This window comes from uncultured Marinobacter sp., from assembly GCF_913055835.1.
In the GTDB taxonomy this organism is placed as follows: Bacteria; Pseudomonadota; Gammaproteobacteria; order Pseudomonadales; family Oleiphilaceae; genus Marinobacter.
This window is the reverse complement of the sequence record NZ_CAJXKQ010000007.1, coordinates 1-56,909: the sequence shown is the minus strand read 5'-3', so window position 1 is coordinate 56,909 and position 56,909 is coordinate 1. Positions and strand designations below refer to the sequence as shown.

Sequence of the window (56,909 nt, the reverse complement as noted above, 5' to 3'; positions counted from 1 at the left end):
AAGCCGCTGTATGCCGGTATTGGTCTGCTGGTTCTGGCGGCAGTGCTTCTCGGTGTCTTTTTCCTGACCGCCGCACCCGAGCCAACCTCTGACGAACTGCCCGTCGCCGCGCCCAATGCCGATGATTTTCCTGCACAGCTGGACCAGTACGGCATTTCTGTCGGTCCTGAAGATGCCCCCGTGGTGGTGCGTGAATTTGCCGATTACCAGTGCCCCGCCTGCGGCAACTTTTCCTCTGCCAGCAAGCAGCTGAAAGAGGAATACGTGGATGCTGGCAAGGTTCGGTTTGTCTACTTTGATCTCCCATTGCAGCAGCACCAGAATGCTATGCCGGCCGCCCAGGCCGCCCGTTGCGCCGGCGACCAGGACGCCTACTGGTCCATGCACGATCGCCTGTACGATTCCCAGACCGAGTGGAGCGGCTCGAACGATCCGGTTGCCACCTTCACCCGGTACGCGGGCGACCTGGGCCTGGAAGAGCGGCGCTTCCGCCGGTGCATGACTACAGAATTGCACCGCGAAGCTGTTGAGCAGAGCCGCCAGGTCGCTATGCAGCTAAGAGTCACCAGTACGCCCACGGTTCTGGTCGACAACATCCGCCTGACACGTCCTGGCTGGGGCCAACTTTCCGCCGTCGTTGAGCGCGAACTGGCCAATGAGGCGGACTGACGCTTTGAGCCCCGGGTAACCCCGCACTTGATCGTGAGCCTGAGTTGGTTAAAATTTGCGCCCTCTCAGGCTCAGGCCTTTGATACTTTCAACCAGTTCCAAAACCATGCTCCGGATTTACGATCCGGCCCGCAGGAGAAAATGATGAGCAACAACGTTGTTGTCTGCGCACTGTACAAGTTCGCAGTGCTGAATGATTACAAATCCCTCCGTCAGCCGCTGCTGGACCTGATGCTTGAGAAAGACGTGCACGGCACTTTGCTGCTGGCGCGCGAAGGCATTAACGGCACCATTGCCGGCAGCCGTGAAGGCATTGATGCCGTGAAAGCCTGGATTGCCAGCGACGAGCGGTTCGACGGCATTGATTACAAAGAGTCCTTTGTGGACATCCAGCCATTCAAGCGCACCAAAGTGAAGCTGAAGAAAGAAATCGTCACCATGGGTGTGGACGGTATCGATCCGAAGCGTATTGTCGGCACGTATGTGGAACCAAAGGCCTGGAACGATCTGATTTCCGATCCGGAGGTGGTGCTGGTGGATACCCGCAACCAGTACGAAGTGGAGATTGGCACCTTCAAGAATGCCGTCAATCCGGCCACCGACACTTTCCGGGAGTTTCCGGAATACGTGAAGCAGAACCTGGATCCTTCCAAGCACAAGAAGGTGGCCATGTTCTGTACCGGCGGTATCCGTTGCGAGAAATCTACTGCGTATCTGAAAGAGCAGGGTTTCGAGGAGGTCTATCACCTCAAGGGCGGCATCCTGAAATACCTGGAAGAGGTGCCGGAAGAGCAGAGCCTGTGGCACGGAGAGTGCTTTGTGTTTGATGACAGGGTAACGGTCAACCACCGGCTGGAGCGCGGCGATTATGACCAGTGCCATGCCTGCCGCAGGCCGATCACCGAGGAAGACAAGCAGCGCCCCGAGTACGAGCAGGGTGTGAGTTGCCACCAGTGCATCGATTCGCTGACCGAAGAGCAGAAAGCCCGGTTTGCCGAGCGTGAACGCCAGATGCGCCTGGCGGAGGAGCGGGGCGAGGCCCACGTGGGCGGAGAAGCTGCGCGCATCATTGCCGAGCGCAAGGCCCGGAAAAAGGCTGAAAGAGAACGTCAGGCCCGGAAAAGCCTCGAGGGCGAAAGGGCGAGCAGCACCGAGAGGGCCTGACCAACCCGGAAAGGAGACTTCATGGATTTACGACAGGCTGTAGCCATTACCGCAGTTGTTATCGCGCCCTTTGCCAGTGCGCAGGAGGCAGACAACTGGAAGGGTGAAACCGAGCTGGGTGTGTTGATCACCTCGGGCAATACCGAAGAGACCAACATCAAGGGTCGCCTGGGGCTGGTCCATGAAGTCGAAACCTGGCGCAACACTGGTGATTTCCGGACCAACTATTCCGAGACCGACGACCAGACCACCGCCGAAAAATACCAGGCAGCCCTGGAAACAGACTACAAGTTCGCCGAAAACCAGTACTGGTTTCTCCGGGGCTCTTATGAGGACGATCGCTTCTCCGGCTATGATTTCGAATCCACCGTAACTACGGGTTACGGTCATCGTGTCTGGAGCTCGGGTGATCGCTCGTTTCTCGATCTCTCCGTTGGTGGCGGTTACCGCTACAACAAGCTGGAAATGGTGAATGCCGAGGGTGAGGATACCGAGGAAGAGGCCATTGCCCGCCTGGCCGGCCAGTTCGATTACGCCCTGTCGGAAAACTCCCTGTTCCGTCAGAAGCTGAGCACGGAAATTGGCCTGGATGAAAACAACACCGTAACCGAATCGGAAACATCACTGCAGGCAAATGTGGTGGGCAATCTCTCCATGAAGGCCGCGTTCCGAGTCAAACATGTGTCTGATGCTCCGGCCGGCTCAGAAAACACCGATACCGAAACCTCCCTCTCGCTTCTATACGGCTTTTAACGGCGTGAATTCGGGGTCAGATGAAATGTTCATCTGACCCCGACTTTAGCTTCAAACGTTGTTCCGCAGCCCCAGTTCATCGGGATAGGGCGTCAGATACTGCTGGGCGTGCAGGTAATCCACCGGCTCCCTGCGCTGGGCCATGCGCAGCAAGGTCATCGGCACCACAAGCGGCACCTCACCCCGACGATACGCCTCCATCTGCTCCATCAGCACCTTGCGGTCTTCCTCGCCCATGGAATCCCGCAGGTAACCCATCAGGTGCTGCATGGCATTCATGTGTGAGCCTCGGCTCACCTTCTTGCTCATGGCGTCCATGAACAGGTGGATGTAGCGCTCTGCAATGTCTTCCAGTGGTTCGGATTTCAGGTCCCCCAGCATCGGGCCGAGCTGGCGGTAAATCCGTTCGGAGTGGGCCAGAAGCTGGAACTTGTGGCGGGTGTGAAATTCAATGAGTGCCCTGGCGGAGAGCTGGTCGCCGGCGACGTTCTGCATCCAGTCGTCGTAGGCAAACACCCGCTCAATGAAGTTCTCCCGGATCATGTCGTCGTTGAGGCGACCTTCCTCCTCCACCGGCATCAGCGGGTAGGCCTTCAGGAGCGCCTCGGCAAACATGCCCCGGCCATCGCGGCGGGTCACGTTGCCTTCCTCGTTATGGATCTTGATCCGCTCCATGCCACAGCTGGGTGACTTCGCCATCAGGATGTAACCGCGCAGGTCGGCCAGGGTGGGCATGATCTGGTCGATAAAGCCCTGCATGGCGTCGGTATGATCCGCTGCGCCTTTGGTTTCAATCAGTCGCAGGCCATCACTGTACTCGCGCAGGTGAATGGCGGGGCGGGGCACGCCCAGGCCGGCTTCCAGTTCCGGGCAGATGGAACGGAAATCAAAATGCTTCGAGAGCACCCGGGTGCAGTAGCGGGAATGCTTGTGACCGCCATCATGGCGAACTTCCTTTCCCAGCAGGCAGGTGCTGATTCCGACAAGGATACCGCTCACGTTATTCTCCGATCAAAAGGTCAGTCCGATTATCAACTCGGTCCGATGATGAAAACTGTCTTTGCAATACGTGAATTGAGTCTAGCCCGATCAGGTTCGCCGGGGAAACCGTAACCCTACCTATTCGGCTTGATGCCCCGCTCCTTTCCGTTTCTTGGCAAACATGGCCAGGGTAGTGGCGTAAATGGTGCGAACGTCACTGGCGAACTGCTCCACAGAGTAGTCCCCGGCGAACTCCAGGGCCTGGGCGGAAAGCTTGTCGCGCAGTTCATCGTCTTCCAGCAGTTTTTTAACCTGCGCCCGCCACTGGTCCTGTTTCTCCGGCGTCTTGAAGCCATTGAATCCGTGGCGAACCACATCCTCGATACCACTGGAGCGAACAGCAACCACCGGCAATCCGGCTGCCATGGCCTCTAGGACTACCATGCCCTGGGTTTCAGATATCGAGGCAAACAGGAAGGCATCACCAAGCCGGTACCACGTGGCCATTTCGTCCGGCGGAACGGCGCCGACCAGGGTGAAGTGTTGTTGAAGTCCCAGATCGTCGATTTTCTTCTGCAAGCGGTCCTTCTGGTGGCCATCACCAATCATCAGGAACCGGAAGGGCACGTCGGTTTCCCGCCTGAGGGCATCGACCGCCTCAATCATGAAGTCGATGTTCTTCTCGTTCGACAGCCGGGAAACGCTGACAAACACTTTCTCGTTACTGAGCTGCAGCTTCTCCCGCAGAACCTCAACATCCGCCTCCTGAACCTCCTGGAATTTGTGGTATTCGATGCCTGTCGGCTGCACGAATGTCGGTGTTTTCACCCCGATCATGCGCAGGTATTCCTCGGTGGAGTAGGTGGGAACGATCACCCCTTCGCACTTGTTGGCAAAGCGCTTGATCAGGGCGTGGGAGATCAGGTTCCGGAACAGCATGCCTGGCAGAGGCACAAAGTGGGCATAATGCTCCAGCCGGGTATGGTAGGTATAGATAGCCGGTATCCTGAGGGTACGCGCCACGAACAGGCCGAGTGATCCCAGCCAGAACGGATGATGCAGGTGGATAATATCCGGTTTGAACGCCCGGACCCGCTTGCGGATCCGGCCCAGGAAGATGTTGGCCAGCCGGAATTCGCGCTTTTCTCCCATGGCCAGTAGTGAGGGCACCCGCAGCACGTGGGGTTCGGCCTCGGGCTGGCCCTTGTAACGGGGCGCCACCACAAGAAGTTTGTCGCCAAGCGCTTCCAGACCGCGGCGCAGGCGCTCAATGGAAATCGGCACGCCGCCGATGAAGGGCAGGTAGTTGTTGGTGAACATCGCCACCCGCATCGGCTTTTCGAGCCAGGGGGCCGGGTCCAGATCGTAATCCGGGTAATAATCCTTGCCGATGAAAATGGCGCCGTACAGCTTGATGGCAATGGCCGCAAACACCGCGACGATCAGAATAAAGTTCAGATACCCAGTGTAGAACAACGAGTAGATAAAGAACCACAGGCTTTCCAGCCGCTTCAGGATCGGGTGCTGGCCCACTTCCAGGCGTTGGAGACTGTGGCTTACCTCGCCATTGGCGTCCACATTCACCCGCACATAGTGATAGAAACTGGTGTCATTGTTCATCACCAGTCCACCCGCGCCGCCGGTGGTCACGAAGGTGGTATCTCCTACCTGCTCCTCTGCATAGAGCGAGAGATTGGCGGAAAAGACCCGGTCAACGTCGTGCTCTTCGATGGCCTGTAGCAGTGCGTCCCGGAATTCGGGTGGCGCCAGGTAATCGTCTTTCTGATCAAAGGGCGCATTTTCGTCCGGGTGCAGTGGAGGATGGCCAACAAAGAGAATCCGGGCCCGGGAGCTGTCCTGGGCCAGCAGATCTTTCAGCCAGCGGATCTGCCATCGCCATGGCGTTTTGCCGGTGCTGTCCAGGAAGATAAGCCGGCTGTTGCCCGCCTCGATGCTGAAGAAGTGCGGGCCGAAATGGTCGTAGAACCGGAAGCTGCCAAAATCCTCATACTCATGGGCGCCGAAGGTCAGCAGGTAGGGTATCTCCAGATGGCTCAGGGTCCCGTAGAGGGCCCGGTATTTGTCCTCGCCGCCGCCACTGACCGCATTACCCGCCGAGACCAGAAAGTCGAGCCCCGAGCGATTCAGTTCCGGAATGATGCGGTCTTCGAAAATCCCTACCGAGTTGTTGATGTTGCCTACCACCGCAAAGCTGAACGGCTGGCCGGGTTCAAGCTGACGATAAATCTGCTCCACCTGCTCGGTATGAACCCCTTCGAAATCCTCCGTGAAGAGATTCAGATAGGTTTTGTAGCCAACCAGCAGAACCACCACCAGCAGGCAGAGGTAAAACAGCAGCTTTAGGGGATTGCGGAAAATCATCCTGCTCTCCTGCGATTGGCAACGAGTTCCCTCTGCAGCACCACCAGACCGATGATCATGCCCAGGTAGATGGTCAACAGGCGCCAGCCGACGATCACCAGAATCAGATGGTTTCCGGAGAGGATATCCCGGAAGAAACTCCCGAAAACACCCTCCGAGATACCGGACGCACCGGGTGTGGGTGAGAAATACATAACGAAGGTCGTTACGACCAGAAGACCGACCGACAGTACATAGTCAACACTGTAGTCCAGGCTGTGCATCAAAAGCGCCGGGAAACTGAACAGACTCAGTAGAAAAATGGCGGTGAACAGGACGGACAACCAGACGAACACCGGCGCGCCCCGCAGATAATCGCCAAAACTGCGCGACAGCCGAAGCATCTCCCGGCGCGCCTTGAACTGCCAACGCTGGTGGCGACGTTCACTGATCAGGTGAAACCGGCGCGCTGCTCTCAACAAACGGGTCAATGGGCCGATCAGCCAACGGGTCCGGAACAGCAGCACCAGGAAAAAGCCCAGGTACAGCACAATCAGAACGGCCAGCGCAGTGCCGATATCGCCGGTAATAGAATTGCCGTCCAGGGGCCTGAGTGTGAGCAGGAACACCGGCGTCAGCGAGAAAATAAACAGTACCGCCAGGATCGTCCGGATGGTGGTCGCGGCCGTTGCCCGCCCCACTGGCACACCATGGTGGCTCAGAAACCAGATCTGGGCGAAACCGCCCCCGGTAGCCATGGGCGTGATGTTGGAGAAGAACAGATTGATAAACACGAGACGGACCATAGCCGGCAGGGGAAGCCGGTGTCCCAAGGCTCTCAGGGTGAAATATAGCCGAAGGCCATCCGAAGTAAAATAAACCAGCAACAGGCCCGCCACCGATAAAAGCGTGCCCGGCGCGATCAGCCTGGTATCGAAGGTAATAGTGCGTTCGGCAAACAGATCGTAAACGGCATACAGCCCGGCAGCAGTGAGCGCCAGAAACAGCAGACTGAACATTGCCAGCCTTTTTCCCGAGGCGCGCTTCGAATAGTGGATGTCCGTGGAGTCAGTCATGGGCTGCCCGTCAGAGTGAGACGGGCAGTTTACAGGGTAGGGTGTGGTCGGTGTCCAGTGTCCGGCTAGTGGCCATACACCATCATGGTGGTGTTAGTGATGGCAAAGTCCGTGAACTGAACGCTGCCAATGCTGGTGCCGCCAACCTTGAAGACCGGCATATCAATATCCGCCCGGAACTCAACATCATGCACCGAAAGCCCTTCGTTGCCTGAGGCGGCACTCGTGCCCCGGGACAGTTTTGCGGTGGCACTTGCCATACCGAAATGCCCCAGCGTGTCATCGCCCCGCCGGTTATGAATCTGCAAGCCCTCAATACCAACCGCGGCAAAGTTGAACAGCAGAATCACATCCGCCGCATCCCAGTTCAGGCTACCGTTGGTAATCTCGAAATGGGTATCCAGTTGCAGTTCAGAGCCGGACACCTCGTTGCCGTTGGCCAGTGTGCGAGTAGCGGTTCCTTCGTTGGTAATCACAAGATCTGTGGGCCCGATATGCCCCTGCAGCAGGATATCTGAGAACAGCGTGGCCGAGCCCTCGCTACCTGAGGTGGTCACACTGTCCACCGCCAGCTCAAAATCCACTGCCTGCAGATAATCATCCAGGCTGCTCGGATCACCATAATCCGTCGCACCCAGGTGCATCACCAGATCGCCACTCTCGAACTGCTTGCCAAAAGAGCCCGCGACGGAATACTTCGCCTGAGCATCGGCCACATCCGGATCATTCAGGTCCAACAAATCCGCATCGGCTCGCCGGGCAATCTCCGAAAATCCGTGCTCCAGCACCTCCCCATCGCCGGCAATATCAATGGTCAGTTTCATGTTATCCAGTACCGTATCGTCCTTCCCGGATAACCTCAGCCCGTTCACATTCAACGAACCCTCATCAATCCAGCTGAACCGATCAATGCTGAGCTTGGTCTCCAGCTCAATCGTCACACCCGCCTGACCGGTTACACCAGACAGCGCTCCATCATCCAGCGGCCGGAACTCCGCCATAGCTGGCAATGGAAGGGAGAGCGCAAGCACCCACAGCGAGAGAGCGGAAGACGTGGTGTTTCGACGACAGGCTAGTGACTGAGTCATGGTGGCCCCAAAAGTCTGGTTTATTGTTTTTAGCGGGGAGCGTTAAGCACTACCCGGGCCGCAGGGGGACAGCACAACCTATGCAGCAAAAACTTTGGTTTGTTACAGACTGTTACGATAAGCGGGAGAGGGAGAAAGATCTGTGAGCCCTGTCACAGGGAGGTCACTGGAGAGGATGGAGCAAAGCGGGCGGGAGGTCCTCCCAAAACTGTGCGGAGCCAGGGATGGCGGAGCCAAGCGTACATGGACGTATTCACAGCGTGTTTTGGGAGGACCTCCCGACCGATTTGCATGCACCAAAAGTTGAAGGGCGATACTTGGACTACGAAGCCAAAGCCTGCTGAATGAGAGACTTCTGGTGCTCCGCAAAGTCCCGAATCAACGCCTGCGCCTTATCAGAATCCCGTGCCAGCACCGCCTGCGGCAGATTGGCAAAAAACTCACTGGTCTGCGCCAGATCCCGCCGATACCGATCCGCGCTCAGATAATAGGCCCGACTGACCGCCGGCTTGAAATTCGACAAAGCCTCCGTGAGATAAGGATTCCCCACCACCTCACAACAGGCATCCATCACATCAAAACTCGCCTCAACCACACCGGCTATGTCGGCAGAGCCATCGTTGGTCTTTTCAACAGCCTTGCTCACCGCCCCAAGCAACAGCGGCTTATCACCCTCCTGCCAGCGCTCGCACAAGCGCACCGCCATCATCATCAACAAGTGCATATACACATCGTAAAGCTCGGATGCGTGGGCCGCGTCCAGCCGGGTTGCCGAAGCCCCCTTGCGCGGCGTGATCTCCACCAGATGCCAGCGCTCCAGGGTGTACAGGGCTTCCTTCACCGACGCACGACTGACCTTCAATTCACCGGCCAGTGTAGCTTCCTGAATCCGCTCACCGGGTCGAATCTGCCCGGTCATGATCCGCTCGGCCAGGTAGTTGGCAATCTGCTCGGCCAGAGTGTTGGGCACCTGAAAATCCATAAAGGCTCTCTGAACAGGTCGTAAAAACCGGCCGGCTGCTGCGGTGATCCGTCCGGGGTGGGAAAGTGTGCGCATGAGTTTATCACAGCCTCTGAGTCTGGCAGCCACAACGCCTTGATCCGCCGGGGGTTCCTGACAATTGTCAAAAAAACTCCTCTCGATTCATTGACGACTGATGTATTGTAGGACAATAATGCAAAAAAACAACAGATGATCAGAGTTTCACCAAAACGCATTCGATGGAGAGAGCCCAATGAGCACAACCCAGTTATCGGTCGATCGCGAGGCTACACGCCGGCGAATATTGCTAACCCTGAAGAAGTACAGCTACCTGATAGCCATGGTCCCCCTGGCACTGCCGCCTCTGCTACTGGCCGCCGGCCACGCAACCGACCTGGTAAACCTGTTCTCCTGGGGTGTGCCCGTCGTTGTCTTCGGGATCATTCCGGTCCTGGACATGCTCCTGGGCAAGGATTCCCTGAACCCGGACGAAGAAACCGACGTGCCACGAATGGTCGGCGAACGGTTCTATAAAGCGATAACGCTAGGCTGGGTTGCCGGCTTCGCGGCCTTGCTGGTCTGGAGCATGCTGGAACTGGCTTCCGGCACCTTCAGCCTGGTAGGGAGTATTGGCTGGATCGTCTCCATTGGCATCGTCGGCGGCCTCGGCATCAACGTCGCCCACGAACTCATCCACAAAGACGACAAACTCGAAACCCGGGCCGGCGGCTTCCTGCTGTCACTGGTCTGCTACGCCGGCTTCAAAGTCGAACACCTCCGTGGCCACCACGTACACGTCTCCACCCCCGAAGACGCCTCCTCATCCCGTTACAACCAGTCTCTCTACAACTTCCTGCCCCAGGCCTACGTACGCAACTTCCTCAACGCCTGGAAACTGGAAGCCGAGCGCCTGCAACGCAAAGGCCACAAGGTTGTTAGCCGGCACAACGAACTGATCTGGTGGTACAGCATCAGCGCTCTCGTACTTGCAGGATTTACACTCGCCTTCGGCTGGCTCGGCGCCGTCTTCTTCCTGGGCCAGAGCTTCATCGCCTTCACCCTGCTGGAAATCGTCAACTACCTCGAACACTACGGCCTGCACAGGAGAAAACTCGAAAACGGCCGCTACGAACGCACCGGCCCTGAACACAGCTGGAACAGCAACTACTTCCTAACCAACGTCTTCCTGTTCCACCTACAACGCCACAGCGACCACCACGCCTGGGCAAAACGCCGCTACCAGATCCTCCGCCACCACGACGTAGCCCCCCAACTCCCGGCCGGCTACTCCGCAATGATCGTCCTGGCAATGTTCCCCCCACTCTGGCGGCGAGTAATGAACCCAAGAGTAGAGGCCTATTACAAAGGAGAAGAACACCAACTTGCATAGAGTCGGCGGGCAAAACTCTCAAGCGGCCCAAACGGGATGCCGGCAACAAAGTCGAATCGGCGGGGGTGTGAGGGTGCTATTTCTGCAGGGAAACGACTGTCTGAGCAAAGCGAGTTTGGCTTCCCGAAAGAAATAGCACCCTCATGGCACCGCCAGTCCCCTAAGTTCAGATCGGCCTAATTCCACAGGCCCCCAGTCTTCAGAGCGTCTCTGAAGAAACGCCGGCGTAAAAAACCGGCCCTCAAGACCCCGCAGGTTAGTCTCTGGCCCCGGGGTCTTTTTTCGCGCCCTTGAAATCCCCCTGAAACGCACACAGGTATATGGTTTGAACTCCACGGAAAAAAGGGAAAACCAAAATGCCCAAGCATTTCGAAAAGGCCCCCGGCCTACACGAAGAACCCGTTCCCGAAACCGAAGGTTACGTCTTCAATCAGACCATGATGCGCATCAAGGAACCCGAGCGCTCCATGGACTTCTACACCCGAGTGATGGGCATGCGCCTGGTTCGCAAACTGGACTTCCCGGAAATGAAGTTCACCCTGTATTTCCTGGGTTATCTGGATGATCGCCAGGCCGGCCTGGTGCCGCAGGATGACGCCCACCGCACCACCTACACCTTCGGCCGCGAAGCCATGCTTGAGCTGACCCACAACTGGGGTACCGAAGACGACAACGACTTTGGTTACCACAACGGTAACGACGAGCCCCAGGGCTTTGGCCACATTGGCGTAGCGGTACCAGATGTGTACGCCGCCTGCGACCGCCTGGAAAAGCTGGGTGTGGAATTCGTCAAGAAGCCGGACGACGGCAAGATGAAAGGCCTGGCTTTTATTAAGGACCCCGACGGTTACTGGATTGAAATCCTGCAGCCAGACATGCTCGAGAAGCAACGCAAGGAGGCTTGATCCTTCTTACTCCGCACCGGCCTCCTGGCCGGCGGCGGGTTTGCGGCCGTAGCGGGAGGCCACCACCACCGCTGCGGTCAGAATCAGCGCCCCAGCAATTCCGATCGGCCCCAGAATCTCCTCCAGGAACACCCAGGCCAGCAGCGCTACAAACAGCGGTTCCAGAGTCACGATAATGCTCGAAAGCGTGGCCGGTGTTGTTTTCATGCCCGTGAAGAAACACACGTAGCCAATGCAGGTTGGCACCACCCCCACATAGACCACCATCAGCCAGTGCCCGAAGTTGAGGGTTTCCAGCCCCTCGAATCCGCCAGACAGGGCTACCACCGGAAACAGAATCAGCGCCGCCGTAAAGAAGCAGATAAATGCCGTAGTGAACACCGGCGTGCCGGCGGAGCTGTAGCGGCTGGTGAGCGTGAAGCCGGTGTACACGCAGGCGGCCAGTAGCGCTACCAGAATGCCGGCGAGCCGAAGGGTGCCTGTGGTGTCCATATCGCTGAGCACCAGCATGGCGGTGCCGGCAATGGCGGCAAACAAAGAGAGAACGGTCAACAGACCGGGTTTCTCTCCCAACAGGGGCGCCGCCAGAATGGCCACCAGTACCGGTGGCAGGCAGAGCGCAATGAGAGTGGCAATGCCGGCGCCGGTGAGGTCCACGGCGAGAAGGTAGCTGCCCTGGTAAAACGCCTGGAACAGGCCAAGCGCCGCCAGCGGAACCAGGGTCTTGCGGGTGAGGCTCCTTAGCGAACTGCCGGGCACTTTGGCGCCTGGGCTGGCGCGCTCAAGGCGAACCTGCTCCCGCCGCATCAGCAGCCAGAAAAACGGCAACGCCACCGCCAGCCTCAAAAAGCCCAGGGTAATGGCCTGAAGCCCGGTACCGGTAAACAGAAATTTCGCAACAATGCCCGTGGTCGCCCATAGCAGGGCAGCCAGGGCGATCAACAGGGCGCCTTGGATCATTCAATAATCAACACAATCAGCTCTTTGGGACCGTGAACACCGTAAGCCAGAGTTTGCTCGATGTCGGCGGTTTTGGAAGGGCCAGAGATTAGCAGGGCATTGGTCGGCATGCCAGCGGCCCAGTTCTGGGCCTTCATGGCTTCGTGGAAGGTGGTATAGAGCTCCGAGGCCTTGAGGATGGCAATGTGCACTGGTGGCACCAGGCTCATAAGTCTTGGCTCATCATTGTTTGGCCACAGGATCAGAGATCCGGTTTCGGCAATACCACCGCGGGTAGACGTAATGCTGGCATCCACTTCGTTGAACAGGTGGGCCTGCCAGCTCTCGATGGGCTCGTCGTAGATCAGCAGCTCCGGCAGATCGTCCCGGCCGGCGCCGCGCAGGGCCTGGCCGATCTCGTGCTGCTTTGGTACCAGCAGGTTTCGCGCACCGCGGGTATTCAGCACCTCAGCGAGGCGGTCCATCCAGCTCTCCTCGCTAACGTGATGCACCTCGCCGTGTACGGACTCGATCATCTTCTCGAATCGCTCAATGCGCTCATTGGTGGGCCAGTCCGGCCGTGCAAGCACCGAAAAATCACACTCGGGTACCGTCAGTTCGCCCCCCGTGCGGTTGCGCAAACGCTGAAGAATCGTTTCCCGGGAACTCATTGGCCACGCTCCTTCATCCGCTGGTGCAGGGTTTTGGCCGCCAGCTTCGGGGCCGTGCGGTAATCGGTCCAGGCGCCGGCTTTCGAGGGTTGTAATGCCCTGAATTTGCTGGCGACACCGGTGCCGAAACGGTAGATGCCAGGGCTGGCGTGCATCCAGGCCCAACCCTTCCAGATCATCGCTTCCATGGAGCTGCGTTTGGCACCATGACCACGCACCTTGGCGGGGTGCAGTTTGTCACCATCCACCGATTCCTGGCGCAGCCGCACTAACAGATCCGGAATCGGAATCTTCACCGGGCAGACCTCGCCGCAGGCGCCACACAGGCTGGAGGCGCTGGGCAGATGCCGGCCCTCGTCCAGGCCAATCAGGTGCGGCATCAGGATCTTGCCGATGGGGCCCGGATAGGTGGTGCCGTAGGCATGGCCGCCCACCCGTGTGTATACCGGGCAGTGGTTCATGCAGGCGCCGCAGCGGATGCAGCGCAGGGTGTCCAGCAGCTCGTCGTCCTGGTAGATGGACGAGCGGCCGTTATCCACCAGCACCAGATGAACTTCCTCCGGCCCGTCCAGCTCTTCGGCCTTGCGCGGGCCGGAAATCATATTGAAGTAAGTGGTGATGTGCTGGCCGGTGGCAGAGCGGGTCAGCAGGGCAAGCAGGGCAGAGACGTCCTCCATGCTCGGCACCACCTTCTCGATGCCGGTTACGGCGATGTGGCACTTTGGCACCGTCGTGGTCATCCGGCCGTTACCCTCGTTTTCCACCAGACACAGCGTGCCGGTCTCCGCCACCGCAAAGTTGACGCCGGAAACGCCGACATCCGCGTTCATGAACTTTTCGCGCAGCTGCTGGCGGGCGCTGGCGGTGAGGTATTCAACATCGTTGGAGAGATCCGTGCCGGTTTTCTCATGCATCAGCTCGGAGATCTCACCGGTGTTTTTGTGAATGGCCGGCATGATGATGTGCGAGGGCGTCTCATCGGCCAATTGCACAATGTACTCGCCCAGGTCCGATTCTAGGGCCTCAATGCCTTCGCCCTCGAGGTAATGGTTGAGCTCCATTTCCTCGGAGACCATGGACTTGCCCTTGATTACCGTCTTTGCATTCCGGGCCTTGCAGATATCCCGCACGATCCGGCAGGCCTCGTCGCCGTCCACCGCCCAGTGCACCTTGACGCCGTTTTCCGTGAGCTTCTGCTCAAGCTGTTCGAGTAAGTCGGGCAGGTTGGCCAGGGCCTTCAGACGGATGTTGGCGCCCAGATCCCGCAGGGTCTCCAGATCCCAGCCCTCAAAGGCATTCCTGCGCTTGGACATCAGCCCGTCCATGGCACTGCGGAAGTTCTTGCGGATCTTGGGATTGTGGATGGCCGCGTGAACGCGAGGATGAAATTCCTTCACGTCGATGTGGTGGTCGGTACGCTCGGCAGTCTCGGTCATGACTCTTGCCCTCCCTTTTTCCCGTCACCCCGGTTTCCTTCGCCCCGGGTCCGCGCCCAGAGGAAACTGAGAATGTGCTCACCCCGAACCGGCTTCTGGTTCTTCTCGGCGTAGCCGTCGATGTTCATAAGGCAGCCGCAATCGGTGGTCACAAAGTGCTTTGCGCCCGCGTCCACCAGGGTGTCCACCTTCTCGCTCACCATAGCCCCGGAAATCTCCGGGTGACGCACGGCGAAGGTACCGCCAAAGCCGCAGCATTCCTCCGGCCGGGCCTGTTCCACCAGGTTCACGTTCTTCAACTGGCCCAGCAGCTTCGGGCCCACTTCGGCCACGCCCATTTCCCGGCGAGCCGAACAGGAGGTGTGCATGGCCACCGTGGTAGGCTCGCCCAGGTCCTCCAGCTTTACGTGGCAGACGTTCAGCAGAAAATCCGTCAGCTCCCAGACCCGGCCGGCAATCTCGGCGGCTTTCACTTCTTCTGTGGTGTCCTTGAACAGGTCCGGATAGTGCTTGCGCATCATGCCGCCGCAGGAACCGGAAGGCACCACAATGGGCCAGTCTTCCGGGAACAGATCCAGCTGTGCGCGGGCCACCGACCGGGCCTCGTCGTGGTAGCCCGAGGTGTAGGCGGGCTGGCCGCAACAGGTCTGGTTGTGCGGGAACAGCACTTCTATGCCTTCGCGCTCCAGCAGCTCAACACCGGCAATGCCCGCATCCGGGTAGAACATGTCCACCAGGCAGGTGCCGTAGAAATAGACTTTTGAAGGTTTGGATGGATAAACCTTGATGGGATCAACCATGGGCCGACGCTCGTCATTTTGAATTGTTATCCAGCAATAATAGGGTGGCGAGCGCGGTGTTGCCAGACGACTTTATGGGCAGCCGGAAACAGAAAGGAGAGCAATGCGGAAAGAGAAGAAGGGCAGCGGCAGCGTGCCACTGCCCGGGGTATTACTTTACGGTCAGGCGCGCGGCGTTCTTCTCGATGGTACGCTCGCCAATGCCTTTTACATTCGCCAGGTCTGCGGTAACCGCAAACGGACCATTGGCCTCGCGATAGGCAACGATGGCTTCAGCTTTGCTCTGGCCAATGCCGTTCAGGCTGGCGAGGGTGGCTACATCGGCGGTGTTGATATTGATGGCAGCTTCCTGGGCGTAAGCAAAACCGGTAACCAGGCTGAACAGCAGAATGAGAGTTGCGAAAAGCGGTGTGCGCTTCATGGGTGTAAGCTCCTGAGGCTAATTTGCGTTTTTGGTTGTATGCCAGGGCGAAAAGCAGAAGAAGCGAAATGTAAGAAGAGAGCAGAAATGTCTGAGAGGGGTGGGGAGTGCACGGACGGGACCACATTCCTTGTGATCCCCGATTCCGTGGCTGACCCCTGCCTGTTCCTTCAGGCGTGCGACTCATCCTGAGCGCGTCTTCCCTGTGGTCATCCCTGTAAGCCCCGATCCTTTGGGCAACTCCATATCCATGGAGTTTTCATCCTTGCGGCTTCGATCCTTGAAGCTCTCGTCCTTGGGCCAACATTCCGTGCTGGCTTGTCATCCCTGACACTGACCATTCTACTGTGGTTAGAATTCCTACCTATCGGAGAATTGCTCCGGGGGTTGTGCGATATGTCTTACAGCTTTGTAAGCATTTCGGCGGCAGTCAAAATGAACCGGAGTTCAGTATTTACGGGGCCTGCGAGGCAATTTCTTGCCCGGTGAGTTAGCGTTGAGTCAGATGAGATTTTCATCTGACTCCACTTTCAACGGGCTTCTGTCGATGCGCTGCGGCAGCCTCCCGAATTCGCTCCATGGTAATTTCCCGAACCGCTTTCTGGCTGGCCCGGATATGGTGGGTCAACCGATCCGCCGCTTCACTGGCCATGCCATTTCGAAGCGCTTCCAGAATAGCGGCATGCTCCACATAGGTGGCATCTACCCGGTCATCGCGCGTGAAGTCCAGGCGCCGGATAATCCGGAGCCGGTCGGTTATCTCCCGATGAATCCTCGTCATCTCCCGGTTGCCGGCCGCAGCCACCAGGTCGCAATGAAAACTCTCATCCAGCGCCCGAACGGTGCTGCCCACCGCGCGCTCAGAGGGGTGATCCGGATTCCAGATGGCGGTCAGCATGCGGATTGCCGAAGGTTCCTCATCCAGCCCACAAATCTTGTGCATGGCTGCCCGTTCCAGGGTAATCCGCAGGTCGTACAGCTCCTCCACCTGACGGAAATCAAACGGCTTAACCTGCCAGCCACTGCGGAACAACACCTCCACGTAGCCTTCCCGCTGCAATCGGTACAGGGCCTCGCGGACCGGCGTGCGGCTGGCATTCAGGCGAGTGCCCACATCGCCCTCGCTGAACTTGTCACCAGGGATCAGGCGGAACTCAAAGATGTCGTCCTTCAGGGCCTCGTAAACCCTGTCTGCCATCGACTCTTTTCTTTTGGTGTTTGTTGCCATTCTTCTGTTCGCCCTCTTTTCGGGTCGCTTTTTAAATGGAGTATGGCCGCTGGGCCGGCTGGTGGGGTGCGGGTTTCAAAAGACGCCGTGAACCCATCCCTGGGGGCTTGATCGCAGCATCCATGCTGCTCACACTTTTGAAACCCGCACCCCACCATCCGACCCAACTCCCTTTGCTTGCCAAAAAATAAAGCCGGCTATTCGATGAGCTCCCCTTAAACATGGGGTCAACTTTGACGCATGGGCAAGCAAATCACCTTTCTTTCATCCAAACCGCAAACTCCGAGTTACATGCGCCGGTGGGGGTAGGCCTGTCACAGACTGTGAGCAGCAAGGATGCTGCGATCAAGCCCCCAGGGATGGGTTTACGGCGTGTCTGTGACAGGCCTACCCCCATCGGCGCCCCCACCGAAGCCAGCGGCCAGAGGCGGCCAGCGCCAAAGCCAGACCAAACCTCAAACTTTGATGCTCAACAAAGGCTCCCCAGGAGTAACGGCCTTACCAGGCTCCACGTGCATGGCACTAATCTCCCCGGCCTGTGTGGCGTTTATCTCGAACTCCATCTTCATAGCCTCCACGATCACCAACGGATCACCCTCGGCCACGGTATCGCCGGGCTTCACCAGACACTTCCAGATGTTGCCGGCAATCTCGGCGCTCACCAGTTCGCCGAACTTCGCCAGATCGGATGCGTCTGCTTTCGGCGGGGCCTTGGCCAGTTTGTCCAGCTCCTCGGCTTCGCTGTCTTTCCACAGGGCCACCTCTTTAGCATAGGCCGCCTGCTGCAGTTCGCGGAATTCGGCGATGGAGTCGGCGTTGGCGTCCAGGAAGGCCTGGTGGGATCTGAGGTCGAAGGTTTCTTCCTCGATTTTTACGGTCAGTTGGCCAGCGCGGAACTGGTCGCGCATTTCGTCCAGTTCGGCTTCGGTCACCGGGTAGTAGCACACCTGGTCGAAGAACCGGAGTAGCCAGGGGGCGCCTCCGGCGAACTGGGGGTTCTTCAGGTACTTGTTCCAGATCGGCAGGGTGCGGCCGACGAGCTGGTAACCGCCAGGGGAGTCCATGCCGTAGATGCACATGTACACGCCGCCGATGCCCACGGTGCCTTCAGCTGTATAGGTACGGGCCGGGTTGTATTTGGAGGTGAGCATCCGGTGCCGTGGGTCCAGGGGCACGGCGCAGGGAGCGCCCAGGTAGACGTCGCCCAGGCCGAGCACCAGGTATCTTGCCGAGAACAGGATGTCGCGGACGGCTTCGCGGCTGGGCAGGCCGTTGATGCGTTGCATGAAGTCGACGTTGTTGGGGAGCCAGGGGGCCGTGTCGCGCACGGACTGGCGGTATTTATCCACCGCTTCGAGAGTCGCGCTGTCTTCGAAGGCCATGGGCAGGTGGATGACCCGGCTGCGCACTTTCAGTTCGTCGGTGGGCGGCAGGGTGGCTTCCAGGTCCAGCAGGTAGGTCATTAGCGCTTCCTGGGTGAGGATACGCGCGTCATACCGCAGCTGCAGCGAACGCACGCCCGGCGACAGTTCCAGCAGGCCGTTGGGCTGTACATCGGCGATGGCTTCCATCAGGGCGTGGATGCGCAGGCGGAAGCCCAGGTCCATTACGTTGGGGCCGTATTCCAGAAGGATGTACTGGTCGCCGGCCTGGCGGTAGGTGACTTCCGGGCGGCCGTCGGTTTCTTCCAGATGCGCCAGGATGGTGGCGGAGAGGTCGTTCACCGGCGCAAGATCCGGCGCTACCAGGTCTACCATCGGCGGTGCCATCAGGCTCTTGATGGCTAGCTCCTGGCGCTCGGAGAGCTTCACCGCGGTGTCGTTATCAATGGCCACGAATCGGATGGTGTCGCCGGGTTTCACCTGGCCGACTTTCCAGAGCTCCGCCTTGGCGATGGTCACCGGGCACACAAAGCCGCCCAGGCTGGGGCCGTCCTTGGTAAGGATGACCGGCATGTCGCCGGTGAAGTTGATGGAGCCGATGGCGTATTCGCAGTCGTGGATGTTCGAGGGGTGCAGGCCCGCCTCGCCGCCGTCGGCCCGGGTGAACTCCGGTTTGGGGCCGTTCAGGCGGATGCCCAGGCGGTTGGAGTTGTAGTGCACTTCCCAGTCCTGCTCGAAGAACTTCTCGATGGATTTCTCGGTGAAGAAATCCGGTGCGCCGTGGGGGCCATAGAGCACTCCGATTTCCCAGTGGTCCGGATAGTCCGGGATCAGATCCGGGTCCGCCGGGGCAGGATCGTGTGTCGGTGCCGTGGTGGTGCAGGCCGGCAGGTCGATCTGGCTGATTCCCAGCATGTCGCCGGGGCGCAGGGGCCGGCCGCCGTGGCCGCCGAACTGGCCGAGGGCGAAGGTGGAGCGGCTGCCCAGATAGACCGGCACATCAAAGCCACCGCGCACGGCCAGGTAGGTGCGACAACCCTTGATGGCCTTGCCCACCGCCAGAACCTGGCCGGCTTTCACGGTAATGGGTTTCCAGAACTCCACCGGCTTGTCGTCAAGGGTGGCATCGGTAAGTGCGCCAGTGAGTGCGACCACCGATTCCTTGTGGAACTTCAGGCTGGGACCAATCAGGGTGGCTTCCAGCCCCGCCGCTTCGGTGTGGTTGCCCACGATGCGGTTGGCAATGCGGAAGGCATAATCATCCATGGGACCACTGGGCGGCACGCCGATGTTCCAGTAGCCCACTCGGCCGGGATAATCCTGCACCGTGGTGTAGGTGCCGGGTTTGACCACTTCCGCTACTGAGGGTTTGAACTCGAAGCTCTCCAGGGCTCGGGTGGAGACAATGCCATCGGCAAAGCTCTGCTGGGCCACCACCTGGCGCAGGTAATCCAGGTTGGTGGCAATGCCCATCAGCCGGGTTTCCGCCAGGGCGGCTTTCAGTTTTTCCAGGGCGTCGTTCCGGTCTTTGCCGTGCACAATCAGCTTGGCAATCATCGGGTCGTAGTGGGCGGACACTTCGCTGCCGTTTTCCACCCAGGTATCCACCCGCACATCCTCTTCCGGCCAGTGCACGTCGGTCAGTTCTCCGGGGGAGGGCTGGAAGTCCTTCAGCGGGTCTTCGGCGTAGATCCGCACTTCCATGGAGGCGCCGTTCAGCTCCGGCTCGAAGTTCGCCAGGTCCGGGCTTTCGCCGGCGGCGATCTTCAGCATCCACTCGATCAGGTCCAGACCGGTGACCGACTCAGTCACCGGGTGCTCTACCTGTAAGCGGGTATTTACTTCCAGGAAGTAGAATTCGTCGCGGTCGGCGTCGTAGATGTATTCCACAGTGCCGGCAGAGCGGTAGTTCACCGACTGCCCGAGGGAGACGGCGGCATCCAGCATCTTCTGGCGGGTGGCAGCCGGCAGGTTCGGGGCCGGGGTTTCTTCCACTACCTTCTGGTTGCGGCGCTGCAGGGAGCAATCCCGTTCGCCCAGAGCCACCACATTACCTGCGCCGTCACCGAAGATCTGCACTTCCACGTGTCGGGCCCGGGCGATGAAACGCTCCAGGAACACACCGCTATCATTAAAGAAGCTCTGGCCCTGACGGCGCACGGTCTCAAAGGCGTCCTTCAGTTCGCTTTCGCTGTTGCAGCGGGTCAGGCCGATGCCGCCACCGCCGGCGGTGCTTTTCAGCATCACCGGGTAGCCCAGGCGGTCGGCGGTTTGCAGGGCTTCGTCCAGGCTTTCCAGCAGGCCACTGCCTGGCGCCAGGGGCACACCGGCGGCTTCCGCCAGTTCCCGGGCCCGGTGCTTCAGGCCGAACTCGCGCATCTGGTCGGGCGTGGGGCCGATAAAGGCAATGCCATCGGCCTCGCAGGCCTCGGCGAAATCGGCGTTTTCGGAGAGAAAGCCATAACCCGGAATAATGGCCTCGGCGCCGGTGTGCTTGGCGGCCGAGAGAATCTGGGCTTTGTCCAGATAGGTCTCGCTGGCGCCGTTGCCAGTCAGGGCCACGGATTCATCGGCCAGGGTTACATGCAGGCTGTGGCGATCCTGGTGGGAATAGACAGCCACACTGCCAACGCCCATGGCCTTGAGTGTACGAATGGTGCGGACCGCGATTTCGCCTCTGTTGGCGATCAGTACTTTGCTAAACATAAAGGTGTCTCTCCTTGTGAACTTGGGGTCAGAAGAACTTTTCTTCTGACCCCGTTTTCATCTGACCCCGATCAGGAATTGATGAACGCGCGCCAGCCGCCGAATTCGGTAACATCCCGAGCGCCCTCGAAGCCGTAGCCTTCGCAGATAAAGCCGTTCACCCAGCGGCCATCGGCCAGCTCCACATTGCCGATGCCCAGGGGCGCGGGAATCAGATCCACAAAGGAGCCAAAGGCCGAGGCGGGCATTTCCCAGACTTCCACGATGATTTGCTCGCCTTCACCCGCTGCTACCCGCTTCAATCCGGGTTTGGGCGGCGTGGTGTTGGGCAGGGCGTAGAGCCGGTAATGGGCAGAAGTGGTGGTTTGCTCCAGCAGCACCGAGAATCTTTCGGTAAGCTGGGTGTTCAGGGGCATGCCGCTGAGGTGAGCGCCCACTACCGCCACCTGAACCGTGGGGGTTGAGATGGCCGCGCCAGGCTCCTCCTCGGGGCGGGGTTTGTCGGTGGCGCCCAGTTTGGTCGGGTGGGCGTTCAGCCATTGGCAGGCCAGGTGCTGAAGTTCGGTGTCTTTCCAGGCGCCGCTGATCAAGGTGACGCCAAAAGGCAGGCCGTCGTCCCGGAAGCCGGCGGGGATCGCCAGGGCGCTCATGTCTGCCAGGTTCACGAAATTGGTGTAGGTGCCCAACTGGCTATTGAGGGTCACCGGGTCGGCGTTGACCGCTTCAATGGTGGGTGCGGTCGGCGCCGTGGGTACCAGCAGGGCGTCAATATCGGCCAGCAGCTCATCAATGTCGCGTTGCAGCTCTTCCTTCCGGTACTGGGCCTTGAATGTATCGGTGGCGCTGAACTGGCCGGCGTTGCTGATAATGCCCTTAACCACCGGGTTCATCTCATCGGCGTGGCTGGCCATGAACGCTTCCACGGCGGCGTGGCGTTCGGCCACCCAGGGGCCCTCATAGAGCAGTGCCGCCAGTTCCAGCATGGGGCTGAAATCCAGGGGCACCAGTTCCACATCCAGCCCGCGCCACAGGCTGATGGCGGTGTTCCAGGCCGCTTCGGCCTGCTGGTCATCGAACCATTGCGGGTGTTCCGGAATGGCGAGCCGTTTGATCGGGCCGGGCCGGCGAAGGGCGGGGCCATCCAGGGGCAGGGCGTAGGGTGCCTTGCGAGAGAACGCATCTTCGGTGTCGAAACCAGTCATCACATCAGACACCAGCCCGGCATCGTTAACGGTAAGCGCAAAAATGGACACGCAATCCAGGGAACGACAGGCCGGCACCACGCCACGAATACTGAACTTGCCTTTGGTTGGCTTCAGCCCCACCAGGTTATTCAGCCCGGCTGGTACCCGGCCGGAGCCGGCGGTATCGGTGCCCAGGGAAAACGGCACCAGGCCCCGTGCCACCACCGAAGCCGAGCCGGAACTGGAACCGCCGCTGACCACCTCCGGCTTGAAGCTGTTGGGCACCGGGCCATAGGGCGAACGGGTACCCACCAGGCCGGTGGCGAACTGGTCCAGGTTGGTCTTGCCGATCAAAACTGCGCCGGCAGCCTTCAAACGGGCAATGGTGGTGGCGTCTTCTTCCGGGGTGTAGGCGAAGGCCGGGCAGGCGGCGGTGGTTTCAAAGCCCTTGGCATCTATGTTGTCTTTTGCCGCGAACGGAATGCCATAAAGCGGCAGCGCGGCCTTATCGCCACCGGCGGCTTCCAGGGCCTGCTCCAGTTCTGCCAGGGCGGCGGCCAGGCCGTCGCCATCCAGCAGGGAAATCCAGGCCACGTCTGTGGTATCCAGCCCCGTCAGCAACTCACCCAGCAATGACGCCGGCGAAGCGCCTTCTTTATAGGCGTTCTGCCAGTCCTTTATGGTCCATCCGAGTGTTGAAGGCATTGGTCGTCCTCATGTGCGTTATCAACTTGTATACATGTGGAATGGCAATGCCTGTGCCATTTGCGGAAATTTCTTGATAACCCATTAAAAACAGTGAGTTAGCAATTGTTGGGGTGAGAGTGCTTCAGCGCAGTGCGCCCAAGGCCGGTGCGGGTGCACCAAAATTGAACGGTAAAACAGAGGTTTGGCGGGGTGTTGATAGCTCCCTGGCATCTCGGGTTTGGCTTGTATACTAGATAACTGTTTGTTTTAGCGGGATATACATGGAATGTGGAACAGCAGATGCAGTGGCTGTGGTGCGTTTCAAGACGAACTGCATACCCCAACTCAAGAAAAGGACGCAAAACATGAGCCTCAAAAAACACGTGAAACTGGGCCTCTCTGCACTCGCACTTTCCATCTCTTTCAATTCCATGGCCGCGGAAGATCCCATCAAGGTGGGCATCCTGCACAGCCTCTCCGGCACCATGGCCATCAGTGAAACCGTTCTGAAAGACACCGTTGAAATGCTGATCGAGCAACAGAACGCCAAGGGCGGTGTGCTGGGTCGCCAGATGGAAGCGGTGGTTGTGGATCCGGCCTCCAACTGGCCGCTGTTCGCCGAGAAAGCCCGCGAGCTTCTGGCCCAGGAAAAGGTCGACGTGATCTTCGGTAACTGGACCTCGGTTTCCCGTAAATCCGTACTGCCGGTGGTAGAAGAGCTGAACGGCCTGCTGTTCTACCCGGTGCAGTACGAGGGTGAGGAATCTTCCGAAAACGTCTTCTACACCGGCGCGGCACCCAACCAGCAGGCGATTCCCGCGGTGAACTACCTGATGAACGAAATCGGCGTTGAGCGCTGGGTGCTGGCGGGCACCGATTACGTCTACCCGCGCACCACCAACAAGATCCTTGAGACCTACCTGATGGACATGGGTGTGGCCAAGGAAGACATCATGATCAACTACACACCGTTTGGTCACTCCGACTGGCAGAACATCGTCTCCGACATCAAGCGTTTCGGTTCCGCCGGTAAGAAGACTGCCGTGGTTTCGACCATCAATGGCGACGCCAACGTGCCCTTCTACCGTGAGCTGGGCAACCAGGGCATCTCTGCTTCCGATATCCCGGTGGTTGCCTTCTCCGTGGGTGAGCAGGAGCTCTCCGGTATCGACACCGGCCCGCTGGTTGGCCACCTGGCCGCCTGGAACTACTTCATGAGCGTGGACAACGACGCCAACTACGACTTCATCGACCAGTGGATCGAGCACACCGGCAACGAGCAAGCGGTGACCAACGATCCGATGGAAGCCCACTACATCGGCTTCAACATGTATGTGGAAGCGGTCAAGAAAGCCGGCACCACCGATGTCGATGCGGTTAAAGACGCCATCATCGGCGTAACCGTGCCCAACCTCACCGGTGGCTACGCCGCCATGATGCCCAACCACCACATCACCAAGCCGGTGCTGATTGGCGAGATTCAGGACAACGGCCAGTTCTCCGTGGTCTGGGAAACCTCTGGTCTGGTCGCTGGCGATGCCTGGTCTGACTACCTGCCAGGTTCCCGCGACATGATCGCCGACTGGCGCAAGCCCATGTTCTGCGGAACCTTCAATACCGCAACCGGCACCTGCGGTGCGTCTGCCGGCGAAATGGCGGCTGAAGAAGCCGAGTAAGGCTTCGACGGCATAGCGCTATGGACTAGCACCATGGACAGCCGGGGGTAGTTGCGCAGCTCCCGGCTGTTGCCCCGCAACACGCTTGAAACAGGACACACTCATGAGCATCTGCCGATCGCTCACATTGCTGCTTATCGCCCTGATTGGCCTGTTGTCGCTCCCGGCAACGGCACAGGAAGACGACCCGGGCAAGGCGTTGCTGATCAATCTGGCGGAAGCGCCGGCCAGCAAAGTGGAAGAGGCGGTGAACGCCATCGTCAGCAGTGGTGATGAAAGAGCCAGGGGCTGGCTCGAAGCCTACGGAAACAACCGCCTGAGCCGGGTTAAAGACACCGGGCAGGTTGTACTGGTACTTAACAACCGGGGCAGGGACTGGGAAATCGCCGACCCGCTGACCGGAGAGAACCTGGGGGAAATGTCCCGCCGCGAGCTGGACAGGGTCGCCATCAACAACCGCATACGTGGCCAGCTTGAAGGCATATTGGCGATGCTGGACCTGAATGCCAAAGACCCGGATGTGCGCGAAGCCTCCGCGCAGGACATGATGGGCAAAGTGGACGCCTCACTGGTTGCGCCGCTGGAAGCGCAACTGGCAAAGGAAGAAGACGCCGCAGTGCGCAACCGAATTGAAGAAGCCCTGGCCATCTACCGGGTGAGCGAGGGCAACCTGGAGGCCGTGGACGTGCTCGCCGGCAGCCTGCACCCCGGCGCCCGTGCCGCCCTCAACGAAGCGGCCCGCAGCGATAACGCGGCCCTGGCCGCCAGTGCCACTGATGCCCTCGAGAGCATCGAACAGAAGCTCAAACTGAACCGTGCCGCCGAGACCCTGTATTTCGGCCTCTCCCTCGGTTCGGTCCTGGTACTCGCCGCCATTGGCCTGGCCATCACCTTTGGTGTGATGGGCGTGATCAACATGGCCCACGGCGAACTGATCATGCTGGGTGCCTACACCACCTGGGGCATGCAGCAACTCTTGCCGGGCCAGCCCGGCCTGGCGCTGATTCTCTCGATACCCGCCGGATTCCTGGTGGCTGCCACCGCCGGCATCATCATCGAGCGCAGCGTAATCCAGTACCTCAAAGGCCGCCCGCTGGAAACCCTGCTGGCTACCTTCGGCATCAGCCTGATCCTGCAGCAGTTGGTGCGCACGGTGATCTCTCCGCAAAACCGCACCGTGGTAACCCCGGACTGGATGAGCGGCTCCCTGGTGATCAACGACGCGCTCTCGCTCACATTGAACCGTCTCTACGTGTTGGCCTTTGCGTTGATTGTCTTCGCCGGGCTGATGCTGATCATGCGCAAGACCCGCCTGGGCCTGGAAGTGCGCGCTGTAACCCAGAACCGGGCCATGGCCCGCTCCATGGGCATCCGCGCCACCCGGGTAGACATCATGACCTTTGCCCTGGGCTCCGGCGTGGCCGGCCTGGCCGGGGTGGCGCTGTCCCAGCTCACTAACGTGGGCCCGAACCTGGGCCAGAACTACATCATCGACTCGTTCATGGTGGTGGTGTTCGGCGGCGTCGGTAACCTCTGGGGCACGCTCATTGCCGGGCTTTCCCTGGGCACCATCAACCAGCTGCTCGAACCCTGGGCCGGTGCCGTACTCGCCAAGATCATCGTGCTTGTGTTCATCATCCTGTTTATCCAGAAACGGCCGAAGGGGCTCTTCCCCCAGAAAGGCCGGGCAGCGGAGGGTTAAGCTATGTGGTTAACAAGACCCTTACAGGAACGTTCAACGCAGATTTTCCTGGGCGTGCTCTTCGCTGCGGTGTTGGTGGTGACCTCCCTTCACCTGTTCATGCCCCAGGACAGCGCCCTGCACGTGAGTGCCTTTACCGTCACCCTGCTGGGCAAATACCTCTGCTACGCCCTGCTGGCGGTGGCGGTGGACCTGGTGTGGGGTTACCTCGGTATCCTCAGCCTGGGCCACGGCGCCTTCTTTGCCCTCGGCGGCTATGCCATGGGCATGTACCTGATGCGCCAGATTGGCGATCGGGGCGTGTATGGCGACCCCATCCTGCCGGACTTCATGGTGTTCCTGAACTGGCAGGAGCTGCCCTGGTTCTGGCACGGCTTCGACATGGCCTGGTTTGCCTTCCTCATGGTGCTGCTGGCCCCGGGGCTGCTGGCATTGGTGTTCGGCTTCCTGGCCTTCCGCTCACGGGTGACCGGGGTGTACCTCTCCATCATCACCCAGGCACTCACCTTCGCCCTGATGCTGGCCTTCTTCCGCAATGAGATGGGCTTTGGCGGCAACAACGGCCTCACCGACTTCAAGGACATTCTCGGCTTCAACCTGCGCACCGACGCCACCCGCCTTGGTCTGTTCATTGCCACCGGCATTGCCCTGGCCATTGGCTACGTGATCTGCCGGGGCATCGTGACCAGCAAGCTGGGCCGGGTGAGCGTGGCCTGCCGGGATGCCGAAGCACGTACCCGCTTCCTCGGTTACCGGGTGGAACGGGTTCAGCTGTTCGTGTTCGTGGTGTCCGCCATGCTGGCGGGTGTGGCCGGGGCCCTGTATGTGCCGCAAGTGGGCATCATCAACCCCAGTGAATTCTCGCCCCTGTTCTCCATCGAGATCGTGGTGTGGGTGGCCCTGGGTGGCCGGGCAACGCTCTACGGCGCGGTGATCGGGGCCATCCTGGTGAACTACGCCAAAACCGTGTTCACCGGCATTATGCCCGACGCCTGGCTATTCGCCCTCGGCGGCCTGTTTGTGCTGGTAACCGTTTTCCTGCCCAAGGGCATTGCCGGGCTGCTGCAGAAACGCCGCAAAGCCAAAACCGATGACGACACACCCACCGGGCAGGAGGCCACCGCATGAGCATTTTTCAGGAGCTGACCAACCGCGACCAGGTGTTCGACTTCCTCGCGCCGGTGCAGTCCCCGGTGGACGTGCGCCACGGCCCCATCCTGTACCTGGAAGACGTGAACGTAAGCTTTGACGGCTTCAAGGCCATCAACAACCTCAACCTCACCATCGACGACGGCGAGCTGCGCTGCATCATCGGCCCGAACGGCGCGGGTAAAACCACCATGATGGACATCATCACCGGCAAAACCCGGCCCGACACCGGCTCGGTGTGGTTCGGCAGCCGCCACAACCTGCTCACCATGAACGAGCCGGACATCGCCAGCCTCGGCATCGGCCGCAAGTTCCAGAAACCCACGGTATTTGAAGCCCTCACAGTGTTCGAAAACCTGGAGCTGGCCATGGCGGCGGACAAGCGCGTGTTCCCCACGCTCACCGCCGTGATGAAAGCCGAATATCGGGACCGCATCGACGAAGTGCTCGAGATGATTGGCCTGAAAGACCTCCGCGACCGCCTCGCCGGCATCCTCTCCCACGGCCAGAAGCAGTGGTTGGAAATCGGCATGCTGCTGATGCAGAAACCTCGGCTGCTGCTGGTGGACGAACCGGTCGCCGGCATGACCGAACAGGAAATGGAGCGAACCGCCGAACTGCTCACCAGCCTGGCCGGCAAACAGTCCGTAGTGGTGGTGGAACACGACATGGGCTTCGTGCGCTCCATCGCCAGAAAAGTGACCGTGCTGCACCAGGGCAGCGTGCTGGCCGAAGGCACCATGGACCAGGTCTCCAACGACCCGGAAGTGATCAAGGTTTACCTGGGGGAGGAGGCGTAATGCTAAAGATCCAGAAGCTCAACCAGTTCTACGGCGAAAGCCACACCCTCTGGGATCTGGACCTGGACGTACCCCAGGGCCAGTGCACCTGCGTAATGGGCCGCAACGGCGTGGGCAAGACCACCCTGATGAAATGCATCATGGGCGAGGAAACCACCAAAAGCGGCAGCATTGAATTTGCCGGCGACGTGGAACTCACCAAAAAGAAAGTGGAAGACCGCTCACGTCTCGGAATTGGCTACGTGCCCCAGGGCCGGCAGATTTTCCCGCTGCTGACCGTGGAAGAAAACCTCCGCACCGGCCTGGCCGTGCGCAAGGACGGCAGCAAGAAAATTCCCGAGCGGGTGTATGAGCTTTTCCCGGTGCTCAAGGAAATGCGACACCGGAGAGGCGGCGACCTCTCTGGCGGCCAGCAACAGCAGCTGGCGATTGGCAGGGCGCTGGTGATTGAGCCCAGACTGCTGATTCTGGATGAGCCGGGGGAGGGGATTCAGCCGAATATTGTGGCGCAGATTGGGGAGGTTATTCGCAGGCTGATAGAAGAGGATGGGCTGACGGTGCTGCTGGTTGAGCAGAAGTTGCCGTTTGCTCGCAAATACGCCGACCGATTTGCGATTCTGGATCGGGGGAGGCGGGTTGCTGAGGATGAGATTGCGGGGTTGACTGATGAGCTGATCAGGAAACACCTGACGGTCTAGCTACCCGGGTATCCTTCGCTTCGCGAGCCCCAAGAGCCCTACCTATAAGAACTCCATGCCGAGCGATGCTTAGCGCGGAGTTTTTGTTTTCGGACTAATGGAGGCGAACTACAAAAATTGGGTGCAGATCGACGAAGCAGCGATGACTGGATTTAAACAAAAGCGGACATTCAGAAATTATGGAATTGACCACGAAAGCGAACCTTTTACAGCGCTTTGATATCGAAATTTGCCTCTGGCTCAGGGCTCTATGAGGTCGGATTTATTAGTCTTGAACGGATCGAAGTTCCAGGTTAGAAGTGTTTTTTGGGCGATTCCCGATTGTTCGGTAGCCAGCGGCGCACTTGTGTGATGATATTTTCAGTGCCTTAGGGCCTCAAACCAGTTCATCGTTAGGTAGTATCGGTTGAACTTCTACTTGATTTACCTTTCCCTAAATTTTCGATAGCTTATACCCAAAGCGCCATAAGTGCGTGAAATTCTCATCGACTCAGGGAAAAATGTGAAAATCACCAGCTTCAAGGATGTTGACTCCCTTCATCACAGTGAGTTTGAAGAATTTGTAAAAGATCTTTTTTTGGGTGCTGGCTGGACCGATGCATACATCACAAAAGTAGGTGACGAATATAAATCCGGCGATGGCGGTGTCGATATTTTTGCCTATAGAAATGGCAAAAAATTTGCCATCGAAGTTAAGCAAAGGAACATTAACTCCGCGGTTGACGTAAAAGCGCTCAATCAACTTGTCACCGGAGCTCGCCTCGGAAAAGCATCAAACTTAATACTGGTCACTAACTCATATTTCACCTCGGAGGTCTTAACCAGGGCTCTTAGACTAGGTGTGGAGTTAATAGATCGAGATGAGCTTCAGAATCTTTGGCTTGCGGGTCACTCCGAAATTGGCAGGGAAATTAAGCCTAGAAAATACCAAGCGGATATAATTGACGAGTCGCTAAAAAAATATGAGTCAGGATCTAATAAGCTATTAATTGAGATGGCCACTGGGCTTGGAAAAACCTATACCGTAGCGCTTTTGATAAAACGATTAATGGCCAAAAGCGTTGGTCGAACCAAAAAAGTCCTATTTATTGCGCACCAAATAGAGATATTGCTACAAACCGTAACAGCATTTAAAAACGTATTCGGGATTGGAAATTATTCCTTTAGTGCCTGTTTTGCAGGAGTGTCAGCAGAAAATACCGATTTTGTCTTTGCGAGCTTCGATACACTGTACTCAAAGCTCAGCGAACTTCAGATGAATCAATTCGATTTTATAATTGTAGACGAGGCCCACCACACCCCAGCTTCTACTTACCGGCAAGTCGTTGAAGCTTTTTCTCCTCAACTGTTAGTCGGACTAACCGCTACACCGTTCAGATCAGACAACCAAGATGTAAATGCATTCTTCGGCGGAGAAAGTGGGCATGTTGGGAAGTACGATCTCGTGTGGGCACTCGCAAACAAAAAATTGGCCTTTCCTAGATATCATGTACTTTTGGATGATCTCGACCAAACTAAGATTAACCAACTGAAATCTGGTTTGTCCATTTCCGACCTTGACAAAAAGCTTTTTTTGCATAAAAAGGATAAGGAAGTCGTTGGTATTATAGAGAAGACGGTAGAGGAAAAAGCTCTTGCTCCAGTAAAAGGTATTGTCTTTTGTAGGAGCATCTCTCACATAAAACATCTAATTAAGTTTTTTAAATTAGGCTCCGCAGTATATGTGCACTCCAAGCAAAGCCAAGATGAAAGGCGAGAAAATATACGAAAATTCCGCGAGGGAAACGTAAGCTATATTCTCGTTTGCAACTTGTTTAACGAGGGGGTAGATATACCTGAAACCAATCTCCTTGTATTCATGCGATACACTGGATCCCAAACTATTTGGCTTCAACAATTGGGGCGTGGGTTAAGAAAAACACATAATAAAGAGTATGTTGACGTCCTAGACTTTGTCGGCTCACTTGAACGACTACAAGAGGTTACAGGCTTCGCCCGTGCCGTAAGTAATACACAACCGGATCCCTCGGAAGCTAACGATGAAGGAAGTAAAGAAAGTTCACCAGTGCACGACTCATCAATTGAGGTGGTATACAGTGAATCTGCGGCCCAGGTTCTGGATCTAATACAAAGTCTGCAATATAGACTGAACACTCGATCAGAACTGATAAGAAAGCTCGAGGACTTTTATAAATCCGAGAAGCTTTTGCCAACTATAAATCAAATCGAAATGTATTTGCCAGAGCTTTCGGGTGACCAGATTGCTACGCACTTCGGTTCCTATTTTGGGTATTTGAGTGCGGTTTTTGACAATAAAACTTTCATAAAAGAAGTCTCTGGCAAAATAAGCCATTTTATTGACGATTATATTTCTACCAACCTAATCAGGCCGAGCTTAAGGGCGGTCTGTTCGGGCATGAGTTTTGGTTTCTTGCCTTATGTAACGGAAAGAGAGCTTGAGGTTTTGGGATTTTCAAAACATGAAGAAGATATTGATGGAAAAATACAAGAAATCTCTAAAGATCGTATTAAATCGAATCCGGATAACGAACACCTCAAGTTTAGATCGGATAACGAATACTTAAGCCCAAAGCCAGGTTCTTTTAATGAAGGATCATCTGACATTATTGGGAAATATATTAATCAGGTTTATGGGATGAAAGATTTTGAAAGTCTTTCCCTAGAAGAGCAGGCCATTATAAAAGATCGTTTCAGATCTCCATTTGTTTTCATTTCCAAACTGAATAAGGCACGTAAGGCAATAAAATGAATTACTGCGATTTTGACCGGTCGATATTAGAAATTGATTCTTTTGGACCGCACAAAAAAGTCATGCAGCGAATTGTCTACGGAATGAAAGAAGGTTTCATTGGGAATGGGATGGTTCTGACCCTTCGCGATGTTTTGGAGCTAAGAGAGAGTGAGTTGAGGAAGATTCCTCATCTTGGCGATAAGTATATAAGCTTGTTCAATGACCTGAAGGCAGATCCTTTAGGAGCTTTTGTGCCTTCAAAAGGACAGAGCCCCGACGATAAACCTGATCTCGCGAATTTGCTGATATTAGCTGAAAAGGTTGAGTTAAATCGGATAAATTTGGCGTCTAACGACATCAAGGCACTTAAAAAACTAGAAGGACTGGGCCTAGATACCTCGGTAAAAACCATTATAACCTCATCTTTAAGCGAGCTAATTAAAGTAGACGGTTTGGGGAAAACCGTAGCTGAGCGTATTTGTTCATTGAGGGACATGTGCCTCAATGATCTTAGTCGGAGTAATTCAGGTGAAATCGATATACAAAACTTTGAGAGTACCTTACTCCTACCTAAGGATTTCGATAACCTAGAATTAGGTTCTGTAGATGAGATTTTAATGGAGGATTTGTATTCATTCTTTGTGTCACTAACAGATAACGAGCAAACGGTCTTTTCAGGACGGTTGGGTTTCACACAGGAGAAGGAAACTCTTGAAGAGATTGGGAAAAGGCTTTCCTTGACTCGAGAGCGGATACGGCAAATTGAAAAGAAAATTAATCAACGATTTCGATCTCAGAAACGCCTTGGTGACGAAGTCATAAAGAATCTGATAGAGAAGAATTTGGACTTTGATCTTGCGTCGAAATTTCCTGTGCTTTCTGAATGTTTCGATAAAGAACCGAATTTTATTGAGTTTCTTGAATTTTGTTCCGGTGGTTTTGACATAAAGGGTAAGCTTAACCCTGATATCGATAGTCGAGTTCTAAGGGATTTGTTCGTTCAAGAAGGCGTTCCTTTGAGCAAGGCCGAGGTCCTCGAATATTTGGAGAAGAATATCGAGCCAGAAATTAAACTTGAGATTGCACTGGACCACTTGGTTAATAAAAAATTTCTTAGAGTCGAAGGCTTAAATGTGTTTCCCGCTAACCTGAACAAGCCTGATTCCGTCGCCTCAATATTAGCCAAAAATCCCAAGGGGTTGCCGTGGAAGGATATTGCTAAAATTGCCAATCATATGAGTTTGGGTAAGGCGAATTTTGATGTCACTCGAACAGATCATGCTGCCTATACGGATAGCGATAATGTTTATTTGTCTGGAAAAGGGATATATTCACATACCAAATTTTTGAAGGTATCGTCTAGCGAAATTGAGCGAATCCTAACCGAGTTACGAGCAGCATTAAATGAGTTTCCCAGGGATGCTGCTCACCTAAATGAGGTGATTTTGGAAAATGAATTTTTTCAAAAGACGGATTACTTCGAACTAAGATATATAATTAAAATGTATGGAGTTGAAGAAGGTATATATTTTAACGGAAAATCTCAGGCCGATACCGTCAGTCTTCAAAAAGGATTTAAGCCGGTTAATCAAAAAGAAGTCATATTAGAGCAGTTGCGGTCTAACGAATCTGCACTTACAAAAAGTGAAATTGCTCAGTTTATTAAAAGCAAGAGTCTTAATCATGCTAGTCTATATGTTGACGAAATGACAAAAGAAAGGAGAATCGTTCAGGTCGATAGGATGCTTTATACCACCCCCGAAAAGGCTTTCGACGGGTTGAACTTCTCGGAGTTAGGATATTTTCTGCGGAATAAGATTTTGGAGTTGGGAAAACCGGTTCATTCAAGCGTCCTTCAACCCATTGCCAATAGTGAATTCGGCTTTGCATACTCTTCAAGTTTTTACGATGCGTTCCTCAAATTTTGGTGCGACGATCTCGAGCTATTCCGGGCGTCTCAGTTTTATTCTGGTACTCCTATAAGCTTTAGTAGCTTTGGCGATTTTTTTGATCAAAATATTGATGGGTCCTATTCAATTGGGGATGCGCTAAAGTTAGTTAACGAAAAGCTTCAAGTAAGTGAACGCGTGTCTCAGATAGCCTATTGGAACTGGCGCGCATCTAGGTCCCTTTGAAAGCATTCCAACTAGGTAGAGATAACTGGGGTCAGTCCATTCCGGCCTGTGGCGTTCACCGGACGCTCCTCTAGCGGCGCCACTAAAAAACGCTCCGGGCAGATTACGGAAACTCCGCAGATCGATCGGTCACTCGCAAATTGGGCAGCCAACAATCCACTAGCAAAAAAGGTTGTGGATTTTTGGTAGTCGTGTCCGCGGTGATCATCGTGCAGATAGCGATTTGGATATTTCGATTCAACTCGATTTAACCTCTGCCAATGGTATGGATTAGAGCGGAGGTCTAGTGACCTGTATGTTCGATACGGATGGTTTGGACGCCGAGATTACTGCGCTTTTGCCTTTTGCTATCGATCCTCAGTAGTATCGCGGTGAGGCACCGCCTACAATTCATCAGGCGCTTGCTCAATCCAGTCAGCTTGTTTACACAAAAAGAGAGACCTAATAGGGCCGTTAATGTTATTCCGGGCTGATGGTAATGGACTTCATTGTCAGGGCGCCGGTTTTTGCTGGCGTTGACCCCGCAATCTGAATGTTCGCTTTGCGACCTAACCGAACGATGAGTTGTTGACCAAAGAAGAGCGGGAAAACCGGAAAGCGGGACAGATTAGTTTTCGCAGCTTCGTTGAAAATTCAGAGCTAACCTGAGTCACCATCAGTTCTCTCCGCACTTTGTTCAATATCGGTTGCAGGCCCACAGATCGGATTCAGTGGGCAAAAACAAAGAAACACTTATGCAAGACTGGCCAAGGTGGTTGTGCCTGGTTTCGCCGGGAAGAGATGGAGAAGTAAATAGCCCTTTGCGATGCCTCAGAATTTTAGTCGGGACTACTGCTGAGCCTCTCCAGCCTGGGTCTGAAAGTATTCACGAAGGCGTTAACAACCTCTGAGAAATAGCTTTTCACAGACGTATTCTTGACCGGGGGCCAATTACCATCAATTCGCCTATGAGTAATGACTCTGGCATTTTTGTCGTCCCATTCGATGGGAAATGGCAACTCCTGTTCAATCGCTTCTGCATCGTCTTTAAGCGCTTGGTACAGTGATTCGCCCTCTTCGGAGCTGGAAAGACGCAAAAAGCAGCCGATCTCTGATGATGCTTTGAAAAAATACAGTGTTAACCACGCCGTCTTTCCAGATGGTGGCATTGAGAAAAACACGTTGCCTTTGGCAAGTGGGTTCGCCATTGGCTGATCTGGATCGTCGAGTCTCAGGTTATCGATAAAATCCTTCCAGAACATCCAATACTGATCTAACAATGGAGAAGATTGGCTTTTTGACGGCTCCTGGTCTGCCTGGGGAGCATCTCCAAAATCGGTAATGTATACGGTTCTTTGAATTTCTTTGGTCTGGAAGAGCGTTCGAGGCTGGATGAAGGTCAAATCCTCTTCTTTGGTTTGGTAAACCGCGGTTTCGATCATTGCCAGGGTAAACTTCATATTTGCGGTACGATCAAGGTACTGGACCATAGCCTGGGTGTCGCTGCGAATCCCGTCGCCGGCGATTACCAGCATGAAATCGCCCTGGGCCAGTGAATTGCTAACGCCGTCGACAAATTCACTTTCCTCTGTGTCCGGATAGAGATTTTTTACAAGCTCATAGGGAATATTCCCTTTCGTTCCGGTTCTTCGGCTGACCTCTCGCTGCAGGTCAGAATAGCTCCAAGTTTGAAGTTCCTTGGCATAATCAAGGATCTGGCCAATAACTTTCCGACGGGCTTCCGGGTTTCTCCAGAGCTTGGTCTCCACAATGACTACTTTTCCTTGTGGTGTTACGTAGACGATATCAATTGGCCCGGCACCAGTTCCCATCTCCGTGCAAAGAGGGACTACTTCTCTATATCCAGGATTGATCTCGCCGAGAGGCAGGCTGCTGGGGTTTTTGAACAATTGCTCTTGTAGCTACTGCTCCGAGAAACCTTCATTGAACGCAAGACGAAAAAGTGGCCGGGTGTTTGAGTTCGTGTCGATGAGAAAGGGGACTGCGCGCAATGTAGTGATCCTGATAAAGATGCTTTGCTTAGTATCCTAGTCGAGAGTCTTTGGACTTCAAGGACTTGGGACGGAACTCCGAAAACCGGGACAGATCTATTTGTCGGGGCTTTTGATATAGAGAACGTTCTTATCTCGTATTGTCATCTCGAAGAGCTCACTGGCTCGGATAAGATCGCTCAGCTTCTTGTACCCGTAATTCACGGGGGAGAAAGAGCTGTTATTGGAAATATACTGGCCAACTTTTCCTAGATGCGCCCAACCATCATCATCAGCAGTCTGTTCCACCGCAGTTCGTAGGGTTCGCACCAGCACGGTGTCGCCCCTCAATTTGTTCCGTCCCCATTTGGTTTCCACGGTTGGTTTTGGCGTGCCACCGTTGCTGACGCTATCGGGTTCCTCGGTGTCTTCGCGCAGGTTCTCTGTGTAGATAAATTGCGAGCAGGCGTTCACGAAGGGCATGGGGGTTTTGCGCTCGCCGAAGCCAAAGACGGGCAGCCCGGCTTCGAGAATTCGCATGACCAAAGGCGTAAAGTCGGAATCGCTGGTCATCAGGGCGAAGGCATTAACGTTTCCACTGTAGAGCAGGTCCATTGCGTCAATGATCATTGAGGCATCGGTCGCGTTCTTGCCGGTTGTATAGGCAAACTGCTGAACAGGCCGGATGGCGTTAGCGTGCAGCTTTTCGATCCAGCCACCCAGTTGGGGGCCGTTCCAGTTTCCGTGGGCATGGCGTACGTTGACTGCACCGTACTTGGCAAGTTCCTGAAGTACGCCCTCGATGGATTGATGGCTAACGTTGTCACAATCGATGAGTAGAGCGATTTTGTAGTTGCTGTTCATCTTCTACGAGCTGTCCTTGTCTCGGGTGATTCTGGTCTTCTCAGAACAGTTTGCGTTGGTGCGTCTGAATGTCTGCTTCTTCGATAAACTTGAAGCTGAACCTTTCGCCGTCGAGTTCTACTGTTAGAGCATATATCGACTCAGACCTTTGGTCGAAGCGAGTCATCTGGGATTGAAACCTTCCGCTGTAACTCTGGCCCGGAAAAACAGTTGTCTTCTGAAGATATCCATCCATCGAATCGAGGTTGCGCTGCAGGTCTGACTGGATGTTTGAAACTCCGGCCTGGACGTTGGCTTGAATCTGAGCCTGAGCCGCCGCAGAGGCGGCGGGGTCATGGGTGTATGATTGAGCGGTGCCGTAGTAGCTTGTAGTCCCTCCGCTTCCGTATGCAGTTCCCGAACCGTAGGTTGTGGTGGTTTGAGGCTGTGCAGCACTGAAGCTCTGGGCCATAGCGCTGAGTGCAAGTGCAGTTCTTCGGGATTGAGCGCGACTGATGTGTTGTTGAGTCAGCTCGTTGTAGGAAAGAAGGTCAATCGAGTATTCGTCCTGCTGAAAGGAGATGTTTTCCACACTGACGTTCACGGGCTCTTCAGATTTGTTTTGAACGAAGAGTAGAGCAGTTATCGCCTCCCACGCCTGTTTTCCGTCGCGGACAGCCATCTGAACTACAAAGTCTTCTGACTCCTGCTTCTGGATGATCCAACCCTCGGAAAAATAGGCCATTGAATCGTCTGACGGGAGGGCGTTGAAGCTGGTGTTGATCGTTTGCGTTGCGCAGCCGGTTATCGTGCCGAAACCGACCGCCAGAGCTAAGAATCGGTTGATGTGATGAAGCATTGTCGAAACCATACAGGGCTAAAAAGTAGTTTGCACAGCCTGATGTTAGCAGGATTTCAGCAGATAAGACCGGGGAAGCCGGGACAGATTTATCTTTCGGCTTTCCCGGGTTTAAAAAAATGGATTATTAGAAAGTTGGCGCGGGCGTACCTATTTAGGTACACTTGGCCTGCGCCAAGGAAAGGTTTGTATGACATGGGAAACGGTTAAAGTGTATTTTGTGGCAGCAAGAAAATGACACAGCACAAACACGTTGGCAGCTCTCTCGATGAACTGCTTGAAGCTGACGGCACACTTGAGCAAGTAGAAGCTGAGGCGCTGAAGCGGGTAATTGTCTGGCAGATCCAACAGGCTATGGGACAAACCGGTGTAAACAAGTCTCAGCTTGCCCAGAAAATGCACACCAGCCGTACGGTGGTGAACCGCCTCCTGGATGAGAAGGATACCGGTGTCACCATCACAACGCTTGTCAAAGCCGGGCGCGCTCTGGGTATGACCTGGACTTTGCAGGCTGGTGAGGATAATGGATCTGGTCGCGCGGCTTGATCGAGGCTGGGAGCTTTGAAAACCGGGACAGATCTATTAATTCGGTTATTTAGGTAAGCTGGCGCGCTTTTCCGGAGACATTCCCTTTTCCCACTCAGCTTCATCGCCCGGCGCTGGCAAAAACCGCCCAAACTCAATCATCTGGGTGGCCGGGATGTCCTGCAGATAGATCCAGACGTCCTCAACTGCGATCTCCACGATTTGGACGACTTCTTCAAGCATCTGGCTCATCAGGGCCCGTTTGATCTCGATGCTCCTGCCCTCCCGCACTAGACCATGCACATACACCTGAGGCGCGGTATTCGTTCTGCCACCCACAAAGTGATCGCCCTCATTGGCCGCAGAAAACAGAACCTGGGCAAAGAACCGGGGCGCGCCGGTTTGGGCGTTGTGGGCTGCTGTGATGGCCTCGGCGATCTGTGATTTCTGCTGCCGCGACAGAGACAGATTCGCGACCGTGACGGTGTAAGTGGGCATGAGAAACTCCTGCCATAGGTTGTACGTTTGTACTGGATATCGCCACTATGGGAGCTAGGCGGGATTGTTTCACTATAGCAACGCTTATCTGCCTGGCCACGGGCACGGGCCAGGTAGGTCGACTGAGAGACTGAACGAGGCGTAAGCATGCAAATCGGGGTAATCGCAGACACCCACAGTAAAATGCGTCCCGAAGCTCTGGAGGCTTTGAAGGGCTCGGATCTGATCCTGCATGCTGGTGACGTGGGGCGGGATGAGGTTCTGGATGCGCTGGAGGCGATCGCTCCTCTGATTGCTATTCGTGGCAATATCGACACGGCAGGCCGCGCAGCGACGCTTCCTGACATTCAGGACTTGGAATTCGTCGGCTACGCATTCTACATGCTTCACGACGTCAAAACCCTCGAATTCGATCCGCAAGGCCGTTACCGCGTGGTGATCGCCGGCCATTCCCATAAACCTCGCAATGAGTGGGTTGGCGATGTGCTTTATTTCAATCCGGGTGGTGCCGGGCCCCGGCGCTTTACGCTGCCGATCACGGTAGGGCGGCTGGAGGTGAGTGAAGACGGTGTGGTTGGTGAGATTATTGAACTGCCAGTTTGATCCTGCGAGAAAACCGGGACAGACTTATTTCTATGCTGGCAACCAGTAATCAGATAGTTGGACGGTCAGAGGTGTGCCTCAGGATCCATCCTTGATTTCCTGTCTAGGGGGTGGGGCGATGCTGATGCCCCGGGCAGGCGAGGATGATTAGCCCAGTTTTCTGATTTATTTCCCCGGCTTTCCATCCCTGTCAGTTTTTTTTGCACTTTTAGCCGCACTCCGACGTTGGCCCCCGGTAACTGATTGAATTTCTGCCGGTGGCATCAAAGTTGCTGGAAAACTGCGGGGAACATTCGTCTGGGCAGTTTCCGCAGGCACTGGTCTTAGAGCCGGTGGAGGAGATCCGCTCTGTCGTCTGAGCTTGAGCAAGCAACAACAATCGAATTTACAGGCTGAGGGAGCGCGCCATGCATTGGTTGATCCAATCATTTCTGTTTGTTTTGGCCCTGTCGACGGGGCTGGCCCAGGCCACACCGCTGAAACTCGACTATTCGGTGGAGGATGTCGGAGCGGGGCTGTTTAATTACGAGTTCTATCTCACTCTCGATAGCAATGACGGTAGCTGGGCGCCAGGCCAAGGTTGGGGATGGTTGGTGTTTGGCGATGCCCAATTCGCAGCAACTCCGCTGACGGATTTTGTTGGTGATCCCAATGATCTGCCCATCGGCCCGTGGACCGTTTATGGCAACTCTTTCGGTGCTCACAATGGGCCGACGCTCCAATCTGTTGTGGATTATTGGGTACCCAACTTCGTTGGAGAAACCCTTAACTGGTCGGGGACGTCCACCGCTGATCTGCTTGACGGGGACTTGCTGTTCAGTACTTTGGTTTCGATTGACGGGGGTGTTCGCGCCGATTTCGAAGTCGCCACTCGCATTCCACCCATTGTTGCTGATGTGCCAGAGCCATCTAGTCTGGGACTGATTGGTCTGGGCCTAGTAGGACTAACCTTCATTCGCGGGCGCAGGGCTCGGTAAAACCGGGATCGGGAAAGCCGGGACAGGTTTATTTTCACGATTTCCCGCTCCCGCTCAGCTTCATCACCCGGCGCTGGCACAAACCGTCCAAACTCGATTATCTGGGTGGCGGGCATGTCCTGCAGGTAGATTTAGACGTCCTCAGCCGTAATGCCCGCAATTCGAACTATCCCTTCAAGCATCTGGCTCATCAGGGCCGGTTTGATCTTGTGGCAATGAGCTATTCTGAGACTCCAGACCTTCAAGCATGCGAGCCAAACAATGATCGAAACTCCCCTGGAATTTCAGAGCGATGGTACAACCTGTCGCGGTGTTCTCTATACGCCGGATGCCGGCAGTAAAGGTTTACCGTGTGTTGTGATGGCCCATGGTTTTGGGCTGACTCATGCCAGTGGTCTGGCACCGTTTAAAGAAGCCTTCTGCAATGCAGGTTACGCGGTCTTTGCCTTTGATTACCGCCATTTTGGTGACAGTGATGGCCAGCCACGGCAGACGCTGAGCCCCTGGAAGGAAGTGTCAGATTGGCTGGCAGCCCTGAATTTTGTTCGGCAGCTGGATCGTGTCGATGGCAGCCGCATTTGCCTGTGGGGAACGTCGTTTTCTGGCGGGCTGGTGACTGCGGTCGCGGCAAAGGATGGGAACGTGAAATGCATCATCTCCCAATGCCCAATGATGGATGGTCTGGCGTCTTTACTGGGTGTTGTCGGTTATGCCGGCCCCATGCAGGCGATACGCCTGACCTGGCACGGAACGGTCGACTGGCTTCGTCGTGGGCTGGGGATGTCTCCCCGGTATATTGCGTCGGCCGCCCGCCCGGGCGAGCTGGGCATGATGACGGCTGAAGACTGCCAGGAGGGGTATGTTCCCTTGCTGGCCGATAACGCATCGAATTACGTCGCAGCGGGCGTGAGTTATGCCATTCCTCTTTTCCGGCCCATCCGGTTGGCCAGCAAAGTCGCCTGCCCGGCACTGGTGTTGATTTGCGACCAGGATACGGTCGCCCCGGCGAGTGCTGCAGTCAAAGCGGCTGCGAGAATGTCGAAGGCGGAAGTGAAGCACTATCCGGTCGGTCATTTTGATGTCTATCGGGGCGAAGCTCTGGATCAGTCGATCGAAGATCAGCTTGAGTTTTTGGCCCGGTTTTTACGTTCAAAGCAAAGCCAGGGCAGCGCTCTCAGCGGATCATCGGCGTTGCGGAACCTGTACTAATCCCTTGATCTCCGTCTCCCTTAAAGTTTTTTAACCTGTTGAAATATAAATAAAATTTAAGAGGTGGGCTCTCGTGTATCTTTGATAGGCTCGAATGGTTCAAAACCTGACGAGTGCCCGATGGAGCGTCGGAGAAATGATCTCCCTTCCGTTATATCGGACAGCTCAGACCACCTGAACCATTGGATGTACATCATGAATATGAAATCACTTCTCGTTTTTTTATCTCTGAGTGCCACCTCATTGGGTACCGTCGCGGATGACACTGCCGACGCCGCGCTAGGTGGCGGTATCGGCGGAGCAATTGGGGCTGCAATCGGCAACGAGGTAGGTGGCAGAGATGGTGCTATTCTCGGCGGTGCTGTCGGTGCGGCAACGGGAACAGCCATTACCACGAGAGATCATGACAGAGAATACTATCGCGACCATGATCGCCGTCGTCATGACTACGACGATCACCGGTCCTACAGGAAGTCTCGCGGCCATTTCTGCCCACCGGGTCAGGCGAAAAAGGGCAACTGCTGAAGCGCGAGGGGGCAGGGTGCTTGCGACATAGGTGCCCCCGGCTTCACGAACTTCCCTTTACCGAACCTCGTAAACCTCAATAATCGCTTTGGCCAGCTCAAGGTCGTTCTCATTCGCCAGCGCAAGCTGGTTCAGTGCCCGAATGGTGGTCTCTTTCTCCGAGGCATCGACGCCCAGCAGATGCACGATGGTGTCCACCTTTTCACCGCCGCCGCTAGCCAACTGGTGCCGAAACTCTCCACTGAACGCGATAATGATTTCCTTGATCTGTCGCGGTTTGGAGGTCGAGATCCCAGAAGGGGTGTCAGGCTTCAGGGTGACGAAGTACTGGTCGGGAGAAAATTCGTGGATAGCACCGGATACGCCATCGGTGGTGGAACCCAGTAGCCCCCCAATCACGATGTTACCGAAGAACCACGGGTTGGTTGTGGTGGAGAGCTGAGCGGTGTAAGTCTCGTAGCCTTCCTTCTCAAAGGTAATGGATTGATTTGAGCCCCGGTCCACCGGCACAGTCAGCGGGGTTTTACCGAGGACACGGCCGGAAACCGTAACGGTGGCTTCTTCAGGCTCGCTGTTGAAGGTAAGTTTCTGGTCGGTCCCGGAGACCACCGACGCGCAACCGCTCGACAGAAACGCGATGGCGGCGAGTGTAAGGAGTAGTGAAGACTTCATGATGCTTCCTTGTCTTGGTGCAGGATTCCAGAGGAGTTATTGCGCCAGGGAAATGTTGCCGGGCTGGATTCGAAGTTCGGAGAGTTTGTCGAGCAGCCCCTGAATGTTCGCTTTTCCGGAACCTTCGTTGGCCAGCCTCAAGCGTTTAATGGCGGCGAACGCATCGCCAATCGTGGCGGTGTAGGGGGTAACGACCGTTTCGTTGAGAACCACGGCGCCGTTGTTTTCGCGGTCAGTCAGGATGTACCTCACGTGGGTTGTTACCTCGAAGTCCAGCCCGAACATGGGTTGGTCAACTTCCAGCAGGAGCGCTTCCAGCTGATAGCGACCGGTGCCAGACAGCAATCCCTGTTTTTGCAGGGTTTGTTTCAGGGCGCCTGCGAAGGCGTCGTTGTCTATCTCCGAGGTCCATGCAGGGTTTGTTTCTTCGCCGCCGGAAACGTTGGTGACATCCACATTGTCTTCCAGGGCTGTGTCATAGGCCTTCAATGGCCCTTCATACACCATGTTGCCCATTTTGGCGCCAGAGGCGCAGCCGGTGAGGTACAGGAGAGCAGCCAGCACTGCCAGGATCCTTGCGTTTCGCACAGTAGATTCCTTCTTACTTAGTTGATTATTTTGAGTTATTTCCTGCCGACAAGCCGGAGCTTATAGCGGCGCGCCATGGTAGCTGAGCGTTGGTGAGCTTGCTATGAACTGGGCGGGTAACCGGGGTAAAATTTCGTGAAATCTTGCGGATAGGCTGGTCCGTAGGCTTTTGGGTTGGTCACGAAACGCGTCTGAGGCTACTCCTTGAGCCGAACAAGCAACCGCCCATCCTGGGCCTGGATATAGTCCACGCCCGCCGCAAAGGACTGCCAGAACCCCGGGTTGGCACCGAACTCGTTGACCAGATCCACGTTCTTGAGGTTGCCCAGCCAGGCGTTGGGGATGGGAACGCCCATCAAGCTCACTCCCTTTAACTTAACCAGCGGGCGACCGTTGGCAAAGGAGAGTTCTACGCCGGCATTTACTCGCACCGTTCTGCCGCCGAGTACAGGGAAACCCTCTTCAAAAGGCACGAGAAGCACCGCGCTCAGAAGATCGTCCGAGAGATCGACGGCAAGTCGTTGAGCCAAGTTGGTGTTGTTGGCGAGCATGCCATTGAGTTCCCGCTCGCTGAAGCGAACCTCCCGGCTGGCGCCCTCCTCACTATAGGGCTCCGGCTTTAACGGGCCGCCAGATCCACCGCCTTGGGTATCAATGCCCAGCGTATTCAGTTTGTTGTTGAGTGAATTCTGTTCACTGGCATTCAGGGTTACCGGCTCGAAGTTGTCAGGAAACACGTAGTGGCTTAACCACCAGTAACCAACGCCGATGGTGGCAACGAGGGTAAGCAGGACGATGCCAAAGACCTGCAAACCACTGAAGCCCCTCTTTGCGGGCGGCGGCGCTGATGCTGTTTTATTTTCGGTTTCGCCTTTCATTGTCACTCTCAGTGAAACTTGATTACAGACAGGCCCGGACATCGTCCCCAAGGGCAATGTTACCCGCTTCAACCACCCGCGTCGTGATTCCTCCGTGTCCGCGCATGGCGTTGTAACCACCAGGCCCGAGCGCCGTCTCCATCTTGCTGCAGGGATGGCAGAGGCCGGTGTATTCCAGCACCACATTGCCGATTCGGAATTGCTTGCCCTTCAGGGCCAGCAGGTTCAGGCCAGATACCACGATGTTGCGCCGGAAAACCTCGGGTGCGATGCCTTCGCGGTCGAGGCAGGAGGCAATGGCACGTAAGTGTTCCTGCTGGATCAGGGTTACCTGCCGTTTGCTGGTTTCGCGACCCTTGAATCGGTCTCCCTCCAGGCCCTTGCCAGGGGTTATCGATACGCTGTCGACAGCCTGCATTGGCTCGCCGCGTGCGGGGCGGATGCCAATCCATTCCACGCGGCCGCATTGGGGGAGGGTGTCCAGCAGGGTTTGGAGTGGGGTTGGTTCAGACATTGGCGCTCGCTCGTACACAGAGGCGAAACAGCTCCGCCCTTGGATTTTCACGAAGGTATCAAAAAATAGAGCAAAACCCATTCTTTTGATTAGGCGTAAGCGTATCGTTCAAGACAGCGCGTTTTTTTGAGGAGTATGTATGTTTCACATTCACGTCGAGCGGCTGTAGGGCGGAAAGGAGCAGAACAATGAACTTCCACTTTGCCATCACCAAAACACGCACCGTTCTGACGCTATTTTCAACCGCATCGACGCCATGCCAATGCGCATGCGAGAGATGCGCTCTGATTGAAGCAGCAGGCTCTATCTCCGTGTTCAAGGGCTATACTGAAGGGGCCTTACGTCGACTGAGATCGACGTTCCACTCCATGTCACGTGACTGCATTGGAATGAGGGTTTCTGGCAGGCTTTGAAGTCGGGTAGATTGAATGACCAAAGGAAGGGAAACAAACTAGTCAGATGAAACCGCTCATTCTGATTGTTGCTTACTTTGCCGCTGTCACCTTGCCTTTGCTCCTGTCCGCATGGCTCGGAGGCCCGCCTCGCCAGTTCCACCAGGAACTCGCCTCCGGCTTGGGCATTCTTGCTTTCTCGATGATCCTCGTGGAATTCATCTTGTCCGGCCGTTTCAAGGCCATTTCAAATGACGTCGGCATGGACGTGACTATGCGGTTTCACCAGATCATGGCTCGCACGGCACTGGCCTTTGCTCTGCTGCACCCGTTTCTTTACCACGGGACGCCGTCAGGAGGTGAGCGGCCCTGGGATCCCACGCGGCAATTAACGCTCACTACCGATTTTTCCGATCTGGCGACCGGAATCGTTGCCTGGCTGCTGCTTGCTGGCCTGGTTGTTATGGCCATCGGGCGCACCCAGCTGGGCTACCGATACGAGATATGGCGTCTGTTGCACGGGCTCGGCGCGCTCCTGATCGCGGTGCTGCTCTTGCACCACACCGTGTCTGCCGGGCGTTATGGATCGCAGCCGGTGATGACGTGGGTGTGGCTGGCCATGACGGGTGTGGCGGTTGGGTCGTTGCTGATGGTGTACCTGGTGGTTCCCTGGATGCAAAAGGCTCGCCCCTGGCGCGTGACGTCTGTTGTGCGGTTAACGCCAAAGCAATGGGAGGTTACCGTAACCCCAGACGGTCACCGTGGTCTGGATTACCGGGCCGGGCAATTCGCATGGCTGAATGTGGGGCACAGCACCTTCTCGATGAAGGAAAACCCGTTCTCCATTTCCTCCGCACCGGCGGCCGGGCCGGACATTTCGTTCATGATCAAAGAGCTTGGCGATTTCACACGAACCATCGGCGAGATAGAACCCGAAACCGTCGCCTATGTTGATGGACCTTATGGCAACCTTACGGTCGATGGTCGCGATGGACCCGGAGTCGCGCTCATTGCCGGTGGCGTTGGTTTGGCGCCGTTGCTGGGAATACTCCGGCAAATGCGACGGACCGGCGATTCCCGCAAGGTGAAGCTGATTTACGGCAACCGGATCGCCGAGCAGATCGCTTACCATGAGGAGTTGGGTGATGAGGGTGTGGTTTATGTGCTGTCGGAGCCGCCGGAGGACTGGCCCGGAGAGACAGGTTTCATCGATGGCCCGCTAATGGATCGCGTGTTTTCAGAGCAGGAGTTCCGTGACTGGGTGTTTGTAATGTGCGGACCGGCGGTGATGATGGATGTGGTTGAAGATCACCTGATCCAGCGGGGCACGCCCGCTCACCGGATTCTCTCGGAGCGTTTCAGCTATGACTAATTCAATCCAGCGGTTAACTCAGCGGCGGCGGCTTTCTTTGGTCATCTGGGGGCTGAATATCACCCTGGTTCTGATCCTGCTGGTTTTTGTGTTGCGCTGATTTACGACTCAGGGGAAATCGGGACAGAACTATTCCTCGAAGCCTTTAACGACATAGAATCGGCTTATGGTATCGACCGTGTGTTTATGTGGCATTCGGATAACAAGCTCCTAGCTTCTCAGAGGTAACCTTGGCGAATAAGCATCTTTTGAAAGGATTATCGGCGTCGTTTTTCCGCGCGTGTCTGGCTATATTCCTTGTTTTGCCCGGTGTCTCTCTGGGAAGCAACAATCTGACATTCGCGTTTGGCGAAAAATCACCGCCTTACAGTTTCTCGCTCGATGACTAGGCTGTCGGGCTGTTTCCGGATTTGGTGCGGCTGACGTTCAGTTTTATCCCCGGCTATACCGCGGAACACTTGGTAGTGCCCTGGGCGAGGGCACAGTACAACGTCAGACTCGGCCTTGCCGATGGCCTTCTCACGTATCCATCGGAGGAGCGAAAGGAATACGCCGTCTTTGCAGAGAAGCCACTCTTCACGCAGGACTTTGGCCAACTGATTTACTCGGCGGACAACCCCAACATAGCCCTGATCGAATCGGCTACCAGCTTTTCTGATTTGTCCAGTCTGACGGTAATCGTCGAGAACGGCTCACAATGGGAAGAAGACAATATTCCCGGCTATCTGGAGCGCGAGCGGGGCCGGGATATGAAAGCGATGATGCATCTTCTTATGCTGCGGGAGGCCGGCGATTTTATGGTGCAGCCAGCTGAAGACGCCCGATTCATTGCTCAAGAACTTGGCTATTCGAAGAAGTTGAAGATTCGGAAGGTTGATTTTATTCCGAATTCCCGGATCCCTTTCCACATAGGCGTTTCGCGGCAACTTCCCTCTGCTGTGGATGTGATCAAACAGGTTGATGCGGCCATGCGGAATCCTGAATTCCAGTCCCAACGAAACTCTTTAATCGAGAGTTATCGATAACGCGGCGAGAATCTCGACAGGTGTATTTTCGGAGCCTGGAGGTACTATGAACTATACGGACATGGTCAATGAAACTTGGCGCCACTCCGAGCCAGGCCCTCCATCACACGACTACAGAGAGCTGGTGCGGTACGCCACTCTCGCAGCGTCCAGCCATAATACACAGCCCTGGATTTTCAAGCTTGAAACCAACCGGATTCAGGTGCTTCCCGATCTCTCCCGGCGCTGCCCTGCCGTCGATCCCGATGACCACCACCTTCACGCCAGCTTGGGATGCGCCACCGATAACCTGCTTCAGGCCGCCGCTCTGGACCTACGCACGGCGTTTATCAACCAGCCCGTTGAGGTCGCGACATTACGCCCTGAATTTGCCAGTGCCATTGGGATTGGCAACCGGCGCCCGGACCTTGTTGTGCGCATTGGCCGCGGCCCTCAGATGCCTCGCTCCCTGCGGCGGCCGATTGAGGACGTTATCCGGTCCGGGTGAAAGCCGGTACTGTTTTTCCGAGGCACTCTCCCGCCAAACCTGTAGTAACCCCTTAATACCCGCGTGGCAACCACCACTGCTAATGTTTCCAGACCCGGCAAAACAAACACAAGGAGACAGCCATGAGCGGGAAGAAGATTCTGATGATTACCGGTGATTTCACCGAGGACTACGAAACCATGGTGCCGTTCCAGGCGCTTCAGGCCGTTGGCCATACTGTGCATGCCGTTTGCCCAGATAAGAAAGCGGGCGATACGGTGGCCACGGCCATTCACGACTTCGAGGGCGACCAGACCTATACCGAAAAACCGGGCCATCGGTTTGCGCTGAATGCCGATTTCGACGGGCTGGATCCGGCCGCCTACGATGCCCTAGTAGTGCCTGGCGGCCGCGCCCCCGAATATCTGCGGCTCAACAAGGATGTGCAGAAGCTGGTGCGTCATTTCTTCGAGACCTACAAACCGGTGGCGGCGATCTGCCACGGGGCCCAGTTGCTGGCGGCCGCCGGTGTTCTGGAAGGGCGCAAGTGCTCTGCCTATCCGGCCTGCCAGCCGGAAGTGGAGCTGGCGGGCGGCACCTTTGCCGGTATCGAGGTTGATCAGGCGGTCACCGATGCTAATCTGGTAACAGCGCCCGCGTGGCCGGCTCATCCGGCCTGGCTGGCGCAGTTCTTCAAGTTGCTGGACCAGTAACCCAGGTGGGGCCAGTCCGCCGGCCCTTCAGCGCCAGAGAATACACCCAGGGAGGCCGTTATGTGCAAGCTCTTTATCAACGCCGATCCGGAGCTTTGGGTCAGCCGCACCCACTCCCTGCGTATTGATGGCATGGTAACCAGTGTGAGGATGGAGAACGCCTTTTGGCAGGTGCTGTCCGAGCTGGCTGAGCGCGATGGTATGAATCTGCCGCAGATGATCACCAGGCTTTACCACGAGTCCATTGATGCCGGCCACGACCTCGGTAACTTCACATCCTTCCTGCGGGTGTGTGCGTTACGCTATCTCGAATTGCAACTTAGCGGTGATGTGCCCAGAGATACCCGGGTGCCCATTGCCTCACTGAATGCCGATCGCATTCTTGCCGGAAAAGCCGGAAAAGCCGGAGAGCCGGTAACGCCGGAAGTGGTGACCAAGGCAAGGCATTGAATGTTAGCGGTATCAGCCGCTCGCAATGGCCTGCACGCAGCGGCGAAACAACTCTGCGGAGAAGAAGGGATGCTCGCCCGGCTGGTCCGCCACGAAGAGCTGGCCAGGTGAACCGTAGATGCCACCCTCGATCATAAGGTTGTCGGTCATTTCGAAATCCTCGATGGCGTGGCCCAGCTTGTCCAGGTCGGTGCCACCGGCCCGTTCCCGGTAGTACCGGTTATCCAGGGTAAATCCGAAAGCGCGCTTGCCTTGTCCGATCATATAGCCGACTTCGAAGACCGTCCCCGGGTCGGCACTGATGCCGCGAAAGGGCGTCAGGTTGGCGATGATGGCATCGCAGCTGTCCATAAGTTCCCGGTTGGCCCGGAAGATCCGATGGCCGCGCCGGAATTTCGCCTCGTTGTCGGAGAAGGTGAGTTCGGTATCCAGTGGGTCTATGCCTTCCAGCCCGTATTCCAGCAGCAGGCGTTTTTTCTCGGCCACGATGGCCTGGTGTTCTTGGGCGGGGAAGAAGACTTCCGGGCCGGCGAGGTAGATGCGTTTTGGTGTTGCCAAGGGATCGCTCCTTAACCCTGATAGAACCGTCGGATAGCATCCAGCAACCGATCGACATCCGGGCGATCTACATCCAGGTGCGTCACAAAGCGAATCGGGTCCCCCGCCGTGATCAGGATGCCCTGCTCAGACAGGTAGTCGCGTAATTGGGCTGCTCTGCTGGACCTGCAACGGGCATAGACGATGTTGGTCTGGGTGCTCTCGGGATTGATTTCCAGTTGCGGGATGTCGGCCAGGCCGGCGCTCAGGTACTCGGCGTTCTCGTGATCTTCAATCAGCCGCAGCGGCCCTTTCTCAAAGGCGATTCGCCCGGCCGCAGCCAGTATGCCGGCCTGGCGCATGCCGCCACCCACCATTTTGCGCAGCCGTGTTGCCCGCTCGATAAAGGCTTTCGAACCCAGCAGCAGCGAACCGACAGGTGCGCCCAGCCCTTTTGAGAGGCAAACGCTCACCGAGTCGTAGTGTCTGGTGATTTCGGTAACGTCGCAGTGGGACTTCACGGCTGCGTTGAACACCCGCGCGCCATCCAAGTGCAGCAGAAGGCCGTGCTCGTCGCAAAACGCCCGGGCCTGGCGCTGGTACTCCAGCGACAACACTTTGCCACCAATGGTGTTTTCCAGGGAGAGCAGGCGAGTAGGGGCGAAATGGAAATCGTCGGGCTTGATGGCAGCTTTGGCTTTTTCAAGATTGATGCTGCCGTCTGGCTCGTTCTCAATGGGTTGAGGTTGAACGCTGCCAAGCACGGCGGCGCCACCGCCCTCGTAACGATAGTTGTGGGCCGACTGACCACAGAGGTACTCATCGCCCCGGCCACAGTGGCTCATGATGGCCAGCAGGTTGGCCTGGGTGCCGGTGGCGGTAAAAAGGGCCGACTCGAAGCCCAGCCGTTCGGCGGCGTAGGCTTGCAGGCTGTTCACAGTGGGGTCATCGCCGTATACGTCGTCGCCCACATCGGCATTGGCCATGGCTTCGCGCATTTCGGGGGTAGGGCGTGTAACTGTGTCGCTGCGAAAATCGATCATGCGTTCGTTGTCCTGAAGAAAACCTGTTCCAAGCTTATCGGGATCTCACCACAGATTCACCGTCGCCGCCTCCTGATCAGTACCTTATGCAGCTCCTCTACAATGACAAGGCTCATGGCGAGCGCGAGCAACTGCAGCCACTCTGCCAGGGATATCGGCTGAATCTGCAGTACATTGGAGAGCCCCGGCACATACATGGCACCAATGTGCGCCAGTTGCGCGAGGGGAACCGCCAGCATCAGGAAGGGGTTGCGCAGCAGGGGGATGCGGAACAGCGAGCGGAACTCCGAGCGACTGCTCAGCGCGTGAATGTTGCCGAAGAGCACCATCAGCATCAGCGTGATGTTGCGGGCTTCCTCAATGCTTTGGCCCTGGCCGAGCGTCCACTGGAAATTGAGGAAGGCAACGAGGCCCATCCATGAGCCCACCACCAGAACGTGCTCAATGATGTGCTTGTCGAACACGGGCTCGTGGGGTGAGCGTGGCTTTACCGACAATTCGCCGCCTTCCTTCGGCTCGAAGGCGAGGGCTACGTCCTGAAATCCGTTGGCAACGAGGTTCAGCCACAGGAGCTGTACCGCGATCATGGGCATTGGCAGACCGGCCAGCACACACAGGAAGAAGAGCAGGATCGCCGAGAATCCGGTAGCAACTAGCAGCCCGATCACCTTGCGGATGTTGTTGTATACCACCCGGCCCTGCTCGATGCCGGCGACGATGGAGGAAAAATTATCGTCGGTAACGATCAGGTCGGCCGTTTCCTTGGCGACATCGGTGCCGCGCTTACCCATGGCGATGCCGGCATGGGCCTGACGCATGGCGGGTGCATCATTGACACCATCGCCGGTGACTGCGACGAAATGCCCGTCGCGCATGAAGCTGTCCACGATCTGTGCTTTTCGGGTGGGCTCTATGCGGGCGAACACCCGCGTCTGGCGAATGAGCTGGTCGATCGCCTCCTGACCACTGGCGCTGGCTTCATCCAGCATTGAACCGGTCACAACCGTTGCGTCTGCATCACACAGGCCCAGTTCCTGGGCTATCGACTTCGCGGTCGCCGGGTGGTCACCGGTGACCATGGCCACTTCGATACCGCCGGTACGACATTTTTCAATAGCTTCGAAGGCTTCATGGCGAAGCGGGTCGATCATGGCGACCATGCCGAGAAAGACCATCCCGGCCATTTCATGGTCGCCGTGTTCGGAGGTTCTCTTCGCAAGCGCAATTATCCGGTAGCCCCGGGAAGCAAGCTCGGTGAATTGGCGCTCGAGCGCCGGCTTGTCGATGGCTATGGAGCCGTCCGCGGTGGCCATCCGGTCGCACATGGCCAGCATCTTTTCAGGGCTGCCCTTGGCGTAAATGACGGTTTGATCGCCAACCCGGTTAACCACCCCACTGTAGGCCTTTTCCGACTCGTAGGGGATCAGGGCTACCTGCTCCTGCCGGGTTCGCAGGTCCGTGATGGACATGTCCAGTTTCTTAGCCATCACCAGAAAGGCGATGTCGACGATATCTCCCTGGGAAACCCACTCGCCGCCGCTGTAGTCGAGGTGGCTTTCATTGGCGAGGACACCTGCGACGCAGAGCTCCCTGAGTGTCTCCTGTCCCGTCGCATCTACCTGAGCACCTGCATGCCCTGTGATTTCTCCTCCCGGTGCCACCCCTTCCCCGGTGACCTCGAACTGGCGGCCATCCGGCAGCATCACCCTGCGAATGGTCAGTTCGTTGACGGTGAGGGTGCCGGTCTTGTCGGAGCAGATAAGGGTGCAGGATCCGAGGGCCTCCACGGCAACAAGCTTGCGGATGATGACGTTGCGCTTTGCCATCCGGGACATGCCGATGGCGAGAGCAACGGTGAGAGCGGCAGGCAGGCCTTCGGGAATCACCGAAACTGCCAGGCCGATGGTCATGAGAATCATCTCCTCGATGGAGTAACCGCCATCCAGAATCATCAGGCCTGCCAGGGCAGCAATAGCCCCGAGAATGCCGAAGGCAACCTGATAGGTGAACTTGCGGATCCGGATCATCAGAGGCGGTTCGGCCGACGTTTTGCCGGTAACACCCTGGGCAATTTTGCCAAGCTGGGTATCGGAAGCGGTGGCTATCACTCGGCCTCGTGCGCGCCCGTGGGTGATGATGCTGCCGGCAAAGCATTGGTCAACGCGCTCTGTGAGGGGCGTGCTGTCGTCGCTGGTTGCACCCGCAGTCTTGGCAACCGCCAGGGATTCCCCCGTCAGCATGGACTCGTCCACCGCCAGGCTGCTGGCGCTGAGCAACTGGATATCAGCTGGCACCTTGTCGCCAGAGGACAGCAAAACGATGTCGCCGGGAACAATCTCTTCGACGTCAACGGTGACAATCTGTCCGTCCCGAATGGCATGTGCTGTGCCTTTCATCAATTGCTTCAGCGCGGCGGCGGCCTTCTGGGCCGAAAACTCCTGGACCGTGCCGATAACGGCATTGATCAGCAGCACGATCAGGATGAAAACCCCGCTGGGGGTCTGGCCGAGTGCAAATGAAACCGCAGACGCGATCAGGAGGATGTAGATGAACGGGCTGAGGAACTGCCGCGCAAACAGCTCCACGACACCCGGCATGGGAGGAGCGGGCAGCCGGTTGTAACCGAATTGCTCCAGCCGGGCACTGGCCTCCTGGCGAGAAAGTCCGTTGTCGGCCCGTTCGGGCGTAGTGGGGCGCTCAGGGGCTGCGCTATTCATGGTTCTCGGTCCACGCAGGATAGGGAATAACGGGGTACCGGAAGTATAGGCGCCCTCGGGCTGGTGGGTAAGGCAAGGCCCTCACGCGAGTGCCGATACCACTCTCTGGGCCAGCAGGTAATAACATCGATATTTGTTAGTATGGTGGCGTTATCACCCCGAGAGCGATTAAGCCCCCCAGATGAATGCGCCTTTTAAACTCCGGCCTTACCAGCAGGAAGCGGTTGATGCCACGCTGAATCATTTCAGGAAGTCTGATGAGTCTGCCGTTATTGTGCTGCCAACCGGTGCTGGCAAAAGTCTGGTGATTGCCGAGTTGGCCCGCCTTGCCAGGCGCAGGATTCTGGTGCTGACCCATGTGAAGGAGCTGGTGGAGCAGAATCACGCCAAGTATCAGAGTTATGGTTTGTCGGGGAGAGTCTTTGCGGCCGGGCTAAAGCGCAAGGAGAACCACCATCAGGTGACCTTTGCCAGCGTGCAGTCGGTGGCGGCGAATCTGGACCAGTTCCGGGATGAATACTCGCTGGTTATTATCGATGAGTGCCACCGGGTGAGTGGCAAGGAAACCAGCCAGTACCAGCGGATCATCGAGCTTTTACGGCAGCAGAATGACTCCCTGAAGGTGCTTGGGCTCACCGCCACTCCCTACCGCCTGGCCATGGGATGGATCTATCGTTACCACTACCGGGGTTTTGTTCGTGGTTCTGATGACGAACAGGACAAGCCTTTCCGGCACTGCATCTACGAATTGCCCCTGAGCTACATGATCAACCGTGGTTACCTCACCCGGCCTGAATTGGTCAACGCCGCCGTGGCCCAATACGATTTCTCCACGCTGACGCAGGACCGTTTTGGCGAATACGCCGAGAAAGACGTCAACCAATTGTTGAGCAAACATCAGCGGGTGACACGTGCCATCATCGAACAGGTGATGGAGATGGCGGCCGAGCGCCAGGGGGTGATGATTTTCGTGGCGACAGTGCAGCACGCGCAGGAAATTGCCGGGTACTTGCCCGAGCAGGAAACCGCCCTGGTGACCGGCGCGACTGATCTGCGAGATCGCGACCAGCTGATCCAGCGCTTCAAACAACGGCAGTTGAAGTACCTGGTGAATGTGTCTGTGCTGACTACCGGGTTTGATGCCCCCCATGTGGACCTGATCGCCATCTTGCGGCCTACTCAGTCGGTAAGCCTGTATCAGCAGATTGTCGGCCGAGGCTTGCGGTTGGATGAGGGGAAACGGGATTGCCTGGTGATTGATTACGCTGGCAATCATGTCAATCTGCATCATCCGGAAGTTGGGGAGCCGAAGCCCAACCCCGACAGTGAACCGGTACAGGTGTTCTGCCCTGGCTGCGGTTTTGCCAACATCTTCTGGGGCAAAACCGACAGCGACGGTCGTGTCGTTGAGCATTATGGCCGCCGGTGCCAGGGCCTGCTGGAATCCATAGAAGATGACGCTGGGCGGCCACAGCAATGCGACTACCGGTTCCGGTTCAAGGAATGTCCACATTGTGGTGGTGAGAACGACATCGCTGCCCGCAACTGCGGGCACTGCCACCAGGCGATTATCGACCCGGATGATCAACTGCGGGATGCCCTGAAGCTTAAGGATGCCATGGTCATCCGATGCGCCGGCATTTCTCTGGCGGGAGAAGGCCAGAAACTTCGGATGACCTACCACGGAGAAGACGGGGAGGAACTCCGGGAGTCTTTCGATTTCAGCAAGCCAGGCCAGCGCGCCGTGTTCAACAAGCTGTTTGGCCGACGGTTTGCCAATGGCCAGGCTCCGAAAGTCTTTGCCCGGGCAAATGAGGTGCTGGAGATGCAGGTGCTGTTACCCGCGCCGGATTTCGTGATTGCTCGCAAGCAGAAGCATTACTGGCAAGTGCAGGAGCGAATCTTCGATTATCGGGGGCAGTATCGTAAGGCCTATTGACGAGCTTTGGCTGTGTTCGTGAGATTTTCGCACCACGATTGTGCGAGATCTGGGGTAGAATGCTTGCTCACTAAATGGAAATCAGTTTCAGTAAGGAGTGCTGTTTTGTCGACGATCTATCCTTGGGTACGTGGTTGTTTAGCGGTGGGGTCGCTCTTGGCCGTTGTGGGTTGCGGTGGTTCGGGGTCGTCGAGTGACGCGCCTGTCAGTTCTCCCGAGCCGGTTTCCGGAACGCTTTCCCTGGACAATGCTGAGGCCATCAGTCGCCGAGCTGCGCAGGCTGCCCTTGAAACGCTCGCATTGAATCGCTTTGCGATCACCTATCAGGGGCTTCTGCCGGGGAGCTCGATTCAACTGGGCATCTGCGAGCAAGGAAAGGTGAACCTTGAAAATGAGGTGGAATCGCCGGTCACCGATCTACAGGGCAACTCTCTCATGGGGTCGCGCTACCGTTTCGAGAACTGCAAGAAGCCTGATGGCTCCCTGTATCAAGGTGATTTGGGCGTGTACTGGAATCAGGCCTCGACGGCGTATGTGGTCGAGGTGGATGACTTCTCAATTGCTGTTTCCGATGAGGCTGAGCCCCATGCCTACAGTGGAATTTATGTGCTCTCCCGGGTTGGCGATTCGGGCTACGAAAGTGAGTTCGTAAACTCGGAGCGAGGGCCTGGCGCGGAACAGCCCGTCTTCGAGCTTGATGCCGCTCTTTCATACGAGGATCCAGGCCTGAGAACCTTGCAGTGGCAAGGGTACCTTTCGGCCTCCGATCAGGGCCGTTTTGAACTGTCTCAGGAACAGGGCGGAGAGTTGCGGAGCATCATTTCAGACGGCAACAGTCGTCTCTACATCGACTTCATTGGTTTGGAAGGTCGCTTCCTCAAAGCGGAAATCGATCTCGGGGCGGACGGAGCATTGGATGCCACCTGGTCTATCGATCTGTATGAGCTGGATTTACAGGGAGCCCTCCTCCTGCTGAGGGAGGACGTTAAGGGATGAGGGTATTTACATCCTTGGTGATTGCCGGAGTACTTGCGCTGTCGGGTTGCACCAACGTGATCGGGGACGTGCCCCGTTCCATTCATCTATCCTCGTCTGCCGGGCAGGAAGCAGGGGAGCTGTTGTCGGTTGCCCGCGATTTCTTCAGCGGCTCGGGGTATCAGTGCCATACCGATCAGCCTGCGGACAGCCTGCGTTGCAGTCGACCACTCCGGGACCTGTACATTCATCAAACTACGGCAGTGGTCCGCATTTATTCAGACGATGACGCCACCCCTGAGGTGACACTGGTGACAACGCGCTGGGATGAAGGGCTGATTCCCAGTGAGTTTATTTCGGACGAATTCCATAACCCGGATGTCGAGGCGTTTTGTGAGTACGTGAAGGCGCAGGCTTTGGGAGTGTGTCAAACCGTCTCGAGCTAGGGCCTGCCATTGTCAGAGGGGGCAGAACCGAAAATCAATGGCGGCAACAATCGGATGGAAACCATTGGCGAAGTCGGTTTTACTCATCGCGACGACCATGATTAAAAGGGTGATGAGATGTCCCGCTCCCCGGAACAGGATAGCGATTGGATGACAGGCGTCGGCGACTCTGCGGCAGGGGAGAGTGCACGGGTGGCCAGGCTGGTCAGGGTGGCACAGCACATTGAGATGCACGCCGATGAAGCACTCACGCTCTCGAGCCTGGCGAAGGTGGCCGCTCTGTCACCGTCCCGTTTACAGAAACAGTTCAAGGCGGCGTTTGGTGTCTCTCCAAAAGCCTATCAGGATGCCGTCCGTATGCGGCGCTTCAAGCAATCCCTGAAAGACGGGAGTAAAGTGACGGACGCGATATTCGCCTCCGGGCTTGGTTCGGTAAGT

General features: G+C 56.5%; 51 protein-coding genes (1 of these 51 running past the window's edge). 27 read left to right on the top strand and 24 right to left on the bottom strand.

Annotated features, from left to right (window positions below; translation table 11 throughout):
• The 3 genes from QZ534_RS06095 to QZ534_RS06085 all read left to right on the top strand — a co-directional run.
• On the top strand, positions 1-669 hold the 3' portion of the coding sequence (locus QZ534_RS06095) for a thioredoxin domain-containing protein (RefSeq protein ID WP_296932675.1). The gene continues 63 nt to the left of window position 1, outside the view; 669 of the gene's 732 nt are visible here — the last part of the coding sequence; the start codon falls outside the window, past its left edge; its stop codon occupies positions 667-669.
• Between the two features lie 144 nt (positions 670-813).
• On the top strand, positions 814-1,833 hold the full coding sequence (locus QZ534_RS06090; protein WP_296932673.1) for a rhodanese-related sulfurtransferase: 1,020 nt from the start codon (positions 814-816) through the stop codon (positions 1,831-1,833).
• A gap of 21 nt (positions 1,834-1,854) precedes the next feature.
• A complete protein-coding gene (locus QZ534_RS06085; protein ID WP_296932670.1) occupies positions 1,855-2,586 on the top strand; it encodes a YdiY family protein in 732 nt (243 codons plus the stop codon).
• A 51-nt stretch (positions 2,587-2,637) separates the two neighbouring features.
• Here QZ534_RS06085 and QZ534_RS06080 read toward each other — a convergent pair whose 3' ends face one another.
• The 5 genes from QZ534_RS06080 to QZ534_RS06060 all read right to left on the bottom strand — a co-directional run bounded on the left by QZ534_RS06080 (position 2,638) and on the right by QZ534_RS06060 (position 9,074).
• Entirely contained in the window at positions 2,638-3,585 is a 948-nt protein-coding gene (locus QZ534_RS06080; RefSeq protein WP_296932667.1) for a DUF523 and DUF1722 domain-containing protein, read from the bottom strand.
• A gap of 120 nt (positions 3,586-3,705) precedes the next feature.
• Entirely contained in the window at positions 3,706-5,949 is a 2,244-nt protein-coding gene (locus QZ534_RS06075; RefSeq protein WP_296932663.1) for a glycosyltransferase, read from the bottom strand.
• On the bottom strand, positions 5,946-7,004 hold the full coding sequence (locus QZ534_RS06070; RefSeq protein ID WP_296932660.1) for a lysylphosphatidylglycerol synthase transmembrane domain-containing protein: 1,059 nt from the start codon (positions 7,002-7,004) through the stop codon (positions 5,946-5,948). Before QZ534_RS06070 ends, QZ534_RS06075 begins: the two co-directional genes overlap by 4 nt.
• Positions 7,005-7,069: 65 nt before the next feature.
• The gene (locus QZ534_RS06065; RefSeq protein ID WP_296932655.1) at positions 7,070-8,092 is read right to left on the bottom strand and encodes a DUF6160 family protein; all 1,023 of its coding nucleotides are present in this window, start codon (positions 8,090-8,092) and stop codon (positions 7,070-7,072) included.
• A gap of 322 nt (positions 8,093-8,414) precedes the next feature.
• Positions 8,415-9,074 carry a GntR family transcriptional regulator gene (locus QZ534_RS06060; RefSeq protein ID WP_296932652.1) on the bottom strand — a complete coding sequence of 220 codons (660 nt, stop codon included), beginning with the start codon at positions 9,072-9,074 and terminating at the stop codon, positions 8,415-8,417.
• A 253-nt stretch (positions 9,075-9,327) separates the two neighbouring features.
• On the opposite strand from QZ534_RS06060, the gene QZ534_RS06055 reads away from it, so the two are divergent.
• Together QZ534_RS06055 and gloA are read left to right on the top strand one after the other, a co-directional pair.
• Positions 9,328-10,464 (top strand): alkane 1-monooxygenase, encoded by a 1,137-nt coding sequence (locus QZ534_RS06055; RefSeq protein WP_296932649.1) that lies wholly within the window; start codon positions 9,328-9,330, stop codon positions 10,462-10,464.
• Between the two features lie 356 nt (positions 10,465-10,820).
• On the top strand, positions 10,821-11,369 hold the full coding sequence (gene gloA, locus QZ534_RS06050) for a lactoylglutathione lyase (protein ID WP_296932646.1): 549 nt from the start codon (positions 10,821-10,823) through the stop codon (positions 11,367-11,369).
• A gap of 6 nt (positions 11,370-11,375) precedes the next feature.
• Here gloA and QZ534_RS06045 read toward each other — a convergent pair whose 3' ends face one another.
• The 8 genes from QZ534_RS06045 to atzF all read right to left on the bottom strand — a co-directional run bounded on the left by QZ534_RS06045 (position 11,376) and on the right by atzF (position 22,841).
• On the bottom strand, positions 11,376-12,329 hold the full coding sequence (locus tag QZ534_RS06045; protein WP_296932642.1) for a DMT family transporter: 954 nt from the start codon (positions 12,327-12,329) through the stop codon (positions 11,376-11,378).
• Positions 12,326-12,979 (bottom strand): lactate utilization protein, encoded by a 654-nt coding sequence (locus tag QZ534_RS06040; RefSeq protein WP_296932639.1) that lies wholly within the window; start codon positions 12,977-12,979, stop codon positions 12,326-12,328. The genes QZ534_RS06045 and QZ534_RS06040 overlap by 4 nt, the downstream gene beginning before the upstream one ends.
• The gene (locus QZ534_RS06035) at positions 12,976-14,415 is read right to left on the bottom strand and encodes a LutB/LldF family L-lactate oxidation iron-sulfur protein (RefSeq protein ID WP_296932637.1); all 1,440 of its coding nucleotides are present in this window, start codon (positions 14,413-14,415) and stop codon (positions 12,976-12,978) included. The genes QZ534_RS06040 and QZ534_RS06035 overlap by 4 nt, the downstream gene beginning before the upstream one ends.
• Complete coding sequence (locus QZ534_RS06030; RefSeq protein ID WP_296932634.1) at positions 14,412-15,215, bottom strand: (Fe-S)-binding protein; 804 nt, start codon at positions 15,213-15,215, stop codon at positions 14,412-14,414. The genes QZ534_RS06035 and QZ534_RS06030 overlap by 4 nt, the downstream gene beginning before the upstream one ends.
• Positions 15,216-15,366: 151 nt before the next feature.
• Positions 15,367-15,636, bottom strand: a complete 270-nt coding sequence (locus QZ534_RS06025; protein ID WP_069184402.1) for a ComEA family DNA-binding protein — start codon at positions 15,634-15,636, stop codon at positions 15,367-15,369.
• Positions 15,637-16,150: 514 nt separating this feature from the next.
• Positions 16,151-16,834 (bottom strand): GntR family transcriptional regulator, encoded by a 684-nt coding sequence (locus tag QZ534_RS06020; RefSeq protein ID WP_296932630.1) that lies wholly within the window; start codon positions 16,832-16,834, stop codon positions 16,151-16,153.
• A 485-nt stretch (positions 16,835-17,319) separates the two neighbouring features.
• Positions 17,320-20,952, bottom strand: coding sequence for an urea carboxylase (gene uca / locus QZ534_RS06015; protein WP_296932627.1), 3,633 nt, complete (start codon positions 20,950-20,952; stop codon positions 17,320-17,322).
• Between the two features lie 71 nt (positions 20,953-21,023).
• On the bottom strand, positions 21,024-22,841 hold the full coding sequence (gene atzF / locus QZ534_RS06010) for an allophanate hydrolase (RefSeq protein ID WP_296932624.1): 1,818 nt from the start codon (positions 22,839-22,841) through the stop codon (positions 21,024-21,026).
• A gap of 347 nt (positions 22,842-23,188) precedes the next feature.
• Here atzF and urtA point away from each other — a divergent pair, with 347 nt between their 5' ends.
• The 8 genes from urtA (at position 23,189) to QZ534_RS18875 (ending at position 34,009) form a co-directional block, all read left to right on the top strand.
• Complete coding sequence (urtA, locus tag QZ534_RS06005) at positions 23,189-24,499, top strand: urea ABC transporter substrate-binding protein (RefSeq protein ID WP_296932621.1); 1,311 nt, start codon at positions 23,189-23,191, stop codon at positions 24,497-24,499.
• Positions 24,500-24,602: 103 nt separating this feature from the next.
• Positions 24,603-26,201 carry an urea ABC transporter permease subunit UrtB gene (urtB, locus tag QZ534_RS06000; protein WP_296932618.1) on the top strand — a complete coding sequence of 533 codons (1,599 nt, stop codon included), beginning with the start codon at positions 24,603-24,605 and terminating at the stop codon, positions 26,199-26,201.
• A 3-nt stretch (positions 26,202-26,204) separates the two neighbouring features.
• On the top strand, positions 26,205-27,329 hold the full coding sequence (urtC, locus tag QZ534_RS05995) for an urea ABC transporter permease subunit UrtC (RefSeq protein ID WP_296932615.1): 1,125 nt from the start codon (positions 26,205-26,207) through the stop codon (positions 27,327-27,329).
• Positions 27,326-28,150, top strand: a complete 825-nt coding sequence (urtD, locus tag QZ534_RS05990) for an urea ABC transporter ATP-binding protein UrtD (protein WP_296932611.1) — start codon at positions 27,326-27,328, stop codon at positions 28,148-28,150. The genes urtC and urtD overlap by 4 nt, the downstream gene beginning before the upstream one ends.
• Positions 28,150-28,848, top strand: a complete 699-nt coding sequence (urtE, locus tag QZ534_RS05985; RefSeq protein WP_296932608.1) for an urea ABC transporter ATP-binding subunit UrtE — start codon at positions 28,150-28,152, stop codon at positions 28,846-28,848. Before urtD ends, urtE begins: the two co-directional genes overlap by 1 nt.
• Positions 28,849-29,317: 469 nt before the next feature.
• Entirely contained in the window at positions 29,318-31,618 is a 2,301-nt protein-coding gene (locus QZ534_RS05980; protein WP_296932605.1) for a DEAD/DEAH box helicase family protein, read from the top strand.
• On the top strand, positions 31,615-33,735 hold the full coding sequence (locus QZ534_RS05975; RefSeq protein WP_296932602.1) for a sigma factor-like helix-turn-helix DNA-binding protein: 2,121 nt from the start codon (positions 31,615-31,617) through the stop codon (positions 33,733-33,735). The genes QZ534_RS05980 and QZ534_RS05975 overlap by 4 nt, the downstream gene beginning before the upstream one ends.
• Positions 33,736-33,907: 172 nt before the next feature.
• A complete protein-coding gene (locus QZ534_RS18875) occupies positions 33,908-34,009 on the top strand; it encodes a nucleotidyltransferase domain-containing protein (RefSeq protein ID WP_366935810.1) in 102 nt (33 codons plus the stop codon).
• A gap of 544 nt (positions 34,010-34,553) precedes the next feature.
• Here the strand turns inward: QZ534_RS18875 and QZ534_RS05970 are convergent.
• The 3 genes from QZ534_RS05970 to QZ534_RS05960 all read right to left on the bottom strand — a co-directional run bounded on the left by QZ534_RS05970 (position 34,554) and on the right by QZ534_RS05960 (position 37,407).
• Positions 34,554-35,546: a DUF4268 domain-containing protein gene (locus QZ534_RS05970; protein WP_296932599.1), complete on the bottom strand. Its 993-nt coding sequence runs from the start codon at positions 35,544-35,546 to the stop codon at positions 34,554-34,556.
• A gap of 276 nt (positions 35,547-35,822) precedes the next feature.
• On the bottom strand, positions 35,823-36,569 hold the full coding sequence (locus QZ534_RS05965) for an NYN domain-containing protein (RefSeq protein WP_296932596.1): 747 nt from the start codon (positions 36,567-36,569) through the stop codon (positions 35,823-35,825).
• Between the two features lie 40 nt (positions 36,570-36,609).
• Positions 36,610-37,407, bottom strand: a complete 798-nt coding sequence (locus tag QZ534_RS05960; RefSeq protein ID WP_296932594.1) for a hypothetical protein — start codon at positions 37,405-37,407, stop codon at positions 36,610-36,612.
• A gap of 234 nt (positions 37,408-37,641) precedes the next feature.
• Between QZ534_RS05960 and QZ534_RS05955 the strand changes: the two genes are divergently transcribed.
• Positions 37,642-37,953 carry a helix-turn-helix transcriptional regulator gene (locus QZ534_RS05955; protein WP_296932589.1) on the top strand — a complete coding sequence of 104 codons (312 nt, stop codon included), beginning with the start codon at positions 37,642-37,644 and terminating at the stop codon, positions 37,951-37,953.
• Between the two features lie 45 nt (positions 37,954-37,998).
• On the opposite strand, the gene QZ534_RS05950 is transcribed toward QZ534_RS05955, so the two are convergent.
• Positions 37,999-38,430 (bottom strand): tautomerase family protein, encoded by a 432-nt coding sequence (locus QZ534_RS05950; protein WP_296932585.1) that lies wholly within the window; start codon positions 38,428-38,430, stop codon positions 37,999-38,001.
• Positions 38,431-38,577: 147 nt separating this feature from the next.
• Between QZ534_RS05950 and QZ534_RS05945 the strand changes: the two genes are divergently transcribed.
• The 4 genes from QZ534_RS05945 (at position 38,578) to QZ534_RS05930 (ending at position 41,744) form a co-directional block, all read left to right on the top strand.
• The gene (locus tag QZ534_RS05945) at positions 38,578-39,033 is read left to right on the top strand and encodes a metallophosphoesterase family protein (RefSeq protein WP_296932581.1); all 456 of its coding nucleotides are present in this window, start codon (positions 38,578-38,580) and stop codon (positions 39,031-39,033) included.
• 407 nt (positions 39,034-39,440) lie between these two features.
• Complete coding sequence (locus QZ534_RS05940) at positions 39,441-40,010, top strand: PEP-CTERM sorting domain-containing protein (RefSeq protein ID WP_296932578.1); 570 nt, start codon at positions 39,441-39,443, stop codon at positions 40,008-40,010.
• Between the two features lie 261 nt (positions 40,011-40,271).
• Positions 40,272-41,219: an alpha/beta fold hydrolase gene (locus QZ534_RS05935; protein ID WP_296932575.1), complete on the top strand. Its 948-nt coding sequence runs from the start codon at positions 40,272-40,274 to the stop codon at positions 41,217-41,219.
• A gap of 195 nt (positions 41,220-41,414) precedes the next feature.
• A complete protein-coding gene (locus tag QZ534_RS05930; RefSeq protein ID WP_296932572.1) occupies positions 41,415-41,744 on the top strand; it encodes a glycine zipper domain-containing protein in 330 nt (109 codons plus the stop codon).
• A gap of 57 nt (positions 41,745-41,801) precedes the next feature.
• On the opposite strand, the gene QZ534_RS05925 is transcribed toward QZ534_RS05930, so the two are convergent.
• The 4 genes from QZ534_RS05925 to QZ534_RS05910 all read right to left on the bottom strand — a co-directional run bounded on the left by QZ534_RS05925 (position 41,802) and on the right by QZ534_RS05910 (position 44,396).
• Positions 41,802-42,416 carry a PEGA domain-containing protein gene (locus tag QZ534_RS05925; protein ID WP_296932569.1) on the bottom strand — a complete coding sequence of 205 codons (615 nt, stop codon included), beginning with the start codon at positions 42,414-42,416 and terminating at the stop codon, positions 41,802-41,804.
• A 36-nt stretch (positions 42,417-42,452) separates the two neighbouring features.
• Positions 42,453-43,004, bottom strand: a complete 552-nt coding sequence (locus QZ534_RS05920; protein WP_291906383.1) for a hypothetical protein — start codon at positions 43,002-43,004, stop codon at positions 42,453-42,455.
• A gap of 197 nt (positions 43,005-43,201) precedes the next feature.
• A complete protein-coding gene (locus QZ534_RS05915; RefSeq protein WP_296932563.1) occupies positions 43,202-43,882 on the bottom strand; it encodes an arginine N-succinyltransferase in 681 nt (226 codons plus the stop codon).
• Positions 43,883-43,904: 22 nt separating this feature from the next.
• Positions 43,905-44,396 carry an MOSC domain-containing protein gene (locus QZ534_RS05910; protein WP_296932561.1) on the bottom strand — a complete coding sequence of 164 codons (492 nt, stop codon included), beginning with the start codon at positions 44,394-44,396 and terminating at the stop codon, positions 43,905-43,907.
• Between the two features lie 459 nt (positions 44,397-44,855).
• On the opposite strand from QZ534_RS05910, the gene QZ534_RS05905 reads away from it, so the two are divergent.
• The 5 genes from QZ534_RS05905 (at position 44,856) to QZ534_RS05885 (ending at position 48,814) form a co-directional block, all read left to right on the top strand.
• Positions 44,856-46,160, top strand: a complete 1,305-nt coding sequence (locus tag QZ534_RS05905; RefSeq protein WP_296932557.1) for a ferredoxin reductase family protein — start codon at positions 44,856-44,858, stop codon at positions 46,158-46,160.
• 410 nt (positions 46,161-46,570) lie between these two features.
• Positions 46,571-47,185, top strand: coding sequence for a hypothetical protein (locus tag QZ534_RS05900; protein ID WP_296932554.1), 615 nt, complete (start codon positions 46,571-46,573; stop codon positions 47,183-47,185).
• A 46-nt stretch (positions 47,186-47,231) separates the two neighbouring features.
• On the top strand, positions 47,232-47,672 hold the full coding sequence (locus QZ534_RS05895) for a hypothetical protein (RefSeq protein WP_296932551.1): 441 nt from the start codon (positions 47,232-47,234) through the stop codon (positions 47,670-47,672).
• Positions 47,673-47,794: 122 nt separating this feature from the next.
• Positions 47,795-48,364 carry a DJ-1/PfpI family protein gene (locus tag QZ534_RS05890; RefSeq protein ID WP_296932549.1) on the top strand — a complete coding sequence of 190 codons (570 nt, stop codon included), beginning with the start codon at positions 47,795-47,797 and terminating at the stop codon, positions 48,362-48,364.
• A 60-nt stretch (positions 48,365-48,424) separates the two neighbouring features.
• Positions 48,425-48,814 (top strand): ribbon-helix-helix domain-containing protein, encoded by a 390-nt coding sequence (locus QZ534_RS05885; RefSeq protein WP_296932547.1) that lies wholly within the window; start codon positions 48,425-48,427, stop codon positions 48,812-48,814.
• Positions 48,815-48,826: 12 nt separating this feature from the next.
• Here QZ534_RS05885 and QZ534_RS05880 read toward each other — a convergent pair whose 3' ends face one another.
• The 3 genes from QZ534_RS05880 to QZ534_RS05870 are packed head-to-tail and all read right to left on the bottom strand — an operon-like array spanning position 48,827 to position 53,111.
• The gene (locus QZ534_RS05880; RefSeq protein ID WP_296932544.1) at positions 48,827-49,372 is read right to left on the bottom strand and encodes a nucleoside 2-deoxyribosyltransferase; all 546 of its coding nucleotides are present in this window, start codon (positions 49,370-49,372) and stop codon (positions 48,827-48,829) included.
• Between the two features lie 11 nt (positions 49,373-49,383).
• On the bottom strand, positions 49,384-50,394 hold the full coding sequence (gene ltaE, locus QZ534_RS05875; RefSeq protein ID WP_296932542.1) for a low-specificity L-threonine aldolase: 1,011 nt from the start codon (positions 50,392-50,394) through the stop codon (positions 49,384-49,386).
• A 56-nt stretch (positions 50,395-50,450) separates the two neighbouring features.
• Positions 50,451-53,111 (bottom strand): HAD-IC family P-type ATPase, encoded by a 2,661-nt coding sequence (locus QZ534_RS05870; RefSeq protein WP_296932539.1) that lies wholly within the window; start codon positions 53,109-53,111, stop codon positions 50,451-50,453.
• Between the two features lie 181 nt (positions 53,112-53,292).
• Between QZ534_RS05870 and QZ534_RS05865 the strand changes: the two genes are divergently transcribed.
• The 4 genes from QZ534_RS05865 to QZ534_RS05850 all read left to right on the top strand — a co-directional run.
• Positions 53,293-55,050, top strand: coding sequence for a DEAD/DEAH box helicase (locus QZ534_RS05865; RefSeq protein ID WP_296932535.1), 1,758 nt, complete (start codon positions 53,293-53,295; stop codon positions 55,048-55,050).
• A 105-nt stretch (positions 55,051-55,155) separates the two neighbouring features.
• Positions 55,156-56,046: a hypothetical protein gene (locus QZ534_RS05860; RefSeq protein WP_296932532.1), complete on the top strand. Its 891-nt coding sequence runs from the start codon at positions 55,156-55,158 to the stop codon at positions 56,044-56,046.
• Positions 56,043-56,471, top strand: coding sequence for a hypothetical protein (locus QZ534_RS05855; protein WP_296932529.1), 429 nt, complete (start codon positions 56,043-56,045; stop codon positions 56,469-56,471). Before QZ534_RS05860 ends, QZ534_RS05855 begins: the two co-directional genes overlap by 4 nt.
• A gap of 117 nt (positions 56,472-56,588) precedes the next feature.
• Positions 56,589-56,909, top strand: a 321-nt coding sequence (locus tag QZ534_RS05850) for a helix-turn-helix domain-containing protein (RefSeq protein ID WP_296932527.1), incomplete at its 3' end; no start/stop codon positions are given.

What these genes read in the sequence shown, in the direction of transcription:
- urtD (WP_296932611.1), top strand. Translation starts at nt 27,326, where the DNA reads ATGAGCATTTTTCAGGAGCTGACCAACCGCGACCAGGTGTTCGACTTC.
- QZ534_RS05940 (WP_296932578.1), top strand. Translation starts at nt 39,441, where the DNA reads ATGCATTGGTTGATCCAATCATTTCTGTTTGTTTTGGCCCTGTCGACG.
- QZ534_RS05870 (WP_296932539.1), bottom strand. Translation starts at nt 53,111, where the DNA reads ATGAATAGCGCAGCCCCTGAGCGCCCCACTACGCCCGAACGGGCCGAC.
- QZ534_RS05955 (WP_296932589.1), top strand. Translation starts at nt 37,642, where the DNA reads ATGACACAGCACAAACACGTTGGCAGCTCTCTCGATGAACTGCTTGAA.
- urtB (WP_296932618.1), top strand. Translation starts at nt 24,603, where the DNA reads ATGAGCATCTGCCGATCGCTCACATTGCTGCTTATCGCCCTGATTGGC.
- urtA (WP_296932621.1), top strand. Translation starts at nt 23,189, where the DNA reads ATGAGCCTCAAAAAACACGTGAAACTGGGCCTCTCTGCACTCGCACTT.
- QZ534_RS05895 (WP_296932551.1), top strand. Translation starts at nt 47,232, where the DNA reads ATGAACTATACGGACATGGTCAATGAAACTTGGCGCCACTCCGAGCCA.
- urtE (WP_296932608.1), top strand. Translation starts at nt 28,150, where the DNA reads ATGCTAAAGATCCAGAAGCTCAACCAGTTCTACGGCGAAAGCCACACC.
- QZ534_RS06025 (WP_069184402.1), bottom strand. Translation starts at nt 15,636, where the DNA reads ATGAAGCGCACACCGCTTTTCGCAACTCTCATTCTGCTGTTCAGCCTG.
- QZ534_RS06075 (WP_296932663.1), bottom strand. Translation starts at nt 5,949, where the DNA reads ATGATTTTCCGCAATCCCCTAAAGCTGCTGTTTTACCTCTGCCTGCTG.
- QZ534_RS06020 (WP_296932630.1), bottom strand. Translation starts at nt 16,834, where the DNA reads ATGGCAGACAGGGTTTACGAGGCCCTGAAGGACGACATCTTTGAGTTC.
- QZ534_RS06090 (WP_296932673.1), top strand. Translation starts at nt 814, where the DNA reads ATGAGCAACAACGTTGTTGTCTGCGCACTGTACAAGTTCGCAGTGCTG.
- QZ534_RS06040 (WP_296932639.1), bottom strand. Translation starts at nt 12,979, where the DNA reads ATGAGTTCCCGGGAAACGATTCTTCAGCGTTTGCGCAACCGCACGGGG.
- QZ534_RS06055 (WP_296932649.1), top strand. Translation starts at nt 9,328, where the DNA reads ATGAGCACAACCCAGTTATCGGTCGATCGCGAGGCTACACGCCGGCGA.
- gloA (WP_296932646.1), top strand. Translation starts at nt 10,821, where the DNA reads ATGCCCAAGCATTTCGAAAAGGCCCCCGGCCTACACGAAGAACCCGTT.
- QZ534_RS06045 (WP_296932642.1), bottom strand. Translation starts at nt 12,329, where the DNA reads ATGATCCAAGGCGCCCTGTTGATCGCCCTGGCTGCCCTGCTATGGGCG.
- QZ534_RS05910 (WP_296932561.1), bottom strand. Translation starts at nt 44,396, where the DNA reads ATGTCTGAACCAACCCCACTCCAAACCCTGCTGGACACCCTCCCCCAA.
- QZ534_RS06035 (WP_296932637.1), bottom strand. Translation starts at nt 14,415, where the DNA reads ATGACCGAGACTGCCGAGCGTACCGACCACCACATCGACGTGAAGGAA.
- QZ534_RS06085 (WP_296932670.1), top strand. Translation starts at nt 1,855, where the DNA reads ATGGATTTACGACAGGCTGTAGCCATTACCGCAGTTGTTATCGCGCCC.
- QZ534_RS05855 (WP_296932529.1), top strand. Translation starts at nt 56,043, where the DNA reads ATGAGGGTATTTACATCCTTGGTGATTGCCGGAGTACTTGCGCTGTCG.
- QZ534_RS05965 (WP_296932596.1), bottom strand. Translation starts at nt 36,569, where the DNA reads ATGAACAGCAACTACAAAATCGCTCTACTCATCGATTGTGACAACGTT.
- QZ534_RS05925 (WP_296932569.1), bottom strand. Translation starts at nt 42,416, where the DNA reads ATGAAGTCTTCACTACTCCTTACACTCGCCGCCATCGCGTTTCTGTCG.
- QZ534_RS05915 (WP_296932563.1), bottom strand. Translation starts at nt 43,882, where the DNA reads ATGAAAGGCGAAACCGAAAATAAAACAGCATCAGCGCCGCCGCCCGCA.
- QZ534_RS05975 (WP_296932602.1), top strand. Translation starts at nt 31,615, where the DNA reads ATGAATTACTGCGATTTTGACCGGTCGATATTAGAAATTGATTCTTTT.
- QZ534_RS06030 (WP_296932634.1), bottom strand. Translation starts at nt 15,215, where the DNA reads ATGGTTGATCCCATCAAGGTTTATCCATCCAAACCTTCAAAAGTCTAT.
- QZ534_RS05865 (WP_296932535.1), top strand. Translation starts at nt 53,293, where the DNA reads ATGAATGCGCCTTTTAAACTCCGGCCTTACCAGCAGGAAGCGGTTGAT.
- QZ534_RS05890 (WP_296932549.1), top strand. Translation starts at nt 47,795, where the DNA reads ATGAGCGGGAAGAAGATTCTGATGATTACCGGTGATTTCACCGAGGAC.
- atzF (WP_296932624.1), bottom strand. Translation starts at nt 22,841, where the DNA reads ATGCCTTCAACACTCGGATGGACCATAAAGGACTGGCAGAACGCCTAT.
- QZ534_RS05950 (WP_296932585.1), bottom strand. Translation starts at nt 38,430, where the DNA reads ATGCCCACTTACACCGTCACGGTCGCGAATCTGTCTCTGTCGCGGCAG.
- QZ534_RS05970 (WP_296932599.1), bottom strand. Translation starts at nt 35,546, where the DNA reads ATGGGAACTGGTGCCGGGCCAATTGATATCGTCTACGTAACACCACAA.
- QZ534_RS06060 (WP_296932652.1), bottom strand. Translation starts at nt 9,074, where the DNA reads ATGGATTTTCAGGTGCCCAACACTCTGGCCGAGCAGATTGCCAACTAC.
- QZ534_RS05945 (WP_296932581.1), top strand. Translation starts at nt 38,578, where the DNA reads ATGCAAATCGGGGTAATCGCAGACACCCACAGTAAAATGCGTCCCGAA.
- QZ534_RS05960 (WP_296932594.1), bottom strand. Translation starts at nt 37,407, where the DNA reads ATGCTTCATCACATCAACCGATTCTTAGCTCTGGCGGTCGGTTTCGGC.
- QZ534_RS06070 (WP_296932660.1), bottom strand. Translation starts at nt 7,004, where the DNA reads ATGACTGACTCCACGGACATCCACTATTCGAAGCGCGCCTCGGGAAAA.
- QZ534_RS05885 (WP_296932547.1), top strand. Translation starts at nt 48,425, where the DNA reads ATGTGCAAGCTCTTTATCAACGCCGATCCGGAGCTTTGGGTCAGCCGC.
- QZ534_RS05935 (WP_296932575.1), top strand. Translation starts at nt 40,272, where the DNA reads ATGATCGAAACTCCCCTGGAATTTCAGAGCGATGGTACAACCTGTCGC.
- QZ534_RS06065 (WP_296932655.1), bottom strand. Translation starts at nt 8,092, where the DNA reads ATGACTCAGTCACTAGCCTGTCGTCGAAACACCACGTCTTCCGCTCTC.
- QZ534_RS05930 (WP_296932572.1), top strand. Translation starts at nt 41,415, where the DNA reads ATGAATATGAAATCACTTCTCGTTTTTTTATCTCTGAGTGCCACCTCA.
- ltaE (WP_296932542.1), bottom strand. Translation starts at nt 50,394, where the DNA reads ATGATCGATTTTCGCAGCGACACAGTTACACGCCCTACCCCCGAAATG.
- uca (WP_296932627.1), bottom strand. Translation starts at nt 20,952, where the DNA reads ATGTTTAGCAAAGTACTGATCGCCAACAGAGGCGAAATCGCGGTCCGC.
- QZ534_RS05905 (WP_296932557.1), top strand. Translation starts at nt 44,856, where the DNA reads ATGAAACCGCTCATTCTGATTGTTGCTTACTTTGCCGCTGTCACCTTG.
- urtC (WP_296932615.1), top strand. Translation starts at nt 26,205, where the DNA reads ATGTGGTTAACAAGACCCTTACAGGAACGTTCAACGCAGATTTTCCTG.